We start from the raw sequence: 57,671 nt of genomic DNA, 5'->3' as shown, positions 1-57,671 counted from the left end.
TTATCAACAAAGAATTTGTAGAGGGTTTTAATACCATAGCATTACTGGACATCGTCAAAGAACTCAAAAAACCCATCCTTATCATGCATTCTCCATTCGATAAAATTGTTGGAATCGAACATGCTCGAGAACTTTACCATCATGCATATCACCCCAAAAGCTTTATTTCACTCGATCAAGCCGATCACCTACTCACTTCAAAAGAAGATAGTGTATATGTGGGCAATGTTATAGGTGCGTGGGTAAAAAAATACTATCCTTCCCTTGACAATGTGATATTGGATACTGAGGGCGAACAATTGGTTGGACATCTCAACTTAATGGATGACGAATTCACCACCAGTATTCAGACCAAAACACATGCTTTAATTGCTGATGAACCTATTGATGTCGGCGGAGATGATTTTGGTCCTTCACCCTATGAATTATTGGTTGCGGGATTGGCAGCATGTACGACGATGACATTAAAACTTTATGCCAATCGAAAGAAATGGGATTTAAAAGAAGTATATGTTTACTTGACTCATTCGAAAAAGCATATGGAAACTGGAGAAGATTCGAGTAAAAACAAAATAGATTTTATAGAAAAGAAATTGAAATTTATAGGGGATTTAACGGAGGACCAACGTCAGCGACTACTGGAAATATCAGCTAAATGCCCTGTACATAGAACCTTGACCAACGGGGTGAAAATACAATCTTCCATCATGGAATAAATCAAGAAAATATGATAGGGATTAATGAAGCAAATCTAGGATTAGAGTATATATATAATGCTACTTATTCCTCCTCCCCTTAATAAAATACAGAAGTTTATCGGGCAGAATTTCCGTTACCGATTCCACTAATTTATTGTACATCCTCATTTTTTTGGAATCTTCTCCTTTCCTTGCCACAAAGGTAGTAGTGATTTTATTGGCTTGAGCGGATGACAATTCATTTTCCGGTCTACTCGATGTATAATAATACAGCGCCAAGGATTTTCTCGATCGTCCTTCTGGGCATTTCAACGGATTTGGATGGCCGTGCCATGAATCGCCATTGGTAGAAAATAGAGCGATTCGATTAAATTTTGGCAAGATACGCAGAGCGCATTTTGACATATCTTTTTCCCATAATTCAAAATGTCCACCAAAATCCTCTTCCCAATCCTCATTTAAATAGATTAACAAATTGAGACGTCTACACAGCTGCATTCTCCTGTGTTTATGAAAATCAACATGAAGTTTTAAAAATCCTCCAGGTTTAATCTCATGAAAACCACCTCCTTCAAAATAAGGATCTGGAATCAGAGTTTCTTTTATCCCTGTCATTGATTGCAAAAAGACTAAAAAAGGTTCTGAATTCAAATAGTGGACCAAATTTTTAGTGTAGGGACCAAATTGACTCTCCCCTTTGGTACCCTGCTTCAATTCATTGGGATTATTATACTGAACTTTTTGTTGAAGGGCATCAATATCGGGAAATTCTTCTAACACCTTTTTTAAATATCTAGGGTCAAAAAAGTCATCTACATAAATATTGGGAAAGGGATAATTATTCTGATATTGTTCAGACCACTTTGCTAGGTGGTGATTTAAGTCCCCATAATCACTGTGAATAATACTTTCATTCATCATATTGCTGTACTAAATTTTTGGAGCTCATTGATAAAAATGGAATATCGGCAATTTTGCCAACGATTAACACAACAAAACAAACATTAACAAATATTCATTTCAAAATAAACACATATTTCAAAACTAATCACAAACAACACAACAAAAACATATTTACCGATACATTAACCGAAGTTCACATAGTTTCAAGGACGCCAATAAATCATTTTTAAAATATACAATCATCAATCTCACTTAAATCTAAAATCGCCGAGAAAGACAAAGGACTAACACCGAAAAGTGACACAATACCACTATAGACCTGAACTGTTTTATTATCCATATTAAAGACCATTAAATAACAATTGGATTAAAGAGTTTTTATTCTGTAAGAAAACACTCAACACATCATTCAAAGTATCTACTCAATGATTTCAATTAACATAAAATTACCTATTTGAGAAAGCAAAGCAATAATCTATTTCAATAATACATACAAGGTATATTATAAAATCACAAAATATACTAACAATCAATTATTTCACCATTCAATTGGACAACGTTTACGACACATCCAAACATCCTGTTTTTTAATAAAAAACAAAAAACTTACAAAAAAACTGTTTAAAACCCGTACCCATTCTACCATTTGCAACGTCTCAAGGATAAATCAGCCTGTTGAGCATAGATACAATCAAAAGATAAAGAAATACAAAAGACTTAGTCAGTGGAGATATTTTCAATAAAAATCAAAACTCAGTGATGTATTAAAAAGTTAAAATTCAATTTTTTTTGTCAAAAAATTCAAATTCAAAAACTTTTTACATAAGATTTGCATTACATTTCTAACTCTAAGTCAATAATTGAATTGAAAAAATGTAAAATCATTACTCACTTATAAAATTTAGGACAGCAAAATTAAAAAACCTTTAAAAACTAAGATCACATTATAAAATCGCCACATAGCGATATTTAATTTCCAAAATTACACATACACCCCCTATTAATTCTACAGACAGAATTAATATTAATTAACTTATTATGAAAAACACATTTAACCCCAAGGTCAATGCTATGCATTATTTTTCCATATTTAGTCTTAATATGGTGTTTATTCTATTATTATTTACTCCAAAAATAACCCAAAGTCAAACATGTAGATCAGTATTCACCTCTTCCAATGGATACCAAGTCATCGTAGACTTAACCTTTGGAGATATTGTACTTTCCGATCCCGGGGCACCATGCACCAATGGATATAATTACAAAGTTGAGATTGACTACGATATCACTTTCACAGGTGTTAATATTCCAAGTAATCTTTACACATTACAAGGCAAAATCAATTGCAACGGCACTGAAATCTTCTTTGATTTGCCAAATAGTGGAGGCTCTGGAACTACTCTATCCAGTCAAGATTATCGCAACAACAACGACTGTAGTACTGCCACTCCTATTTCTTTGGGTTGCGCAATTATGTCAACCAAGGTTACCGCCCAAGGACCATCGTTGAATTGGGAAACTAAATCTTGTACTGCTTCTGGTTCACTGCCATTAGTTTGGGAAAATTTTTCAGTAAAATACAACAATCAATACTCCAAAAATGAAGTTAATTGGTCTACTTTCTCAGAAATTAATTGTGACAAATTTGAAATAGAGCGTTCTACGGACAATGTCCATTGGGAGGTCATAGCAGAGACTTCAGCCAAGGGTGAAGCCAATACTACAACGAGCTATAGTCAAATGTTACCTAAAGAAGCTAGTAAATATGTATTCTACCGAATCAAACAAATCGATGTAGATGGCAGTTTCACTTTTTCAAACACCGTATTAGTGGACAATTCATCTCATATCGACACAAATGAACTTAATGTATATCCCAATCCTGCACAACAATATACAACTGTGTCTTTAAAAAACATCCAGGCCGACAAGGTTAGAATCTACAGTTCTACAGGGAAAAATTTAACTTCTGCCATTAATTTTTCTTTGGGCAGTACCAACCAATTAATTATGGACCTTTCTGCCATTCCATCTGGTTTATACTACCTATCCATTGACAATGTAAATAAAAAACTTCTAGTCCAACATTAGTAAAAATGAAGACTAACTGTCTTCAATAATATTATATTCTGACTTAAATTTTATATCCTCGACTTGATTCAAAGGTCGGGGATATTTTTTTTCACCCCATTATATTTTTCCTCATCAATTGTTCTAATCTATCATGTTTTTTTCCACTGACTATATTTTTGATATCAGAGGCATTAATACATAATTGAAACACAGAGTATGAGAATAATTCTACTTGTGGAGTTAAAAATTAAAACTGACCATATGTTTCGAAAATCTTAAGACATAGACTATAAAAGCAAAAAAGTATTAAAACATCCTTAACATCTAAACATTTTTTAATATTTTACATGGAATAATAAGACTAATCAATATGACCTACCGCTGGAAATTCGTATTCGCATTATTTACTTGCTTATTATTACTTATCCTACTATCAACGCCGTTACCCAAACAAGGTCTACCAGCGATAGCCCCTCTATTGAATCCTTTTACCGGATTTTGGACATTGGCTGACCCCATAGATGCCTCCTTACCAGACCTATTGATACCTTCAAAAAATATCGATAATAACATTCGCGTCTACCTAGATGACCGTATGGTACCCCATATATATACTCAAACTGAAGCCGATGCATTCTTTGCCTTAGGCTACCTGCACGGTAAAAATCGACTTTTTCAAATGGACCTCACCCAAAGGGCCATTACTGGGGAGCTATCTGCAATTTTGGGTCCAGTAGCACTGGAAAAAGACATATTTGCAAGGCGTATAAATTTTAAAAAGGCCATCACCAATAAGATAGAAAGTTGGAAAAACCACCCCGACATGATGATCCTCTTAAATGCCTACACCTCAGGGGTGAATGAATGGATATCTTCTATGAGTAAAAAGGATTGGCCACTAGAATACAAGTTACTCAACTGCAAACCTAGTGAATGGACTGTCGAAAAAACAGCAGCGATTTCAATATCGCTTGCCGCCACCCTAAATCTCAATCTCAGAGATTTTGGCCACACTGAGGCACTGAATCAACTTGGCGACAGTCTATTTAATGATCTTTTTCCATTGACACCAGAATTCTATAGACCGATAATATCACAAAATTGGCCCAAACCTCAATCGGATTTAGATCGATTTATTCAACATAGCCAATCAACCACTCCTACTACAGTTGATATCCCTATCCATGACCATCATGTAGGAAGCAACAATTGGGCTGTCAATGCCGACTTGACAGAAAACGGACTCCCTATTTTGGCCAATGACCCCCACCTCCCACTCAATTTGCCCAGTATATGGTACGAAGTAGAAATAAAAACACCGCAAATGCACAGCCATGGGGTAAGTATTCCAGGCATGGCTGGTATTATTATAGGATTCAATAAACATGTTGCTTGGGGCCTAACCAACACCTCGATCGATGTATTGGATAGCTATTCCATAAATTGGGTCAACAAAGATACCCATAGCTATCTGCTTGATAATGATACTTTATCCGCAAGTGTCCGAAGAGAAATCATTGAAGTTAAGAATGAAGAAAACCATATTGAAGAAATTTTGGAAACATATTGGGGACCGATATTGTACGACGATAGTGCTGGTATCCGTCAAAATGTAGCTGTAAGATGGGTAAGCCATATGGTCGACAAACACTGTGACTTTAGAACATTTTACGAATTGATGAAAGCCCAAAACCTAAATGATTATCAACAGGCCATTCAAAATTTCTACATCCCTGGACAAAATATCATATTCGCTGACCACAACGATTCTATTGGGATTACCATCCAAGGAAAATTCCCAATAAAGCATCCCAATAGGGATAGATTTATTCAAGATGGGAGTAATAAAGAAAATGATTGGTCGGGTTTTATCCCAGACTCCCTCCTTCCCAGACAAATCAATCCTCCAGAAGGTTACCTCATTTCGGCCAATGAATGGCCTACAGACAGAGATTATCCCTTTCCATACTCTGGTCATTTTGATCAATATCGTGGTAGAACCATTGAACAACTTTTACTCAAAAACCAACCCCTGAATCTTGAAAAAATGGCCGACATTCAAAATAGTGTTTACAATATGAAAGCGGCAGAATGCATACCTCTTTTGGTCAGAGAAGTCACAGCTGCTGGAATGAGTCATCCACTTTTGGACTCGCTTGCTCGTTGGAATTTTGAATATTCGGCCTTTAGTAGTCTACCTACCCTGTGTGAAATCTGGCTAGATGAATTATCGATAGCAGTTTTTGATGAAATCTCCCAATCACCTATTTCTGCGACTCCTCAGATATGGAGGCTGAGAGAACTCATTCAATCAACACCCAATCATGCGATATTCGATATAATCAACACTAAAGACAAAAAAGAAAATGCTAGCGAGAATATCACAATGAGCTGGCAAAGGGCTTTAGAAAAATTTGAAACCATAGAAGACGTTGATCGTAAATGGGGAAAAAGAGAAGGATTGTCTATCAAACACCTACTGCAAATTCCATCATTCTCACATCAACAGCTTATGACGGGAGGGAATGGCAACACCATTAGTGCCATCACTAAAACCAATGGTCCGAGCTGGAAAATGATTGTTGAATTGAGCCCGCATAAAACCAGAGCAAAAGTTATCTATCCCGGTGGTCAATCTGGCAATCCCGGTTCACCTTACTACGACAATTTTATTCAACCTTGGCTTTCGAATGACTATTACGATATCGAACTTATCGATGACGATATCTCCCCTTCTCGTGTCCTTCAAACCATAGAATTTCAACTACCATGAAAAAGTTCATAAAATTTATGCTAATTACTTTGGGTACTTGGTTGGCTTGCTATTGGTTTGGCTGGAGGATGACAGTCCTCATCCCCATGGCTATAACCTTTATTTTGCCTGAGAGAAATGTAATCTTAGATTTCTTATTTTGTTTTTTTTCCATTTTTATAGTGTGGACCGGTTACAGTTATTTTTTGAGTAGTACCAACCATCATTTATTAACCGATCGGATGACTTCACTGTTTTCTATGTCAAATTCAATTACAATATTCACCATCACAGGCATCATTGGTGGTCTAATTGCTGGAGCTGGAGGTAGTACAGGATATTTTTTACATCATTTTTTAAAAAACAAAGAACGAAGTTAGCTTTTAATCCGTTATTCAATAAATGAGATTCAATGGCAGAAGAAAATAAACAAAATAATAGGACAAAAAAAGAACTCATCAAAGACTTTCAGAAAAGTCTAGTATCCTTCCTTATCATGATCCCCTTTCTAGGATTTTTCTTCGCATTCAATTCTATACCTGCCTTTATCTTATTCGCCATAGGTATACCTTGGGCAATTTCTCTTATTCACAAAGGCATTGATATCATACATGCCGACCCAGATCCCATATCTAAGGAATACGATTTAATGGAGGACTATCGACCTCATCAAAAAGAAGATAAAGAAACTTTTGATGAAAAACTGGACCTCAATGATTTTAAAGAATTAAGAAAAGAATGGAAAGACTCTGATTTTGTGTAAAGTACTTATATTTTAATTGTCAATTTTCCTAAATCCCCCTCCCCCAACCTTTCGTCTTCATTATTACTTAGACATATTTTTTAAAATATCGAAAAAGATATTTGGCTTGATTTTTGATATATTATAATATACTATAATTTAGTATCTACAAAATGAAAAATCCGGGCTAGGGAGAGAGGCCATCTCAAAAACCGACCCGAATTCCTACCCGGTATTTTTTCTACTTTCCCCCAAACCTCCTGATATTTTTATAGCAATCCATATCTAAATCAACTTTTCTCGAATTTTATTCTCTAAATTTACTGCGTTAAAATATCTTTGATAGATGACACAGATAGGTAGATTCGTTCCAATATTATTGATGTTTTTTTGGGTATTTGGATGTCAATCCTCTAAATTGTTGACCGAAAAAGCTGGACCACTTGCACAATACGGCATGGTGGTTTCGGCATCTCCCCTAGCATCTGAAATCGGGAAAAACATCCTCCAACAAGGCGGCAATGCAATAGATGCAGCTGTGGCTGTACAATTTGCCTTGGCCGTAGCATACCCCAGGGCTGGGAATATTGGAGGTGGTGGATTTGCCGTTATTCGAGATAGTACTGGCAAGGTATCCACTCTAGACTTTAGAGAACGTGCATCTAGGAAGGCAAAGCCAGATATGTATTTGGATAAAGATGGCAATATTATTCCTCGTCTCAGTCTCGAGGGTCATCTAGCCAGCGGAGTACCGGGAAGTGTTGCTGGCATGGTCGCATTGCACGAATCCGGAGGTCTTTTACCCTGGGCTCAAGTCCTTCAACCAGCCATAGATCTTGCTAGAGAGGGATTTCAACTAACGACCATCCAAGCCGGAATCTTCAATCGATTTCAAGATATATTTATGGAAGTCAATGGCCACGAAATCCCATTTTACAAAAAAGGCGGCTGGAAGGCATCAGATCGGATTCAATTACCAGATTTAGCCAATACTCTTGAACGTATTTCCTACGATAAAAACAAGGGCTTCTATGCTGGTCGGACAGCTGAATTATTGGTAAGGGAAATGGAATCAGGAGGAGGTTTAATCGATTATCTAGATTTGGAAAACTACAGGGCGGAATGGCGTCAACCCATCAAAATGGAATACGATAAATATACCATTTACTCCATGCCCCCTCCCAGTAGTGGAGGTGTAGTTCTCGCACAAATATTGGAGGCATTAAAGGAATACCCACTTTCACAGTACAAACACAACTCTCCCGACTATGTCCATTTGTTAACAGAAATAGAAAAACGCGCTTATGCCGATAGAGCGACTTACTTGGGAGATCCCGATTTTGAAGAAGTACCCACGGACATGTTGTATAGCAAGGCTTACGTCCAAGAAAGAATGAAGGATATAAATCTAACTCATCCTAGCCCATCAACCTCCATTAAAGAAGGTATGGTCGATGTTATTGAATCGGTAGAAACAACCCACTTTTCTGTCGTCGATCGATGGAACAATGCGGTAGCTATTACCACAACCATCAATTCGTATTTTGGCTCTAAAACATGGGTAGACGGTGCTGGCTTTTTTCTAAATAATGAAATGGACGACTTCAGTGCAAAACCAGGAATACCCAATCAATTTGGGCTGATAGGCAATGAGATCAACGGAATCGAGCCACAAAAAAGAATGTTGAGCTCCATGACTCCAACCATCATCGAACACAAAGGAAAATTGTATATGGTCGTAGGGAGTCCGGGAGGATCGACCATCATCACATCTGTTTTACAAACCATCCTCAATTGTGTAGAATTTGATATGACGATGCAGCAAGCTGTCGATGCCAAGAGATTTCACCATCAATGGTTACCTGATGTGATTATATGTGAAGACGATACTTTTTCAGAAGAAGATAAAAATGAATTAATTCGAAGAGGATTTACCATACAGGAAAGAGGACAGATTGGCATGGTCGATGCCATTCTTATTTGGCCCAACAATCAATTAGAAGGAGGTGCTGATCGCCATCGAGGAGATAGTACAGCCGAAGGATATTAAACAAAAACAATATGTTCAATTACTGCTTATTTAACAATCAGATTCAAACCATTGCCACAGCATCTATAGGACTAAGTGATCTTGGCTTATTGAGAGGCTATGGCATTTTCGATTTCCTTCCCGTTGTCAATGGCCAACCCATATTCGTTGACGATTATATCCAAAGATTTACGTCTTCAGCTTCACAGATGAACTTGGAAGTAGGATATTCCAACGATGAAATAAAAACCATGATAGCCAAGGTTATTTCCAGCAATGAAATGGAGTCCGGTTATATGAGATTATTGTTGACAGGAGGATATTCAGATAATGGTTTTTCACCTTCAGGTCAAACCAATATTATGATCCTACCCGTTGCCTTGGTCAACTATCCCTCGACTTATTACAGCGACGGGGTCAAATTGCTCTCTACCGAGTACATCAGAGAATTTCCCCAAATTAAATCCATTAACTACGTCAAAGTATTACTGGAGCAAAAACGACTAAAACAGGAAGGTGCTCAAGATGTATTATTTACACTTAATGGTAAAATTAGTGAATCATCGAGATCGAATTTTTTTATTATCAATGCAGATGGTGAATTACAAACTTCAGAAACAGGGGTATTAGCTGGGATAACTAGAAAGAAAGTATTGGAAATAGCTAGTAAAATCATGCCCGTCTCAGTAAAAGATATAACCTTGGACGACTTAGGCCAGGCCAAAGAAGCTTTCTTAACCAGTACCACGAAAGGCGTAATGCCAGTAGCTCAAGTGGACGATTTACAGATCGGCATCGACTCCGGCTTCCCAATATGTAAAGAATTGCAAACTTCATTCTTAAAACTAGTTCAATCCTACCAAGAAGCCCTTATCTAAAATCCACAAGGAAGAATAATTTAGCGAATTGAATCAAAATGGTCGGTTACGATAGAATAATCCGACCATTTTAATTCATATAACCTATACCAAATGCGATTGGAATTATAAATATACTTCGTATTATAACCTAACGACTTCAATTATAGCTATGATTATCCTCCAAAGTGACCATGGTTGTGAATATTCCATTTCGAAGCATTGACCTGCAAAAGTCCAATCACATCAAATCAGTCCCTTTCTGTCTGTACATCCAGGTCTGAATCAATCCTCTGGCCAATAAAAACAATGATAGCGCCAACATAAGTGCGTGCAATCCCAGGGCTTCTCTAAACATATAAAATACTGCTAAAAACAATGCAAAAGGCAATATCATTGCATTGCGCATGGACTTCGATGCCGTTAGTCCAATAAAAACACCGTCCCATATATATGAGGGAAAAGCTAGAATAGGAATTATAATCAACCAAAAAAAATAATCTCCAAAGCCGTCAATAACTTCAGTATCTGAAGAAAACACCTTGACCAATACATCGGCCCCCATTCCATAAATAGCACTGTATATCACAGCAAACCCCATGCCCCAAAACATTAAATATCGGATGGCCATTTTTAGATTCTGATTATCTGCCGCCCCTTTGTATTTTCCAACCACACTTTCTGCCGCAAAGGCTATGCCGTCGATTCCATAAGACATCCAATTTACAAACTGCATAATCACCACGCTAATAGCCAGTGAAATCACTCCAAAATAAGAAGATTGACTATAAAAAAACGCAAATACAAAAGTGAGAAGTACTGTCCTAATAAATAGGTCTTGATTGGTCAGTAAGAATTCCTTAAACTCATCCCACTTTAAGAATGACGTCCAACTTATGGGTACAATAATAAATCTATATCGAGCAAGAAAAAATACAAGAGAAAGTAATAGTCCGAGATATTGTGCGATCAAGGTCCCTAAAGCCACTCCTCGAATTCCGTATTCCAACTGATAGACGAAGTAATAGCTCAACAACATATTGACCCCATTGATCACAATGGTAATCACCAAAGGCAATACCGCATTTTGCATACCAAAAAACCACCCCAACAAACACAGAAGCCCCATATATGCTGGAGCTGCCCATATCCTTATATAGAAATATTCACGAACAAAATCCACCTGAGATTCATCGACCTGAAAGGCCAATAATGACCAATCCATCAATATGTGCCTAAACAAAAACAAAACCACAGAGATCAACATCCCCAAACTGAGGGATCGCCACAAGACCAGCAACATATTTTTACGATTTTCCGCACCATATGCCTGTGCCGTCATTCCTGTAGTGCCCATTCTCAAAAACCCAAAATTCCAATATAAAAAATTAAAAATCATAGCACTAATGCCTACCGCACCCAAATGTGCAGCCGACAACCGCCCCATAAGTGCGGTGTCTACAGTACTCAATAAGGGCACCGATACATTGCTAATAATATTGGGCAAGGCTAGTCGCCATATCTCAAGATTTAATTTTCTGCTCTTCTTCAATACTCGTCATTAATTATATTCCACTATAGTGTCGGTAGTATCCTATTCAACACATTTCCCGAATGCGGTCACAACATAATTATTATTTCAAAAACCTCAGTTAAATATTCATCATTTCAACGCAGCCTCTTAAAATTAAAGACTTACATCTGACTAAAAATCATTTTTTTTCACCATTTTTAAGAGGCAAATCTATTATGGAGATATGATAATTCAACTAATATCCAGTCCAAGGAATGTTTCCACTGCCTTAATGTATAGTTTTGGTCAAAGATCAGATACCCTATGCGTGGATGAACCTTACTACAGCTGTTATCTTCAGTTCTCTAATAAAAATCACCCAGCTCAAGAAATCATCCTAGAATCACAGTCTACCGATCGAAGTATAGTTCGTCAACAATTACAGGAACTAAGCAATAAGACTATGGTATTGTTTATAAAAAATATGGCTCATCACCTAACTCTTGACGACATCAAAAACCAAAACAGCTGGAAACACTGCTTTCTTATTCGACATCCCAAACGCATTATTCAATCTTTTGCCAAAGTTATTCCCGATGTAAAATCCGAGGATTTAGGACTTGAAAAACAACGAATGTTCTACGATTATTTAATCAATCAAGGTCATCACCCCATCGTCATAGATTCGACAGATATCGTAAATCACCCCAGAGAGATTCTACAAAAACTCTGCGCTGAACTCAAATTACCTTTTGAAAAATTAATGTTGTCTTGGCCCAAAGGTCCTAAACCCTACGACGGGGTATGGGCTCCATATTGGTACCATTCCGTTCATCAATCCACGGGATTTGTCCAAAGTCCGCAAACCATCATTCCTCCTTTAAGCCCCCGACTACAACCTCTGTTAAACAGTCAGATTCATCACTATGATTACCTAAGCCAATTTAAGATATAACAGCTATGCTACAAACATTTAATCCTAAAAACAAGGACATTGAGATATGGGTAAAGGATGGACTATTCAAAAGAAGTGACGCCAAGGTCTCTGTCTTTGACAGCTCGGTCCAAGGTGGTGATGCTGTATGGGAAGGCATACGACTTTATTCCGATGGTTTGTTTTGTTTAGACCAACATTTAAATCGATTATATCATTCGGCCAAAGCCTTGGCTTTTGAGGACATTCCTTCTGAAGCTTTTATAAAAAATGCCATCTATGAAACTTTAACCCAAAACCAAATGAAAGATGAAGTACACATTCGGCTGACCTTAACCCGTGGAGAAAAAATAACCAGTGGCATGGATCCCCGACTCAACCAATTTGGTTGCTGTCTTATTGTACTCGCTGAACACAAACCACTAGTATACAACAATCAAACAGGAATCAAAGTCATCAGTACTGCGGTCCAACGAAACTCGCCTAGACATTTAGACTCAAAAATTCATCACAACAATTTGCTCAATAATATTTTAGCCAAAATTCAAGCCAATTTTGCTGGTGTCGATGCAGGACTGATGTTGGATGCCTATGGATTTTTGGCAGAATTAAACGGCAGCAATCTCTTTGTGATTCGAAAAGGCGTAGTGTATACTCCTACTGCCGATGCCTGTCTCAACGGCATTACCAGATCCATGGTAATGTCCATCTGCCAATCCCTGTCCATTCCCATCGTCGAAAAAAATATTAGTTTATCCGAAGCCTACAGTGCCGATAGTGTATTTGCCACAGGAAGTATGGGAGAACTTACTCCAGTAATAGAAATCGACGGTAGATCTATCTCCTATCACCACGGATTATTTGATCAGATCGCTACCGCTTTTCAGGCCATTATTCCCTTACATTGCGAACCGATATTGTCACTAAAATCCAGCCCAACAGGGTAAGTGAAATGGCGGCCAATAGATCATGAGTCGACAACATTTTTTTCACATTTAGAACAAATAGAAATCCAATACTTTAATTCAGTCTTGCAAAATATCAATACCGATATTATTCTTCATCCTCGGCTTCCAAGGCAGCCAAAACTTTTTTAGGCAAAGAAGATTTTACTGCAATATAAGAATTGAGAATCCATTCTTTTAACAATGTATCAGATAGATGTCCGTTGACTTCCACAGTATTCCAATGTCGTTTATTCATATGATACCCAGGTTTGACTTCTGCATATCTAGACCGCAATTCAATAGCCATTTCCGGATCACATTTAACATTAAATGACTCAAAAGGCTCTATATTTGCCAGAGAATATATTTTATTTCCAACTTTGAATACAATGGTCGTTTCATTAAAAGGAAAAGATTCCTCAGTATAAGGCAAAGAAAGACAATACTCTATATAAGTAGACGCATCCATAGACTTACAAAATATTTATAAATTAAAAATTAAAAAATTAGTCATATAATTTAAAAACCAATCTTAAATACCAACCTTTGCATATAAAATATGGTTTTATGTCCTTACGTAGTTTTATCAGATCTGAAGATACGGAATTTGCCTTTAGAATAGTCATTGGAGGGGCTATTCCTCTACTGGTCTTAACCTATTTGGGATATGGGCAAGAAGGATTACTGGTAATGCTGGGCTCTTCTTTTATATCCGGAATTGATCTACCAGCAGAACTCCCACGCAAATTGGGACTTATGTCATTTTCCCTAATATCTACCCCACTTATATTTGCATTAATTTCATTTTCTGCTGCCATACCTGCGGTGATGTACCTCCTTATATTTATGCTAATTTTCATGCTGAGTTTTTTAGCCCCTTTTAGCTATCATTTTGGCAAGGTAGCATTTATGTCCAATTTGGCCATCATGCTTTCCCTTGGGTTTGCTGCCAATATCTCTGGCTATGAAGAAATCTTAAGGGCAACCATTTTATTATTCTGTGGTGGTTTATGGTACATGATTTTTGCCAGTGTTATGCATTTTATTCAACGCCCCATCCAATCCTCTCGCAGAATCTCTAGAACCATCCAACTGACTGCAGAGTATTTGGCCCTTAGACAACAACTCCTATCCGCCACCAATGTAAGCAAGGCGACAACATTAGAACTCTCAAAAAAGCAAGCTCAGATCTCAGAAAGTCATGAAAAGGTAAGGGGCATGTTGATGCGAGACTACGGTTATCGAGTATCCCCTAAGAGTAGGATGGGCAAATTGCTTCATATTTTCGCAGCCTTAGTCGATCTATTTGATGAAGCTATTGCCTCAACTGGGAAACTCATGGAATTGGTTCAAATTGAAGATCATGATGAGGTCAAAAAAATGTTAATAGACATCAATGATCTATTTATTACCTCTCTGAATCATTTACAGGAAAAAATCAACCATCCACAATTGGTGTTAGAGGAAGAGACTGTGCGCAATACCTTGAGGCAAAAAATAGTACGGCTAGAAGAATATATGATTCAATGGAGGGACGGAGTCCAATCTGAACAAAATACCGAATATGATTACAGGACATTTAAGAGTATCCAAATCTATATGGATCAACAAATGAAGACTTTGGACCTACTATTCTCTTACCTTAAGGATCAAGTCCACACCACAATGCAAGGGGTTAATCCAGAAAGCATACGTCATTTTCAAACCCATGATCGACTAGATATTCATCGACTTGCTAGTCATCTCACACTGAAGTCGGGTTACTTTAGATATGCATTGAGAGTGGCTTTTACGGCCATGACGGCATACTTCATTGCCATGTTATTGAATTTTCAAAATCCCAATTGGGCACTATTCACCTCATTAGTCATATTAAAACCGGGATTTAAAGTCTCTCAAAAACGATTGTTGTACAGGGTATTGGGAACTGGAATAGGGGTAATTTTGTCCTTTGTGATTTTCGTAGTAATCGCCCCTAGTCACGAATGGAACATTTTACTCTTCCTCATAGCATTTTTTGGCGGTTTTGCCTTTTTAAATAAAAACTACGCTATAGCCTCCATTTTTTTCACCATGTATATCTTATTTCTATATCGCTTCCTGGATAGAGCCTTTATTCCCTCAGCCTTATTTAGGTTTCTCGACACCGGTTTGGCAGCGATTCTATGTATATTCTCCATTCGTTTATTATTCCCTTTTTGGGAAAATAAGAGTATTAAATATTTCTTAGTAGATAGTCTTCAGGCGAGCAAAACCTATTTTGTAAGTATTTACAAAGGACTATTAACTAAAAATCAAGATATTACTCCCTATAAAATTGACCGAAAAGAGGCCCAGTTGAAGATGAGTAATCTAATGACGACATACCAACGAATTCTCACAGAACCCAAGTCTAAACAGGGAAATGTCAATGACTATGCTTCTTGGATCATGATATCGTCCTCCCTACTTTCTGTTTGCTCCAATCTCGGCCTATTTCTGCAAAGACACCCCAACTATGTATTAGAAAGAATGTATATTATTGATTATTTTGAAAAAATAATAAGCTATTGGGACAAAATATTAGATATGGCTACCACATCCAATAAGGAAATTGAAGACGTTAACAATGAAATTGCCTCCATGAAAATGGAAATGAGTTCTGACATTAATCGTCTTCAAGATCAAATTGCAAAATTATCTGGTGGCTATACTGAGATTACTATTCATTATATACAAGAGATGATATTTGTGGAGGAACTTTACAAAGCCTTAGAACTTTTAGAAAACCTAGATCACACAATTCGTCATTTCCCAGTTCAAGACGACCACAGCATAGCCATAAAATATAGTTAATCAACCGTATTAAGACATGAACATCACCTTTGTCCTATATCTAGACATCATTGGAACCATCGTATTTGCCATCAGTGGCACCTTGACTGCCATCAACAATCGATTTGACTTATTTGGTTCCCTTGTCATAGCCTTTGTCACCGCTTTGGGCGGAGGAATGATTAGAGACCTTCTATTGGGTGCCACCCCTGTCCTATGGGTGAGTCAGCCCCAGTATTTGACTTATGTAGTGATCGGATACTTACTGGCACTATTGTTTCAATCTCACATTCTCAAACTGCGCCGAACCATGTTTTTATTCGACACCATAGGCATCGGATTATTTACCATAATAGGACTGGAAAAGACTATTTCTTTGGGATTCCCAGCCTCTATAGCCCTAACCATGGGGGTTATCTCAGCGGTTTTTGGCGGTGTACTTAGAGATTTAATCACCAATATAGTACCCTTGATTTTTAGAAAGGAGATTTATGCAACAGCTTGTTTAACAGGAGGGATATGTTATATTTTACTAGAAAAAATATATGACAACCAGGCTTTTAATATTATTATAACTATAATTTTAATTATTTTTATACGCATATTGGCCGTTAAAAAGAAATGGTCTTTGGCATTTATTCCTAAAAACAGTTAAATAAATATGAAACGAAGAAAATTTGTACAGACTACATCAGCTATTTTGGCGACAGCTTCTATTTTACCCCAGATGAATGGTAATCCAATCAGCCCCAAGCCTTCCAAAAATATAAAAACAATATTATTCCAAGGGGATTCGATTACTGATGCAGGACGAGACAGAAAAGTACACAAAGCCAATCATTCAAGTGCCCTAGGCAAGGGATATGCTTTTTTAGCATCGGCCTCCATCCTAGAAAACTATCCAGAATTACAGCCACAAATATACAACAAGGGCATTAGTGGAAACAAGGTCAATCAGTTGATAGACCGGTGGGGGGAAGATGCCATAGACATAAAGCCCGATTTGGTAAGCATTCTCATAGGGGTGAACGATCATTGGCATACCATCAATGGCAAATACAATGGCACCATCGATATATACCGCAATGATTACAAGGCATTGTTAACTCAAACCAAGGATACTTTGGGCGATGTAAAACTTATTATCGGTGAACCTTTTATTCTCAAAGGAGGTACAGCTATAGACTTAAAAAAATGGTTGCCCATATTTGATGAATACCGAGCTACGGCAAAGGCATTGGCCTCAGAATTCAAGGCTGAATTTATACCCTATCAATCAATATTCGACAAAGCCATGAAAACTGCCCCTGTATCGTATTGGGCTCCAGACGGGGTTCATCCATCGATTGCCGGCGCTCAATTAATGGCCAGCCATTGGATGAAGGCCTTTAAAAAATGTGTATAACAACAAGCCAATAATCCATTAATTAAAATAGATTTTGCCGTCCCACCAATTCTTCTCTAGGACGGCATTATTTTTTAGGTAAAATTGGATAGCGGGTTCATTCCAATCCAATACTTCCCACTTCAACAATTTGCATTCTCTTCGTTTGGCTTCTTCTATTGTCGCATCAAAAAGCAATTGGCCTAATCCCTGCCCTCTCAATTCTTCTCTTACCACGAAATCTTCCAAAAACAACATTCTGCCTTTCCACGTGGAGTACGTCATATAGAACAATGCTATACCCACTATGTCATCGTTTTGAACCGCTACGATAAAATCGTATATATTTTCGTCAAAGTCGCGTTGATAATCCGCTAAAGTAGCCGTAACCTGTTCAGGTGCTTTTTCGTAGGCGGCGAGTTCTTTTACCAGTTCAAACACACTGGGCAAATCACTGGCCTCACCTTTTCTAATCAATACACTCATAATTTTTATAATTTTCCCGCTTCTCGTCTGATATAAGTAATCAAATCGACTACTTGAGCCTTACTCATTCGCTCTTCGGTATATTGAGGCATATAAGCGTATTTCCCCGCCTTGGGTGGCGTCCCATAGCGCAATACTTGATAGACTGACTTAATATCGTAATCTGCCAAATGACGGTAGAGGTATTTCATCGTCATTTTGTCATCATTCAATTCAAAAAAACTAAAATTGTTATCATAGTGGCAGTATTGACAAGAAGATTTAAATATATGTTGACCTCTAATGGGGTCACCAGATACAAATATTCTCTCCTCTTTGGTAGAAGGAGGATCTAGGAATGTAGCTGGAGATTTTAGAGGATATTTTGTTTTCAACAATTTTAGCACTTCACTGGACTGTTCTGGGTCTCTATCTTGAATAGCCTTTTCGATAGATAACTTCTCACTCTCACTTAAATCTAAATCTCCAATTTTCAAATCAATTTCCCAAAAATATGCGAGAATAGATTCTACTTCCCATTTTTCTAAAGGACGACCTTGAGAACATTCTATGGCACATAATTGAATGGCTTCTCTTAAATTATCTCGAGCGGGATAGACCAATTGCCCATATTTTTTAAAATAATCATCGTTATAGAATTCTTCTCTATTGACAGCACCCCATAATGTTGTTCCCGGCAAGAAGGGCAAATTGTTATCAATCACATACTGCAATCTAGCCTCGGGATCTAGGTTGGTAAGATCTGCATCTTCGCGCTCAGTATTATGGCAGGCGTTACAAGTAAAATATTTACTTACTCTTCTGGTATTAAAAAAACTACCTGGCTGTTTTGTCTCGCCTTCAAAAAACAATTCTCTTCCGCTTTCAGCAGATACTCCTTCCAATGATTCATCCGGATGATAGGGATTGGGTTTCCCTTCCAATTGTTCTACAATTTCCGCTAAAGGCATATCCTCACTCAATGTAAAATTGATAGACGCCTTTTGCCATCCCATCAACAGCACAGCTAGGATAATTACACCACTATATATGACTTTTCTCATCTATTAATCATTTTACCATCATTCCAATTATTGGACCAAGTCTATAAAAGTTAAACATTCAGCCCTTTTCTTACTTTATAGTATCTATTAAGTCTTAAATTTTCTAGAAATAGTGAAGCCCATTCGTATTCCGCCATCTTCCCAATTAGAGGTAGAATAGGGAATATAATCGGTTTCTATCATCCCTTTGGAATTGATTAAATTAATTTGGAAGATATGACCTCCTCCGGTCTCCCACTCCAATCCAAAACCAAGGGGAAAGTAATAATTATCGTCCTTTGATAAGTTTACACTTATAGGATAGGTCGCTTCTGCAATTAAAGAAATAGATCGACTTAATTGAATTCTTCCACCTACAGTAACTGCAAAGAGATCGGTTTCGCCATTCAATCCCACATAATTTCTATGGACATAATTCAAACCCAAAGAACCAGACAACCATCTAGCCATACGTTTTGCCGCCACTAATTCGCCATAATATATAAACCGGTGTTCAAATTTTGGGAAATAACTTAGTGCTGAGGGATTGGTACTTTTAGCCATCGTAGACATAGTAGCCATACCCATTAGCCCCAATGAAGCAGGTCTATCTGTACCACGGCTGGCTATCTGCCAAAGCAATTGACCATTGACCAACTGTCCAAGTGGCCCCGCTCCCTTGGCACGACTTACCCCAATGGTAATCTTATCTGTCAATCCATAATCAAAGCCAATTAAAACATCTGTAGAATTTTCCAAACCATAAAAAGTTTGCCATCCACCACTAGAGCCAGAAATATCGCCAAACCTATGTCCTACTCGAAAATCGAGCACTCGCTTAGGCAGTACTTCTGTGGACCACGAATTGATAATTCTGCGATCCTTGTAAATGTAATCTGTCTTTTCCTGAGCTTGTATTAGGTTAACAAAAAACAAGCTACATGCGATAAAAATCCAATTTTTAATCATTTTATACTTTCGTTATTCCTCTAAATATCCATTATCGACCCAACATTGAAAGAGTCTAAATTCTTCAGTGGACAATGTATCGTCCTTGGGCATAGTCCCGTTTAAGATTACCTCTGCTTCAAAACCCCCATTGGCAATATCGGTTTTCATTCCCTCAAAATTATGATAGTCTCCATATCCACTCGAACCGTCATGACATCCACTAGTAGCACAACTGCGTTCAATCAAAAATTCTATATCTTCATACGTCACAGCATCGGTACATTTTTCTCTTGGTGGTACTTGATCTTTGGTACAAGACAATACAGAAAAATACAAAAATGAGATGGCAAATACTAATCTTTTCATAATTCTTAATAATTGAGCCAAATTTAGCAAAACCAATTTGAAATTATAATTTTCTAATAAAATTCTAATAGTTTCGCCAAGGGCATTTACAATTATATCCTAACGGCAAATTTATCCGATTAGTTTTATGACCAATTCTATATTACAAAGTATGATATTCAATGAAAAAGAAAGAAATCTAGTCCTACTATTCTACCTAGTACATATCCAGATAGAAGTTAAACTATTCTGACTGATTATATAAACAACCAGTAATATACAGATAAAAACAAAGTAGATAAGACATTTTCTCAATAAAATTTTATTTTTAATCAATAATAATCTCAAAGACAGTTTGATAATGTAAATAAATAACATATATTTGCGCTCCATTACAAATAATGTATCTATTATGCAAAAAGTGAACATTACCGGCAACCTGAGAGATGGTTTGGGCAAGAAGAACTCTAAGAGATTGAGAAGAGAAGGTCAGATTCCGTGTGTACTATATGGTGCGGAAGAGAATATTCATTTCTATACAGATCCAAAACAGGTGAAAACTTTGGTTTTTACCCCTGAGTTTAAATTGGCTGAATTGACCATAGATGGTAAAAAATATACTTCTATCCTTAAGGATTCACAATTCCACCCTGTTTCTGAGAAAGTTGAACACTTAGACTTTCTAACATTGACTGAGGGAACAACTGTAAAAGTAAACGTTCCTTTGCGTTGTGTAGGAAATGCACCTGGTGTTAAAGAAGGGGGTAAATTGATCCAAAAAGTTCGTGAGATCTTAATCAAAACCACTCCTGAGAATTTGGTAGATGAATTATCAGTTGATATTTCAGATATGGTTTTGGGTGGAACGAAAAGAGTAAAAGATATTACCGTCGGCGAAAATATTTCAATCTTGAATTCAATGAACATCCCTGTGGCTTCAATTGAAATACCAAGAGCATTGAAATCAGCCTCTGCTAAAGCGGAAAAAGAGAAGGCATAATTTAGCTTTCAATCAAGATAAGTATAAAAAAGGTTGCGATTATTCGCAACCTTTTTTTTATGTTTATATAATATGATGGATGAAAAATTAAATATTGGCTTAGTTCAATATTCATTGAAGTGGTTAGATAAAGAAGGTAATTTGGAAAAAATTTCCGAATTAATTCTAAACAACAGGGAATCCATTGATTTATATGTATTGCCAGAAATGTTCAATACTGGATTTCACACCCATCCAGAGCCGATAGCCGAAGCGTTAAATGGTCCTTCTGTGCAGCGATTAATTCAATTAGCCAAGATTAAAGACAGTAAAATTGCTGCCAGCTTATGTACTTTGATCGATGGCAAATATTACAACACATTTGTCTTAGTCTCAGGCAGTGGCATTTTATCCATCTATCACAAAGCTCACTTGTTTAGCTATGCTCATGAAAACGATTACTTTACCCCTGGACAAGAAGTCGTGAACATAGCCCTAAATAGTCAATTCGCTATACGTCCTTTTATATGTTACGACATTCGATTTCCAGTCTGGTTGCGCAACAACAACGAATACGATGTATTGATCGGTGTGGCCAATTTTCCTAAATCGAGGATAAACCACTGGATTCAATTGTGCAAGGCGAGAGCAATAGAGAATCAGTGTTACTTAATTGCAGTCAATGGCTTGGGTCGAGATCTAGAAGGTATTGAATATGGCGGTCATTCAATGGTTATAAACGCCGATGGTCAAATACTGATAGATACCAAAGAGGAAGAAGGAATGTATTCTATTGCCCTCTCAAAATCCGAATTAAAGGCGTACAGAAACAAATATCCCTTTTTATTAGATGGTGATGCATTTACAATTTTGGAGAATGAATGATATTAACTACTTTTGACCCGATAATGTACCATCTTTTCATTACCTATTAAAAACGAAAACATTAATGATCAATTTAGTATTATTCGGCCCTCCGGGATCGGGAAAAGGCACGCAAGCCAAAAAGTTAGCTGAGAAGTATGGATTACTTCACATAAGCACTGGCGATTTATTTCGAAAAGAAATTGGAGACAAATCAGAATTGGGTCTATTGGCCACCAGTTATATTCAAAAAGGAGAATTGGTACCTGATGAAGTAACCATCGGCATGTTGAAAGCGGCTTTAGCTCGACATGGTTCAACTTTCGGTGTTATCTATGATGGATTTCCAAGAACGGTTGACCAAGCCAAAGCATTGGATGAGATGCTAGAGGAAAGCGAAGATGAAATCGATGTATTGATCTCCCTAAAAGTAGAAGACAAAGAAATCATCGAAAGAATCATTAAGCGCGGTGAAAGTTCGGGTAGAGCAGACGATAAGGACGAGGCCATTATTCAGAGCAGAATAGAGGTATACAAAAAAGAGACACAACCGGTATACGCCTATTATGATGCCCATGACAAAGCATTAACCATTAAGGGATCAGGAGATATCGATGAAATATTTGAGTCATTATGCGCAGTTATTGACCAAGTAACCGTAGAAGAATAAAAAACTATATGAGTGGAAGAAATTTTATAGATTACGTTAAGATATACACCAAGAGTGGGAAAGGCGGAGCTGGATCGACACATTTTCGCCGAGAAAAGTATATTCCCAAAGGAGGACCTGATGGAGGCGATGGTGGACGAGGTGGTCACATTATCTTACAAGGTAATCAGCAAAAATGGACTCTACTTCATCTAAAATACAGAAAGCATGTCAAGGCTGGCGTCGGTGAATATGGAGGAGGTGCTCTAAAAACTGGCGCCAATGGTGCGGATATTGTATTAGAAGTTCCCTTGGGAACCATAGCTAAGGACGCTATTACTGGGGAATTTCTAATGGAAATATCCGAACACGGCCAAAAAGAAATATTGGTTCCTGGAGGAAGAGGAGGACTGGGCAACAACCATTTTAAATCTTCTACCAATCAAACACCGAGATATGCTCAACCGGGTGAAGCCGGCATTGAGCGAGAAATTATTTTAGAGTTAAAACTCTTAGCCGATGTTGGATTAGTAGGTTTTCCCAATGCTGGAAAATCAACTTTATTGTCCGTGATATCTGCTGCCAAACCCAAAATAGCCAGCTATGCATTTACCACTTTAGTACCCAACTTGGGCATGGTATCGTATAGAGATGATCAATCTTTTGTCATGGCCGACATCCCGGGAATTATTGAGGGAGCCGGAGAGGGCAAAGGCCTAGGAACGAGATTCCTTCGCCATATAGAGCGCAATGCAGCGCTTTTGTTTTTAGTACCTGCCGATGCCGATGACATTGTAAAGCAATACCATATTTTATTGGCTGAACTCGAAAAATACAATAAAGAGCTTATCCACAAACCCCGTCTATTGGCCATATCGAAATCTGACTTAATTGACGAAGAATTAAAACAGTTAATCATTAAAGATTTGGATCTAGATATTCCCTATGTATTTTTCAGTTCTGCTTCAGAGACTGGTCTTCAAGAGTTAAAGGATGCCTTGTGGCCGTTGATGAACAAAACTGAAAAAACCATCCAAATAGCTTTCGAAGACGAGGAAGAATAAGGAGATTCAATTAGGATGGTCTCTTCTAAGCTGAGGCCAATGGAGATGAACAGAATTATTGTTCATTGTAATACCAATGCCTACATGACATCGGTATTACAACAATAATGTGACCTAGACTTCTTTAGATTCTAATAACAACACCTCCGTAATAGTTAATCCCCGGTGCAGGTTGATAATATCTGCCTCCAAAGGCATTCAAATCATTACCCAAACTATAGGCCTGATCGAATAGATTATTTACCCCTATATAGAATTCTCCTGCCCGGATACCGGGAAGATTAAACCTCCATCCCGCTTTGAGTTTAACATCGTCAAAACTATCTGTCTGTACCGTATTGGCATCGTCCAAATATATACCATCTACATATTGATAGGAAGCGTTGAAATACCAATTGCCTTTAAAATTTGTTATCGAATAAAAGGTAAAATTATTCGGAGATACTCCGGGCAAGGTATTGCCAGAATAATCTTGATCTTCTCCATTTTCAAACTTCAGATAATCCTTAAACTTGAAATGATGAAAGGTATAATTCATCCCCAAATCCCATCCTTCTACAAATGTCATCGCACTATTGATGACTTTGTATTTTGTCTGCAATTCGATACCGGTTTGTTCTGTAGATCCCGCATTTAAAAACAGTACCGTACCCCGTTCGGATTGTTGCTGAACTATGGTTTCGTCGAGTAAATAATAAAATGCTGTCGCGTCTACGTACAGTCTATCTTGAATGAAAAATTTGCGAAGTCCCAACTCGAAATTACTGCCCCGCTCTGCCTCCAATGCTTCATTGATACTGCCTTCATTGGTTCGAATCTCTTCTATAGTCGGCGGTGAAAAACCGTAACTCACACTGGCATGTAGGGCCCACTCATTCAGCTGCATCGACCAACCCAACCTCGGTACGTAAACAGGTTCAAAAGTCTTGTTCACTCGATAAGCCGAATCCAAACTGCGATCGACCAATCGATTGATATCGTATTCCAATTGATTCTGACTAATGCCCAAGGTAACAAACATATCATCGCTCAACTCTAACTCAGTCCTCGCAAAAACCAACCATTGAAATGAATTAATCTCGTCATCAAAATTTAAATCACCAGCCTGCCCCAAATCATTTTCAAAATTTCTAGCAACCGTATATCCCTGTTGAAATTCTGTACCCACAGAAAATTTAATCGGTTTTCCAGCGATATTGGTAAAATAGTCCTGTCTACTTCGAATACCGTAGCCCGTTCTCAATTCGCGTTTGTAATCCAGATTAAACGGATTATTAAAACGACTTAAATCTCCATATATCAAGGTGTGATTCTGCCAAGAGTTTTTCCACATATATTGTTGCTGAAAACCCAACAACATGTATTGCTGGTCGATGCCTGATTTGGCATCTACACTTCCCAAGACAAAGGGATTGCCCGGTCGGGCTTGACGTCTATCCTCTTGGTATTGCTCGATATCCAAGCCACCTGGAATATCATAAGCCAGATCTGAGAACAGAAAATGCAAACCTATTTTCCGAGATTGAGATGGTCGCAAGCCGGCATTTATCTCCACGGTATTGCGCTCCAAGCTAGAATGTTCTCTATATCCATCAGAGGATTGTCGAGCTATTTTAGTATTGATTACTCCATTTTTTATTTTCTGATTCCACTTCAAAGCCCACTTCTGATAACCGTATGATCCCAGACCGGCATTGGCTTCCACATAGGTCAAACTATCCATATCAAGTCGACTTTTAATCTGCAACACTCCCCCATTTCCCGCTCCGTAGATACTACCTGCAGGTCCTCTAATCAAATCGATTTCACTGATGTTGACCGGGTCGAGTAAATTAAATGCTGTACTTCCCGTAGGATCGGTAAATGGAATACCATTCCAATACACCTTTACATTTCTCACCCCAAAAGGAGAACGCAAACTACTTCCGCGAATTGCTATGCGATAACTGCCCGGAGACCGCTCTTCCATCCTCACCCCAGGACTTAAATTTAGTCCATAAAGAATGTTGTCACTTTGAAACATATTCAATTCCTTAGATGAAATTTTACTCACGGCTCCAGGAGTCTCTAATAAGCGACGATCAGAGTCGTAACCGACTACTCTTAACTCAGATAAGACAGAATGCAATACAGTATCGGTTTGGGCAAAAGTATTAATTGTGCAAAAAATCATGGCTATCAACCAACATAATTGTTTCATTCTTGTCCTATTTTCAGTGTTATATGAATTCAAAAGCTGCCAATATATAAAAATATCACGGTATTACAACGGCCTGATTACAGAGGTCTTATCGACCCAAGACATGACCTTTTTAAGTCAAATTACTAAACTATTGTTCGCCAATGAAAAAACCATGATAATATTTGGCTATCCTGTTCAGGGACAATCTTATATTGATACAATGTAAACAATAATAAACCGCAAGCCAACCATATCATTGTCCCAAAAATTAATGATCCCAAAATTCGATTGAGAATAATTTGAGACCCCAATTTTGATTTCAACATTAACCAGCCGGCTAAAAAAAGTACTAAAATCACTAAGACCAGAAAAAAATACCAATACTCCTGAGAAAAATCTGTCGTACTGTGTTCGGCAAAATCTACGACATAGGGACTTACATAATACACTAACACACAAGATGCCAATGCCAATACAAAGGAAATCCAATCAAAACTAATTTTCAAATACCACGCTACGAGAATGGCCATCAACGTGACGCATAAAATTATAATATCGTATATCATCAACCCTAACCTTTGGTTAAAAATAATTAATATTCACTAGAGAAAGTCAGATCTATCTTTTTTTTCTTATATTTATTATTGAATCAGATCTAAAAGGATTGAATATAAGACATTATATTACCATAAGTTTCTTCCTGTTAAGTCAAGCCTTATATGGACAAGACGTGGAAAAACCACTAACCATTGGTCAATTGCCACCGGTGTTTCACATTGGAGAATACGAGAACCTCTATCCAGAATTATATAAAGCTTATCCTGGATTTCTCCTCAGTGTAACCAATAATAATATGAATGCCGCTTTCGAAAAATGGCTAAATATGATTTACGCTATGGAATCACATGCCGAATTATTGGACTTTGACATTAAGGGATTAAAAATTTGGATCAACGTGTTTTTGGATGAAAAAGGCCATATTGACTACTTTCAATACTTTAAAAAGCCTTACTCAAAAAATATCAATGACAAGGAATTAGAGGCCTTTTTCAAATCTTTTATTGGACAGTTTAAGATGGAAGTGAGCGCCGAAAGTCCTTTTAACCACTCTGGTAGTGCTTCATTTCCCTCCTTTGGGGGAAAACCCTTAGAAGCCAACAAGTAACTGGCAAGGAGAAAGTCTATTCTACAGTTTCATTAAATTAATTTTATATTTGTATTACGATTATCAAAATACATTACAACTGGCATTATGGCAGATTTAAATTATACAGAAGACAATATTAGGTCATTAGATTGGCGTGAACACATCCGTATGCGTCCCGGGATGTACATTGGAAAATTGGGCGATGGCAAGTCCAAGGACGATGGAATCTACATCCTTATTAAAGAGATATTAGACAATTCTATCGATGAATTTGTCATGGGAAATGGCAAAAAAATAGAAATTAAAACAACTGAAGACGGCAAAATTCAGATTCGAGACTACGGAAGGGGTATTCCTTTGGGTAAGGTAATAGACTGTGTTTCCAAAATAAATACCGGTGGAAAATACGATTCCAAAGCCTTCAAAAAATCGGTTGGATTGAATGGTGTGGGTACCAAAGCTGTCAATGCTTTATCTACTTACTTCGAAGTATATTCGGTGCGTGAAGGTCAAAAGAAGGTAGCCCGTTTTTCAAAAGGGGTATTGACAGAAGACCACGAGATCACCATGACTAGTGAACGCAACGGAACCTATACCGAATTTGAACCCGACCCCAATATATTCAAAAACTATAGCTTTAATCCCGAATATATCGAAGAACAGTTGTGGAATTACGCCTACTTAAATGCAGGTCTAACCATAGTGTTCAATGGGACTAAAATTCGATCTGACAACGGTCTGCGAGATTTGTTAACCAATCAGACCAATGTCGATCAGCTACTATACCCCATTATCCACCTCAAAGATGATGATATAGAAATGGCTATCTCCCACTGCTCAGCCTATGGAGAAGAATACTATTCCTTCGTCAACGGTCAACACACCACTCAGGGTGGAACCCACTTAATGGCCTTTAGAGAAGCATTGGTGGCAACGATTAGAAATTTTTTCAATAAAAACTACGACGTTAGAGATATCCGAACATCGGTGATTGCAGCCATTAGTATAAAAGTGGAAGAACCGATATTCGAATCCCAAACCAAAACCAAACTGGGGTCTACTCATATGAGTCCAGATGGGCCGACTTTAAAAAGTTTTATCAACGACTTCCTTTCCAATAAACTGGAAAACTTTTTATATAGAAATACAGAAGTTGCCGAGATTATTCATAAAAAAATCAAGCAATCCGAGCGCGAACGCAAAGAAATCGCAGGTATAAAAACACTTGCACGTGAAAAAGCAAAAAAAGCCAATGTTCACAATAAAAAATTGCGCGATTGTAAAATTCACCTTAGCGACACCAAAAAAGATCTCGAAGAGAGACTAAAGTCGACCATCTTTATTACAGAGGGAGATTCAGCCAGTGGTTCCATTACCCAAGCCCGTGATGTGAGATATCAAGCCATCTTTAGCTTGCGAGGGAAACCCTTAAATTGCTTTGGGATGAGTAAAAAAATCGTTTACCAAAACGAAGAGCTCAATTTACTCCAACACGCCCTCAAAATCGAAGATGGACTAGATGGATTGAGGTACAATCAAGTGGTTATTGCTTCAGATGCCGATGTGGATGGTATGCATATTCGATTGTTAATTCTCACATTCTTTTTACAATTTTTCCCTGATTTGGTTCGCGAAGGCCATTTATACATCCTAGAGACCCCTCTCTTTAGGGTTAGGAATAAGAAGGAAACCCTATATTGTTATACGGAAGAAGAGAGAAAATTAGCCATTGAAAAAATCGGTAAGAACGCAGAAATTACGCGATTCAAAGGATTGGGTGAGATTAGTCCAGATGAATTCGAAAATTTCATTAATGAAAATATCCGTCTAGCTCCTGTACACCTCAACAACAAGATCAAGATAGAAGATTTACTCACCTACTACATGGGCAAGAACACCATGGAAAGGCAGGAATTTATCATTGATAATCTTCGATTTGAGTTGGATGAGGTGGAAGAAGATAGCGAAGATATTGCCCCTCTTGTTGAATCCATGGCCCTGACAGAATAATCGATAACTATTCGTTAAATATGCCTTCTCCCCTACTGGGAGTCTGTAAATATTTTCCATAAGGACAATATTTAATTCCTATTTGAAGACTGAAAAAACGCAACCTGATTTTTTAACAAAAGAGTCATGTTGCATTTTTTTATGGGCTTTGTCAATTCCTATGCCATATCTAGGCAACTGACAGAATGTCAAAAAACAAAGCCAATGTGTCCAACATTTAACAAAATAACGAGGTGGCATAAAAGTTGAACTTCTTATTAAAGCAAGAATTTAAATATAAAAAGATACTAGAAACAAGATATGTTTGATAAAATGATATTTTTTGATGAGTTAAGTGAGAAGGAGGATATAATCAACATTCACCCAGAAGATCAAGATGATTTCTCCATAGATGATTTCGATGAAAAAAAGGAATTACCTATGGTGGCACTTCGCAATACAGTACTTTTTCCTGGCGTGGTAATCCCCATTACTGTAGGTCGGGACAAATCGATGCGAGCAGTGAAGGAAGCCTATGACAAATCGATGTGGATAGGGGTATTGTCCCAGCGCAAAGCCGAGATAGAAGATCCCCTTCCCGAGGAATTGTTCAACATAGGGACAGTGGCGAGAATTGTAAAATTAATTCACACAAATGACGGAAGTCTAACTGCCATTCTACAGGGTAAACATAGATTTGAGTTGGAAGAAATATTATCCGACCATCCATTTCTATATGGGAAAGTTAAGTATTTACCTAAGTTGTCGGTCGATAATGATGATTTCGAATTGCAGGCATTGATATCGTCCATCAATGATACTTCGAAGCAGATCATCGATCTTTCTCCCCAAATTCCTGCAGAAGCGGTGATGATGTTGAAGAATATCGACAGTCCTGTCTTTTTATTGGATTTTATCTCTTCCAATCTAAATCTAAAATTAACGGTAAAACAAGCCATTTTAGAGGAAAATGATCTCAAATCCAAGGCTCGAAAAGTGCTAGATGTCCTCAATAATGAGCGTCGAGTATTGGAATTAAAAAATCAGATTGAGACCAAGGTTAAAGTGGATATCGAAAAGCAACAACGCGACTACTTCCTCAACCAACAGCTAAAAACCATACAGGAAGAACTGGGCGACAATCCACAGATGGAAGTCATCAATCAGATGAAGGCCAAAGCCAGAGATAAAAAATGGAATGAAAAAGTTCAAAAAACATTCGATAAAGAAATAAGTAAGCTACAACGACTCAATCCTCAAGTAGCAGAATACGGCATCACCCTAACTCATTTAGAGGTTTTATTGGACTTGCCATGGGGTGAATACACCAATGACAATTTCGATTTGAAGCAAGTTCGAGAGAAACTAGATAAGGATCATTACGGTCTTGAGAAAATCAAAGATCGAATTATCGAACACCTAGCCGTTTTAAAATTAAAAGGAGATATGAAGGCTCCCATTCTATGCTTAGTGGGCCCTCCTGGTGTTGGTAAAACATCATTGGGCAAGAGCGTAGCTGAAGCCGTTGGGCGCAAATACATTAGAATGTCTCTAGGGGGATTACACGACGAATCTGAAATCAGAGGACACCGAAAAACCTATATTGGGGCAATGCCCGGTAGAATCATTCAATCTTTGAAAAAAGCCAAATCGTCAAATCCTGTATTCATTCTTGACGAAGTAGACAAAATCGGCAAAGACTTTAGAGGGGATCCCTCCTCTGCCTTATTAGAGGTCTTGGATCCTGAACAAAACAGTACTTTCTACGACAATTATCTGGAGCAAGAATACGATTTATCAAAAATCATGTTTATTGCTACGGCCAACTCATTGGGTAGTATTCAGCCTGCCTTGCGAGATCGGATGGAGATCATTCAGGTCAGTGGGTATTCACAAGAGGAAAAATTGGAAATTGCCAAACGCCACCTTATCCCCGAACAGCGGCTGGCCCATGGATTAAAATCCAAACATGTTCGCATAGGAGATGCGGTATTACAAAAAGTGATCAGCGACTATACCAAGGAATCAGGGGTGCGAAATCTCAATCGTCAGATCGCAGCATTGATGAGATATACAGCCAAGGAAATTGCTTTGGAAAATGCCAAAACCGTAGGAATCAAAATTACCGACCTAGAAGATATACTCGGGCCGAGCTTATTTTCTTCGGATATGTACAAAGAAACCAATGTTCCCGGCGTTGCAGTAGGACTGGCTTGGACTTCAGTGGGTGGCGATATCTTATTTATAGAATCCTCTTCGTCCAAAGGGAAAGGGAAATTGACCTTGACTGGAAACCTAGGTGATGTGATGAAAGAATCTGCTTCCACAGCCTTGAGCTACATTAAATCCAATGCAGCAGAATTGGGCATAGACCACAAAATTTTTGATGAATTAGATATTCATATTCACGTTCCCGAAGGTGCTATTCCCAAAGACGGTCCGTCTGCAGGTATTACCATGTTGAGTAGTTTGGTATCGTTAATCAAACAAAAACCTCTTAAACCATACTTGGCCATGACAGGGGAAATCACCTTACGAGGAAAAGTCCTTCCGGTAGGTGGGATCAAAGAAAAAGTCTTAGCTGCCAAGCGAGCTGGGATAGTAGAACTGATTCTATGTGAGAAAAACAGAAAGAATATTAAAGAAATCGATGACGCATATTTAGAAGGTCTTACCATACACTATGTGGAAGATATGAATCAAGTTATTGACATTGCTGTCGATAAATAAATATTATCATACGACTGAATAATACCATAATAAAACCCGCTTTCTTAGGTAAATGTCTAAGGGCGGGTTTTGCTATTTCGTTAAACTGTGGTTAAATATATGGCTGCCAAAAGATTAGTTCACGGTAAAAATCGTTACATTCACAGTACAATTAATTAACTAAGGATACAGATGAAGTTATACCATACTCTTATTATTGCATTGATGACTATATTGACGATATCAACCGTCAATGCCCAAACCGAAAAAGATACTGAGAAATTAGTACAGTTTTCAGGTATAGTCGTTGGTCTAGACCAGAATGATACCATATCCCCTATTCCATTTGCCAATATTTATCTTCCTGGCACCGGACGTGGAACTTACTCCAATTTAGATGGTTTCTTTTCCATAGTGGCCAAAAAGGGACAGACTATAGAGTTCTCTGCCGTGGGATTTCAAAAACAAGTCTATGTAATTCCCGACACCTTGACCACAGATCGATATTCCATCGTCCAAATGTTAAGTCAAGACAGCATTATATTACCTCAAGCTACCATTTATCCATGGCCTAGTAAAGAACATTTCAAAGAAGAATTTTTGGCATTAGAAGTGCCGAACCAAGAGTTGGAATACATAGCCGATGAAAATCTATCTGAAGAACGACTCATCGCCTTGAGAAAATCTTTGCCGAGAAGTGGTGGAGAAACCTCTGCATTCTACTTACAACAACAAGCTAAAACCTATTACTACATTGGACAGACCCCACCGCAAAATATCTTTAGTCCTTTGGCCTGGGCGAAATTTATAAAATCCATCAAAGACGGTGATTTTAAAAAGAAGTCTAATTAAAATAATAAAGGGATTACTTAACTTTACCTCCCATTAGAATTCATCGATGATATAATACCATAGAGTTGGGCAAGCAATCATTGAAGCAAAGTACAGTTTTAACTATCTTTGCCAGTATTGTATTGAATCAAAGGCGTTGAATTCGCATTAACAAAGCAAATCCTAGGATGAAAGTCACAGAATATTTTGAAAAAGCCAAAGGCAAAAGTTTAATATCCTTCGAAATTTTACCCCCGATGAAGGGAGGTGGAATAGAGTCAATCTTTAAGACACTAGACCCCTTAATGGAATTTAAACCCCCATTTATTGATGTCACCTACCACCGTGAGGAATACGTCTACAAGGAAAACAAGAATGGGTTTTACGAAAAAGCATCCATTAGAAAACGTCCTGGTACGGTAGGAATCTGTACCGCTATTATGCATCGCTATGGTGTAGAAGCCGTACCACACTTGCTCTGTGGAGGATTTACCAAAGAAGAAACGGAAGATGTATTAATCGATCTTCACTTTTTGGGTATTAAAAATGTTTTAGCGCTTAGAGGAGACGCACGCAAATTTGAAACAACCTTTGTCCCGACAGAAGGAGGACATTCCCTCTCCATTGATCTGGTCAGACAGATCAAAAATATGAATCAAGGACAATACTTGGACGATAACATTGAAAATGGACAAAAAACCAATTTCTGTATCGGAATAGCCGGATATCCAGAAAAACACTTCGAAGCTCCAAACCACGATATCGATATCGAATTTACCAAAGAAAAAATCGATGCAGGAGGAGAATACATCGTCACTCAAATGTTTTTCGACAATTCTGCCTTTTTAAAATACCGAGAAAAATGCAAACAAAGCGGAATTAATGTTCCTATCGTGCCTGGCATCAAACCTCTGACTAAATTTTACCAATTGAGTTCCATTCCACGTCACTTTTTTGTGAATCTTCCCAGTGATTTATCCAAGGAAATCCTCAAAGTAAAGGACAACAAGAAGAAACTCAAAGAAGTGGGTATTGAATGGGCCATTCACCAATGCCAAGAACTCAAGGCCGCCGGTGTGCCGTGTATTCATTTTTACACCATGGGAGATTCCATAACTGTTCGTAAAATAGTAGAAGCCATATATTAATCAATATTGTTCCCAGATCAACTGAATGGATAATCCTTTTATTGGACATTATCCCGTTAGAGAAGTATAGGTCCAGATCAAAAGAAATCATGTTATTGATAATAATTCCTTATTTTAGCTACTTATACCAAATGCATTAATGTAGGCTATACATTGGATTTATAAAAGAACAGGACTATGAAAAAAAATACAATTGAATGGAAATGGGCATTAATATTTCTTCTAACTACTCTTCTGTGGATGGGATTGGAAAAATGGATGGGTTGGCACGATGAAAATATCGCAAAACACGCCATATACACCAACTTATTTGGCATCCTAGCCATCATCATTTATTTTTGTGCATTGATCGATAAGCGACAAAATTTTTACAATGGGTACATGACTTGGAAACAAGGATTTGTAACCGGATTATTGATCAGTGTTATTGTAGCTGTTTTTACTCCAGTTACCCAACTTATTGTACACAAGATTATTTCGCCTTCTTATTTTGAGAATGCCATCCAATATGCGGTAGACAACAATAGATTAAGTTTAGAATCGGCTAAATCTTATTTTAGTCTCAAGACCTATATTATGCAATCCATCGTAGGTGCATTGGGCATGGGAATCATTACCTCAGCATTGGTTGCCTTAATCGTCCAAAGAAAAATCAAATCCTAATAGGTAATACGAATTACATTTATAATTAACGGAAATCTTTCGATTTATTGTAGAGCCGCAAAGCATTGCGGCTTAAATATTGTGGATTAAGACGTTATGCTATATTGATAGTATCTTAACAAGGAATTTTAGGGCAATCACGCCTCGGCACAGTGGCCTCGGTTCCTTCATCAAAGGTCGATTTACGACCTTTGGTTGCCATTCTGGCAACTTTACTCAATCACGCCGTAGCTACGGCTATGCCTGTGTTTTTAGCCTCGTCTAACTCCAAATATTTTCGAAATCTTTTCCGTCATCATAAAATGTAAATCGTATAATTTTTATAATGCTTGATCGGAGATTATACGATTAAATTGGACCAATCGCTTTGACCAATATTTCGATTCATCTAAAGATTGCAGTACCACTCCCTTCGATGTAGTGCTGTGGAGTAGCCAGACCCCTGTTTTATCCGTTTTATAAACAATGGCTACGTGATCAATCTTTCTTCCCACATTCTTAAAGAAGGCCAAATCTCCTGGCATAACCTTTTGTCGATCTACCTTTTTACCGTAATTCATCATATCATGTGCTGTTCTAGGCAAGGTAAAATTGTGTTTGACAAAACTGTAGTATACCAGACCAGAACAATCGAATCCCTTATTGGATGCCCCACCGTATCGATAAGGAGCACCGACTTGATCATAAGCCGTTGCTACCACCTCTTGTCTCACGTTGCTATTTTCTTTGCTATGGCCGACCGATTTTACTTTTGGACTGCAGTGAAATAATGTAGTTGCAAGGGCAAATAAAAAAATATAGCGTAATAGAGTAGTCATAATAAAACAATTAATGTCGATCAAAGATGGAGAAAATCTCAATAATTCAGAACAAATTAAGATTTTATTTCATTTATAAACAACTAATTTATTGCATTTTAACAATTTGCTATAAATCATATTTATTTTAATTTGTATTTTGCAATGGTCTATCTTTCTACTTTTGCTAAAAGCCTGATGGATGGAATAGGGAATAAAATTTTAATAAAAATAGAATACTACTGGAGAAATCTTTAGATATTCACCTTGATAATCAAGGATACACCGGATTTAAAAAAACATATGCAAGCACGAAAGACCATTAACACGATCTTACACTACTTTAATCTGGACAGTCAAATAGATGATTATGAAATCATCCATGAAAACATCATTAAAGACATTGAATTTAGAGGTACCAACCTATGGATTCTGATGTTTGCCATTATCGTAGCCTCTATTGGCCTCAATATGAATTCGACGGCAGTAGTCATCGGTGCCATGTTAATATCGCCTTTAATGGGTCCTATTATAGGAATGGGATATAGTATAGCCACATACAACTTTCCCCTGTTACAACGATCACTAAAAAACTATGGATTTGCAGTGGGAGCCAGTTTAACGGCTTCATTTCTATATTTTTTAATCAGCCCGATATCTACTGCTCATTCCGAATTACTCGCTCGAACCAGTCCGAGTATTTACGATGTTTTGATTGCCTTTTTTGGAGGCTTGGCAGGAATTGTCGCTTTGACCAGTAAACAAAAGGGTAATGTGATCCCTGGTGTGGCCATTGCTACAGCCTTGATGCCACCGCTTTGTACCGCTGGCTATAGTCTAGCCACCGCACAATTCAATTACTTTTTCGGGGCCATGTTCTTGTTTACGATAAACACTGTATTTATAGGGATTTCATCGATTCTAATCTCGCAAATCCTAAAATTTCCTTTTAGAACTCTAGTTCAAGAAGAACGAAAGAAACAAGTGAATAAATGGATATCAATTGTTATAATTATTATCCTATTACCCAGCTTGTATTTTGGGTATAGCCTAGTACAGAAAGAGAGATTTCAGGAAAATGCCTCATTATTTGTAAAAAGTATTGACGTCATGGGAGCCAATTATTTGTTGAATCATGAGATTCGCAGCGACAGACATGAAATAGTCCTCGTTTATGGTGGAAATGCCATTACAGATAGAGATCGAAATCGAATCAATGAGCAATCTAAGATCTTCAATCTCGATGATGCCAATATCATCATCCAAGAGGGCTTTAATTTTAGTGATGTCAGCTCTAAAATGAATGAGAATCTCAGTCTTAACGAAGAAATAGTAAAACTAAAATCCATTATTCAACAAATGGAAAATCAAAGAGATTCCATCAATCAACGCAATGAAATGGGAAAATCATTGCTTTCTGAAATCAATATTCTCTACCCTGAAGTGACGGCTTGTACTTTTTCAGAAACCGTAGAATACAAAAACAGCGACGATACCGAACCATTGGCCGTCGTGGTATTAAAAGCCAGTGAAACCATATCGGCAGAATCCAAAGAAAGGTTATTGAACTGGCTGAGAAAGCGCCTCGATAAAAACAAAGTTCACCTTTTTATTGAAAGCGCTGAACCGGAATAATCTGAGTGTTGATTTAACGCAATATCTGATAATTCTTCTGGATATAATTATCGTGCCATTGATTGAGCTGGTCTGTAGTCCAGGTTTGATCCGACAAAACAATTCTATACCTCAAAGTATAAGTCTGTCCGGGATAGAAGATCCAATCTCGGTCTTGTGTTGGATTGAAATTGACAAAGACATTCCCTTTACTATTATTGGTGCCCGTAGGCCATATCCTCAATAGTTCTGGATAGTTGAAATTGCTGGGATAAGTCATGGTCACTATAGAGGCTTGCCCAGAGACATCACCCGGCCCTGCCACTTGAATCCAACGCGCCCTTGTAGCGTTTCCATCCGACTTGTTTTTGCCTTGAGAAGTGATGACCGTTACATCTTCATCGTTCCAATGCTGCGGACCTCTAAATGAAAAACCTTGATACCTATATTCTTTAATGGTAAGTGGATCACTGCCCTGCATATTGTACTGGGATTCGGCATCTAAAAACCATGTGGATTTTTCTCCAGCAGAGAGCCAAATTCTATAGGTACGCAATTCTTGCATAACCACTTCCTCGCCTCTACCTGGGTGGATGATATGATGGAGAAGAACTTTCAATTCTTGAAATAATGGACCGGTACTGATACTTACGATTTCACTGTGACGCACCGTACCCAATTCTCTGGACAAATTCCAAAAATCGATTTCTTCACCTCTGTATTCTGTTTGCACCCAAGGTCCCCATAAACCGTAATGGTGGTAATGGTCTGAGGGTTGAATCCTAGTCACCACATTGCCTTGCAAAGTCTTGAGTGGGTGAACAAAACCCGATCTACTAAATACTTGAGATACGCCCTCAGGTACTGGCATATCGGTATACCTATAAGTAAAAATCCCTTGCCCAGACTCAGAAAGAAAGGTGATATCTTTGCCGTTATCGACATAAGATATCACCTGATTTTCCTTCGTTTTCACTATTTTCTTTAATACAAAATCCAACTTTTCACCCTTAGAGCAAGCATCAGCCAATCTCCAGTAAACTTTGGTACCTCCATCGATATCAATTTGGGTGAGAAGAGGCAACAACTCATTGTTTTTTCGCTGCATAACTCTCCATTCCAATGTACTGTCTTCCAAGCCTACTTGCAATCCTGCCACATCATAAGACACGACAGAACCACTCATCAATGGCTGTTTCACTTCCATGGTAAAAGGATACTCCATTGCATCCTCCTGACTAAAAACAAGACTTAGAAAAACAAAAAGTATTATGGTCGTCGAAAAAACAATTTTCATATTCGTTTAATTTTTACTTTGATTAAATGCCTGAGTAGTCAAAAAATACTTCGTCAATATAAATTGCTTCTCCCAAGCAGGAATTTCTCCAGCTTTCATAAAATCTAAGTATTTTCTAGTTACTTGAGCAAAATGAGCCTCATGTCCAATCTTCAGGGCATCGGGAATGACCATACTCCATCCATTGGAAGCTTTTTCGAAACCCAACCCCGGGAATTCACCTTGAATATCATCTACCAATTTTCGAAGTGCAGGTTCGAGATCTTCTTTATCCGAAGTAGGCTCAACAAACAACACCGTTTGATAATTGGTCTCAGCATTTTGACGAATTATCAAATTGGCTTTACTACCTCTGATAATTGAGAAGTGGGTATCTTTGGTTCCTGCGGGAGCTTCAAAATTCCATATCACAGAAACTTTGCCGTGAATATCATCTACCGTAAACACAAATTCTCCATTGGCATTGACATTCAATACATTATCACTATCCACATCCTTCTTGAGGTAGCCTGGGTAACTATCCAGTCCTGTTACTTGCTTAAATTGTGCAGGATCCAAAGCCGTGGTCCATTGACGAGCGGTTTTTACTGCTACTCGATCGGTTCCCACCATTTCGCCAGAGAAACAAGACCAAAGGATTAAATCAACCAAGTGAGTGGCCACATCAACGATACCAGCTCCTTGCTGTTCTACATCAAAAAACCAAGCTGGTCGAACCAAAGGCTTACCATTTACTTCTTTGAAGAAATGGTGAACACTTTCTTTGGTAATCGCTGGATTGTCGACACTTCCATTGACTATTTCTCCAAACAATTCTTTGGATTCTGACAAACGCTTTTGCAACATTGAAGTAACTTCAAAACGCTCCGTCATAATATCATAGACCAATAGCCCTTTCTCATCGGCCAATTTCATGGCCTGCTTTAACAATTCATATCCCTTGCTATCGATGACCATGGGTTTATCAGCATAAACATGGATATCGTTTTTCACCGCTTCTAAGATGTATTCGGTTTTTTTCTGATTATTACCAGCTACAACCATTACATTCCCTGGCTTCTCGGATAACATCTTATCAAAAAAGTCTCCCCCACCGTAGACCACTTCTTCCCATTGAGTAGGATTTTCTGATCTGGTGTTAAACTGTTCTACAAGATTCAAATAACTCTCCACATCCTTCCCTTTAGGGGCATAGACATGAACTACAGGATCTACTTCTGGGTACATATCCCGCTGTACCAAAGAGGCGTGAAAATGACCGGGATCTACCGTCATCAAATGAACAGGATATTGTTTTTCAGTTGGTGTAGACCCTTGGTCTTTACAGCCTGTAACTGCCAAGCTAGTCATCAATAAAAAGGCACAAAGTTTTTTCACAGATTAATTTTTTTAATGTTCCATTGCATAATTCGTCCCCCAAGGGTGACGCTGAGGTCTGTACAGCATGGCATTGGCTTCGTCGTCATTTTTAAATTTCTCTCTAACGGGATCCCAATACAATTTTCTTGGAATCTTCATAGCGGTGTGAAACAAAAGACAAGTAGAACAAGATCTATGTGCCACTTCCGCTGGTGCAACCGTTAGCGATCGAGATTTAATACAGTCTAACCAATTTTTATGCTGTTCTGGACTCTCGTACAAATGTACTTCATTTGGTCCAATTACAGAAGAGAGGATGCGAGGATCTGAGGCTTGAAATGGAGATTTATCACTATTTCCCGACGTAGGATCAGAAGAAGTCACCCCGACATTGCCTCTTGTGACAAATATCCATCCCTCACTTCCTTCAAATCTAACTCCATTGGGGTTGTCCCCTCCCACTTCCATGGTTACTCCATTGGCGTATTTGGCTTTGATTAAGAAATCCCCATGAACATTCCACAAACCAGATTTTGGGAATTCGGCCGTCCCTTCGATTTCAATAGGACCAGTAAATTCTGTTCCCATTCCCCAATGAGCTATATCGATATGATGGGCACCCCATCCGGTAATCATTCCCGCTCCAAATTGCTCGCAGCGCAACCAACCTGGTCTAGAATAATCGTGTTGAGGATGCACTCTTTTTTCTGTATAATACTGATATGGAGTTGAGCCCAACCACATTTCGTAATCTAGATTGCTCGGAATATCCATTTCTGGCTCTTCATCACCTCCAGGATCGCCGGGCAAACCAATTTTTATAGTATGAACCTTACCTATTCTGCCATTTCTCACCAATTCACAGGCTTTTTTAAATTGCGGCCAAGGTGTAGCTGAACGCTGCTGACTACCGATTTGGAAGACTGCCCCATTTCGAGCGACAGCATCAGCCATAGCACGTCCTTCAGCTATGGTAAGGGAGGTTGGTTTTTGTAAATATATATCTTTTCCAGCAAGTGCAGCATCCATAGTTGGTCGTGCATGCCAGTGATCTGGGGTACTGATAATGACGGCATCCACACCAGAATCTTTGAGCATTTCTCTATAGTCTTGGTACATTTTCACATCCATATAAGAAGACATACCCTTTTTTTCTCGATAGTATTTCTCTATAAATTGTTTACCATCCTTCATCCTTTTGGTATCTACATCACATACGGCAACTATTCGAGCAATATCGTTTTTCATGGTCTCGGGCAAATCGTGTGAACTGGCGATGCGACCAAAACCAATCTGAGCGATTTGAATTTTTTCACTGGGTGGATTGGCTCCGATTACCGAAGCAGGAATTATGCTAGGGACTACCAAACTACCGGTGGCCGCATAAGCAGAATTTCTAATAAATTTTCGTCGGCTAAGATTTTTTTTATTTTTCATCCTTTTTTTATTTTGTCATTTATATTACAACTTCCCAGCTTGGGACAGTAAAATCCATTTTATCCCACTCAGTATATGGTTCATAAACACGGGATCTTCATAGTGATCTTTTCGATGCCCCAATGAAGTATACCATTGATGTCCACCGTCGAAATTATGACACCATGTTACAGGAAAATAGTTACCAAATGTATTAGAGGGATATTCATTTTTTGCTTTTTCATCCTCAATTGTTGTCAGATCGGTGGCCAAAACTACCTGAATGTCGGGGTTTAGTTCTTTGAGGTAATAGCTTTCGTCTTCTCTAACCCAAGTGTCGGGGACTACTTGAGCTGAAATATGATGAGGGTCTATTTTGACTATTGAAAACGATTGAAACTTCGAATGTCTTAAAAACTTACCTCCGATCACTTTCCAAAACCATGGCCAATCTCGCTCCGATCCACTGGCCGAGTGAATGCCGAGTAAACCGCCCCCCTGCTGTATATAATTTTTGAATACGTCTCTTTGCGATTGATTGTCAAAAGCTTCATTATTGGTATTGGAAAAAATAAGTAAATCGTATTGATCAATCTTTCCCGGCATAAATATAGATGGATCATCACTTACATCAACAGTAAATCCATGGTCTTCGGCCAGTTTTTCTAATCCTTTTACACTGCTGGCAATATTGTCATGGACAAACCCTTCTCCGTTTTTGGTGTAAATAAGGATGTGTGCTTTTTTCAATAATTTCTGGGCTATTTTTTCTTGTTTGCTCGTCTGGGCTTCAATCGTTTTAGTAAAGCCAAAACTCATAAAAAAGATAAAAAAACAAAGTAATTTAAGATGGCAAAAATTGGTCATATATAATTTTTTTTAAACAATCAGAATTTAAGTCCTCACCATTATTAACTTAAAAATGGCATATGACTTAAATACACCTACAATATTAGGAAACTAATATAGAAGTAAAAATATTTATAAAAAATATTTACCCCCTATAATTTTAAAAAAAATACCAAAAAAGCGTAAACGATTAAGTAAATCCTTGTTCGCAAAAAAAATTTAGGGTAAAATCAAAAGTTTAAACCGTGGGAGGAGATTGAGAAGGTATAAGTCTGAGGTAGGGATACTGTGTTCTGTATCACTATCCATTCAACATGACATCAATGTTACATCGTTTACCGTGCTTTGTGATAAGCTTAGTGTCCACAGTGGTGAATCCCACCCATCGATTTAAGCCCCTGATAATTAATAATTGATAATTGATAATTAACCATGGATCATTAATCATTCGGCATTAAAACCGTAGACTTTCCAAATTTTCGAATAATAAAATACATAACCAATATGCCCGTGGGAAAGAGAATCCAGGATGACACACCCAAGGAAGCCGGTAAAACCCCAATAAAGATTGCCACCATGCCCACCAATAATGCATAGGGCAATTGGGTCTTGACGTGATCGATATGATGACATGAACTCGCCAATGAACTCAATATCGTAGTGTCAGAAATCGGAGAACAGTGGTCGCCCAATACACTTCCTGCCAATACACTAGCCACAACATTGTGAAAAATAATTAAACTTACATCGTAATCATATCCGGCAGAATGAGCCAACATCCAAGTAGCTGGCAACATCAATGGATATAATATAGCCATTGTTCCCCAAGAAGATCCGGTTGAAAAGGCCACTAAAGCAGCCAGCAAAAAAGTAATCGTGGGAATCACCCATGGAGCAACATTGTCAGACATCAATTGTGTTAAAAAATCTGCAGTGTGCAAGTCTTCAGTTACAGCAGCCAAGCTCCAAGCAAGAGATAATATAATAATGGCAGACAACATGGTTTTAAAACCGCTAGTTGCCGACCGAATCAATGACTCCAAATTCATAATTCGTTGATACAAAGTCATAATTACCGCTATCATCACACCTCCTAAGGAAGACCATAATAATGCTTGATAAGAATCAGCCTGACCTATTATTTCCGACAACTTCAATCCCAGGCTCATATCTTGATTGGCCCAAACATCGACATCCCATCCCGTGTACAAAAGCCCTGCAATGGTGCCCAAAACTACCGTAAAAACAGGAACGACAGCATTGTACCACCTTGTTTCAACACCTGGATCGGGGGTAAATTCGGAAAGATCATCCTCGTCTAATTTTGTCTCTGACCGCACCGAAGATACAACACCTGTTGTCCTCGCTCTGTGCTCTGCAGTGTACATGGGACCAAAATCTTTTTGAAACAACACCAACATCAATACAAAAATCAACGTATAAATAGGATAAAACGAATACTGCAGTGAATTAATAAAGGTTGCATAAACGCCTTCATTCAGGGTATCCAAAGATTCGATACCACTCTCTATATATCCCAATTCTGCTCCAATCCAAGTAGTCACAAATGCAATGGCTGCAATTGGGGCTGCTGTAGAATCGACTATATATGCCAGTTTTTCCCTAGACACCTTCAATCCATCGGTCACTGGCCTCATCGTATTCCCCACTACCAGGGTATTGGCATAGTCGTCAAAAAATATAGCAATACCCAATATCCAAGTAGCTAACTGTCCATTTTTTGGATTATTGGCATACCTTGAAATATAATTTACCACTCCTTGCATACCTCCATTTTTGGAAATAATAGCCACCATGGCTCCGATCAACATGGAAAATAAAATAATCGAAACATGACCGCTATCTGAAATAGCCGCCACAATATAATGATCAATGGTTCGCATAAATCCGAGAACAATACCCCAAAAACCTTCAGAATAAATATATAAAATAGAAGCGCCAAAAAAGACTCCAAAAAACAAGGACGTCACCACTTCTCTAAACAGCAATGCTGCAAAAATAGCCAGTAATGGAGGCAATATCGACCACCATAAAGGTACTGGATGGACTACTTCTTCTGTTTTCGCACTGAGATATTCCACCATTACCGTTTCCGACTGATTAGATTGATGCTCCACCACACCCTGACCGTCCTCAAAAACCAATTTTTGATCAACCCCATTAACCTTAACTTCTCCTTGCCCATCCATGGCCTCAACATCCTTTATGATAATCGAATAAGGTATGTTTTGAATGGTAAAACTTGGAAACTCTATCTCAATATCACTTCTTACAGACCCGTCATCCTGTCCATAAAGGTTGAGACTAAAAAAAGCCATAATGATTAGAAAAAAAATATTTTTCATAAAGTCGTAAATTAAAGTGAGTTTCAAGTTTACGGTATAATACCAAAAAAAATTTATAGATTATTATTTCTAATCCTCATAGGGAATAATAGGCAAAAATCTCAAGGCTCGCAAATCAAATAATCCTTCTTTTATGGTATCGTTTACCCCTTTTAAAACGATTTTTTGTTGACCTTTTTCCAGTTTCAATTCTCCTATACTCATCAATCTAAATGTATACCATGAACCAGATCTTCTGACATGACCCAACAATGAACCTGTCTCAGCTTCCAATTTATAGAGATTTCCAGCCCCTTCATCGGAAACAGACCACTCTAAAAAAACTTCATAGGTGGCATCTAATTGAACATCGACATCCCACTCCACTCGATCCTCACTGGTAAACCAACCGTAGGCCATCCATTCCGGCATATACTTAATATTGGGACCGATAGCAGCTCCATCAGCGGCGTGCAAAGTAAAAGAGCCATCTACATCAGGGACTACCAACTTAGGTATTGGCACTGTATCTCTAGCTATTGTATTTACAATTTCAGCATTTATTGACGAAATAGAAATCGCCACCATAAAAAGTAAAAAACGAATTTTCATATTATTTTCCATTTTTAATAAAACTCAGTAAATCAGCCATCCCTTGTTCATCGATTTGATTTTCTAATCCTACCGGCATTAGAGAAGTTCCCGTTGAGGTTACTTCAACCAATGAAGAACGCGGCAACACCTTTTCTTCTCCAGCATTTGATCTTAAAGTAATGGCATTTGGCGCTTCGGAAGCTATCACTCCATACACCGTTTCTCCCGAATCCAATAAAATCTTCCAACGATCATATCCATCTGCAATGGATAAATTAGGGTCCAAAATATCACTTAATATTGAACCTGGTCTGCGATTTTTAATCGTTTTTAGATCGGGTCCAAAAGCCACTCCATTTTCCCCTCCTACTTGATGACATATTGAACAATTTTTTTCAAAAACCAATTTACCATTTTCGCTCTGTCCTTCCAAATTTAATGAAACTTGGTATTTTTCTATTACATCTTTGCGATCGGTATCCATATTTGTATTGGTAAACAAAGCTCTAGCCCTATTTCTCATTACTTCATCTTCTTGTTGAGCCATTAATTCCACACTGCGTCCCCAGCCAATGGTTGCAGGATCTATTATACCAGCCTCCATGGCCTCGATCAGGCTTTTGATTCTATCGTCATTGGTTACCATGACATCAATAGCGGCATCCCTTAATTCCGGTGTCAGTTTACTCCAATTTTCGATAAGATAGGCTACGACATTGGAATTGGGCAAATCGCTGAGGGCAGTCAATGCAGCGAGTTGAACCATAGGAGGTTCTGTCGGTGTCAATTTGGATCGATACATTTCGGTCAACTCACCATCTCCATAATGTGATAAATATCGAATAGACAACACCTTAGACAGATCGGTACTCTCGGCATCTGTCACGATATTTTGAGCGGTTTCCATAAAATTTTTATCTTCATTATTCTCATCCCCAATCAGCAATAGGTCTAATGCATTTTTTCGAAGATCATCTGCTTGACTGTCATTAAAAACCGTCTTAGTCAACAAACTTCGCTCGGCGGACAAATCCATGGCTAGAGATGATTTGTTCTTCAACCCTGTCACCACACCTTTGATGACGGCAGATTGCCATGAATTGGCTTCAACCCTATTGGCTTGTAATGATCTTCTAATCCAAGAAGTTATCATATCTTTATTCTTCTCGGAAACCAACATACTGGTCAACCTTTCTCCAAAGGCAGCATATGCCGAATTATCAGGTTTATATTTCCGGACAAATTGTGATAATAATTCGATATTATCATCGGAAGGTGCAGAAAGGGCTGCTATTTGCATCCAAGGATCATCCATATTGTCAAACAACATAGCCGACCGGACGGACTGAGAGGTTGAGGACGACAAATATCCAAGGGTACACATCAACTGAAACCGAACTCTGGCATTGCTATCTTCTCCCATGGACAACAATATATTCTGAAGTGGAATAGATTCTCCTAAAAATGCTTCAGATAAAACTATTGCGTTTTCTCGAATGCCTGGCACCTGATCCTTTAGCGCTGCAGAGATGACTGGAATAGACAATGCATCTAAACCATCCAATGTCCATAAGGCATGAAAACGAGCTTCTCCCATGGGTTGAGACAAGGCCATTTCTTCTAATAATTCAACAGCAGATTGATCTTGTCGATCGACCAATAATCGCTGGGCATTTTTTCGGAACCAAATATTGGGATTGGCCAATAGAGAGACCAATTCTTCAGTGGACATTGCAGACAAATCAATCTTCTCCGACCAATCCATTTTTCCTGTGCCTTTCGGCGTGATTCTATAAATCCGGCCTTGATTGTTTCCATTATACAAAGCTCCAGATTGAATAACATCATCGGCCATCCACTCGGGATGTTCAATAATCTGACGATAATAATCGATAATATATAATGCACCATCGGGGCCAGTATAGATACTTACCGGTCTAAACCAAGGATCGGTAGATGCTAGAAATTCCTTTTCCTCGAATACTCTCGTCGCCTTAAACGATGCACCGTCTTCTGTCAAGTGATCAACATGGACAAGATTACTCACAGGTTCGGCCACAAAGGCGGTTTGATTGTATTCAGATGGGAATAGTCCACCCAAATACGCCGTAACTCCACAAGCAGATGTAAATACACCTAAATCGGTTAACAATTGATGTTCGGGATTCTTGGTAATGGGATACACATCGGCAGCTGCACCATGAGCAGCAATAGATTTGGTTGCATCTGAAATCAACAAATCAGGATTGCGCTGCAAGTAAGGGGCAGCCATGACTTCGTGATATATGTGATTGGCATTGCTCACCAATAAATGTCGACCCCAGCGATCGAAAGACTGTCCATATTGAGTTTCACTAGACAGGTTTTCCAATTTAAATCCATCTGGCTTTAATCTAAGGCTCCGTCCTTGGGCATTGTTTTTGAGCACAGGTCCATCAACTGCATTTGGGAAATAAACATCTCCACCTTCACCACCAAAAAGTTCGGGAAAAACTTTAGCCGTGTACACAGATTCATTGCCTACATAAATCCAATTGTCGAAGCCATATATTGGGGTATTGGAATTATGCTGGGGGTTGGTGCGAGCAAAACCGGTCAATATCGTATCCCTAAAATCGGCTTGCCCATCTCGGTCTTTATCCTCAAAATACAATATATTGGGTGGATCCGTCACCAAGATTCCCTGCTTCCAACGCATAATACCGGTTGGCAATATTAGATTATCCACAAATACTTGACTCTGATCCATTGTCCCATCTCCGTCGGTATCAGACAACAATTTGACCACACCGCTCCCACTCAAATCCAAAGGATAGCCATGCATTTCAAGAACGTACATACGTCCTTCCTCATCTATTTCCATAGCGATTGGGTCGGAGATCAATGGCTCACTGGCAACAGATTCAATTTGGAATCCCTCTGCCAATTCAAATGAAGATAAAGCATCTTTCGGGCTTAATCCTCCGTTTTTGCCATCCGACTGACATCCCAATAATAATCCGCCACACCATAGGCTTACGACAATAATCCAAATATTGATTGTTGATTTCACGTTTCGTTTGATTGAAGTTTTAAAATAATATAAGCTAAAAGGTTGACCAGGTCATGACTAACTCCTCGTCAATATTTAACGTTTCATTATTAAAAGATAAAAGTATTTTAATATATACGATGCAAAGAATAGAATTCTATATGAAATAGCCAATATAATACCAAGCTGAATAACCCTATATCCTTTTTTTCTATGACTAGGGTTAATATGAAGTATCTATAAATAAAAATGCCATTGTCTGTATGACTACAGATTCAATGGCATTTATCTAAATCTTAGAGCTATAACAGCTCTTGGAATAACCATTTATAAAAATGAATATTCTTTAATTCATACGACTATAAATCAGAGTATTTTGTAGGATATAAGATTATTTTGTCGATATGAGATACGTTGTCTTGAAACTCGGGCTTCACCTTTAATTTCAACCATTCAGGATCTTTTCTGAATGCATCCCAGTGTTCGGCTTGGGCTTCAGGACTGGCAAAAGTAGTCATATACATCAAGTTCGGCGTCTTAGGTCCGATAACCACTTCTCCATAAAAGATAGCATTAAATCCCAGTCGATCAAATATATCTATTTCACCTTCATTGAACATTTTAATCTTGTTATCACCCAAATATTCGGTAGGACTTTCATAACTGCGCAGTTCATATACTCGTTTTTGAGGATCCACATCTAACTGTGAAGGCTGATACTTTGGCATCCCGTCAAAAGCTTTCATCAATATCTTTTCCACTCTATTGAAAGGTGGTTTATCATGGGGTGCAGTCAAATAATCTTTTCCCTTGCGATGGTATCGTTTACTCTCCTGGATCCACCTTGGGATTTTAATAAAATCTTCATAATTATTATAGGGGATAAAAACGTATATTTTTTTCCCAAAGTCTGGGCTCGTTGGCACAGGTTTAAAGACACCTACCTCATCGACACCGGCAGAGTGAAATGCGGGCAAAAGGGTTTTCTCCAAATACTTTTCAACGGCATTAATCTGATCGATTTTATCTACATGATATATTCGCAATTCAAACCAGTCACGTTCTTGTTCGGATTGGCTATAACACTGCGGACTTTGAATTAATACTGCAATAAAAAGGCATAAAACAGCAGGCAGGTATTTAATCATTTTATAAAAGTTTTTGTTTAGTATGTTCGAATGTATCCAAGTGCAAATTAAATTATTTTTTGTTTTTCACCATAAAAATCACGATGAACTATGAAATGATTTACAATTACATTCTTACTTCCATTCAATAATGGAAGACATAGATTATAAGGTCAACACCTATTATTATAGAAAGATCTTATCTATTCCATAATATTATCTATTGAAAGATCCATTTCTAAAAAATGAAATTGCTAATCATGAACAAAACAAACTGTTGGCCATCTGGTTAGCTAAACATGCTGATCAATCAAAATAGCATTGCCATCTGGATCTACTACAACAAAACTAGCCGGACCGGTGGAATTTTCATCTGCCTCGTTAAGGATTTCTAATCCCTCTTTTTTTAATTGCTTTTGAATCCATCGAACATCATCGTATTCTTCCAACTCATGGGCCTCCTCATTCCAACCGGGATTAAAAGTAAGAATATTGTTGTCGAACATACCTTGAAACAGTCCAATTAAGGTCGTTTCGTTTTTCATAATCAAATAATGGCTTTCCATATTTCCAGCAAATACTACAAATCCTAGTTTTTCATAGAATGCTTTGGAAACCTGAAGATCCTTGACACTAAGACTGACAGAAAACGCACCTAATTTCATAATTTTGAATTTTAGTTATTTTTCAATATAAAAAAAATTCAAAAATTATATTTCAAAAAATAATAAAATTTGTATTTTATTACAAAAATATAGAATCAGGCAATCTTCATCAATTGCTACCGACAATGAAAGGATCACATAGAGTAAGCTTACACAATCATTTATAGCGCAATAAAGATGAAATCTTTACTTCTCTATTGGGAAGCCATAAATTTCTATCCAATCCAATCGAGAACTAGCTGGACTACCGCCTCCTATCATCAAATCTGTCCATCCTACTGCTACTACTTTGGACAAATCAACATCCTTTGCTGGCTTTTTTTCAACCACTTTGTCAATATCCAAGGTCCACCATTGAATATCGGAAATATTCCATTCTACTTCACGCCAATCTGTAGATGGACCATCACTTTGCTCACTAATTATCCAACTGCCATCGGCCAACTGAAGAATTAATCTCAATTGTCGAAATCCGGTTTGCTTTGACCTCCATTTTATTTTTCCATATTTACTGAGATCGACCATATATTCTTTGTGAGACAAACTAACTGCCCAATTCCCTTCACATAAACCCGACCATACATAAAATGGATCATCTACTGGCTTTTCGTGATTGCTCTTTTTTATAACATCCTTACCCGGTCCGTGAAGAGCTAAAACTACATCCTCCTGAACGATATGGTCTTGAGTGATGGGAATTTCGGCTGGAGTTTCTTTAAAATCTTCTCTAAACACTCGCTCTGGTCTATACTGTGTCCATCCACTAGTCAAAAAAACTACTGATAAAGAAATGGTAAATAATAATCGCATCAATCTCATACTCTGTATTGTTTTATAATAATAATATTTAGCCCTTTAAAAGACAATGGTTAAATATATAAAATGAAAAGCTAAACCAAAGGAGAAATATACAAAAATGAAAAGTCCATGGCAAAAATACCATGGACTTTTCAATATTAAACTTTTGTATTACTTTAATTTAAACCGTATTAAAAGTCTCTATAAGGGGCATCCAAAAACTGATTGGCTTCTTCCTCTGAAAATCTTGCGGCTGCACTATCCCAGTGCAAGGTTTTGTTGGGGAATCGTCCGGCAATCACACCCAATAGAATGGTTTCTGTCAATCGAGAGGCATAGGAAAATGGCGCACTGCACTCGTCCTTACCCAAACATGCATCCACAAACTGATGGTAGTGTTTTTTACCTTCCGATGCATAGTTTCTTACGGGTTCGCCAATTGCAGATTGGTCTTTAATGATGGACAAATCCAATTCCTTGTATTCTCCTTTTACTATCAGACGAGGCAATTCCATAAAATGAGGAAGCAATAGACGACCTTTTTCTCCTATAAACATGGCTCCTTGGCTGGGCAATTCTTCATCATTGGGTAATCGAAGCTGTTTGTGATCCTTCGGTGCTCCTTCCCCATCATACCACACCCATTTCAATGTCTTAGTGGTATACGGTGTTTGTGGAAACTTATAGGTTACTGTATTGTGCTCTGGAAATCCATAGCCATTGGGTTTTCTACATTTATTTTTAATGGTACGGGGCACGTCCAATGCCAATGCATTGTACGGGGTGTCAAAGATGTGTACGCCCATATCCCCCAGGGTTCCACATCCATAGTCTAACAATTTTCTCCAATTACCTGGATGGTAATATCCTTCCTTGTACGGTCTTTCAGCAGAAGTACCTAACCAAAGATTCCAGTCGAGGTTTTCTGGAACTGGATCTGAACCAGTGGGTTCCGGTCCATCATATCCCCAGTTTTTGGGAGACCAAGCCCGCACTGTACTTACCTTTCCGATGATGCCTGATTGAATCAATAAGGTCGCCAATTTATAATCGTAAAACGAGTGAACTTGTATCCCCATTTGAGTTACAAGATTTTTTTCTTTGGCCATTTTATTCATGGCTCTCGCTTCAGCAACATGATGAGTTAAAGGCTTTTGACAATATACCGGCTTACCTTTTTCCATGGCCAACATAGATGCTGGAGCATGGGTATGATCTGGAGTAGAGACGATTACTGCATCTATTTGATTTTGCATCTCATTTAACATCACTCTATAATCTGCATAAGTCTTGGCTCTTGGATGCAATTTTTTAGCGGCGGCCAAAGCATTGGAATCCACATCACACAAAGCAACTACGTCTACAGATTTATGAGATGAAATCGCCTTGAGATCTTCACCTCCCATATTGCTTACTCCAATATGAGCGGTTCGCAATCTACCATTTCTTGTTTGCGCCCACATTGATGTTGGCAACATCGCTGATAATCCCAGCGCAGCAGTACTTTTTAAAAAGTCTCTTTTTTTCATTATAGTAATTTTAAAATATAATCCTCTGAATCGACCAATAAATACAGTTAGCCATCAGACGATCATCTTATCATCAATAAATTTACATTACTTAGGTAGTGTAATTTATAAAAAATTTACAAAATATGGTCAGTACTAGCCAATTACTAAACCAACCTCCTTAAAATACATTTATAAAACCAAGCAAAAACAGTTGCATAATATTAATTTATACGAAATAAAAAATCCTTTCATTCCATATTTCCCATTCAGGTTCTGTTCCATGTCTCCAGTCACCTCTAACCCCAATAATCTTATTGAATTATTTTAAATTAAAATAATTCAATCAATACTTCATCATAAGCTTCTGATGAAGTGCAAATAACAGATTTTAAATTTTCACCAGCTACCTATTTATCCATATTTTGCGGTATACTTTAACATAATACAAAGTGACTTCAATACTTTATTCAAGTCTAAATAGTAGAATAAAAGATCTATCAATACGTTGTTTTTTTTTAAACATCATAAAGTAGAATAGGAGATAATCCTTTCAAAATTTTCAGCGTAAAAAAGCCCAACCCCTGGATTACTTTTTATCTCGATAAGAGTTTAAAGAAAAGTAATTTCTAAGATTAATTAGCTATATCCCTAAGAGTGCATAATCATGTATTTGCTAATTAACCAAGATCCTAATGAAAACAGTGATTAAAGTCCTTCATCTGTTGTTTTGGTTTTGTTGTACAACCAAGATAGAGGGTCAAACCAATGAACATCGTATTAGTCTAAGTATTGGACCAGCATATAGCTATCTAACGAATTATGAAAATAGCCGAATGTATACATATTCCACAGGCTTGCAAACTGATGTATTAAAATTTGATGATTGGGGTTTGTATACCGGAATTTTCTTTCAAAACAAAGGTGGAGAAAATATTGAATCATACCAAGATCGTGAAGTAGTCATTACTTACCAATATTATCAATATTCAGTTCCCGTTATCCTTTTTTATCGCCTCGGCAAAAAATTGATCTTACAGGCAGGTATTTACTGCGGATGGAATATTCCTCACAAAATGCAATACGATATGGAATCCGACATTATAAAGTTTATATCCCAGCCCAATGACAAGGACTTTGACGGTCATCGTGAAATTAGAAAATTGGAGAACGGCAGTAAAATCGGATTGGAATTTACTCCTTTTAAAAATTTCTCCCTTGAATTAACCATATCCCATGCCTTTCTGCCATTTTATATCGATCAACCAAGTTCTAACTATCTGATATTAACCGATAAAAATGCCGTCGACCTAAACCTTCCTTTTAAACGCTTATTGGACCACAAAATGAAAAATTCAAAAAATGCTTTCTATTGCTTAGCAGTAAAAGTGGATTTATTTAAATATTAATCACATATAAACATAGATCAAATGACTAGTAAACACATCACCTTCATCCTAATTTCCTCCTTATTCCTTCTGAATACCAGTCTGGGACAAAGCCTGAAAAATCGAGCAGGGATTTAGTTAGGCGGTGGTTATACCTACCTCTCTAGTTATGAGAATAGTAGAATCATTGGTTATTCACTAGGTATACATACCGACATTGTCAGATATAATAAATGGGGATTGGTTTCAGGCCTCTATTTCCAAAATAAAGGCGGAGAAAATGGTGAAAAATATCCTGACTTCAGAGCATATTTTAAATATCAATATTATCAAGTATCCATTCCACTCACCACTTATTATAACTTAGGTCGTAAATTTACTGTTTTTATGGGCATTTATGGGGGTAGGAATCTTCCGTATAAATTATACTATCATATCAATAACACTAGGGCAAGATTTATTGACGATAGAAGTGAGGGAGAGTTTTATGTCGACAAATCAATCAGGAAGTTTGAATGGGGCAGTAAATTTGGGATTGAATTTAGAGCATTTAAAAACACTCTGACCAACACCCCCCCTAAAACACTATATAACAACACATTACATCTACTCCATGCGAAATATTCAGACAATAACCGAATAATCATTTTTTGAATTACATACTATTCTCTTTTCAACTCCTAATTTCTATCCAGCATAGTTTCAATATATTAAGATCATTTACCTATTATTTTTCTTAATTTAAATTGAACGATCTATAATCTAATCAAACTTATAGTCGGACATTATAAGTTAAGTGAGATAACCTCATACATATCCACAATTAAATAAATATTCATTCAATATTTTATGTAATTTCACCACAGGATCAATTGATTTTAGCAAAATAATATTTTATGAAAATTAGTAGACATATTATCTGCCTCACCATAGTCTTAATCTCTTTATCTGGATCACTATTTGGGCAAAACAACGACAATATTGTGATTACCGGCCAAGTAGTATATTATGACAATCCAATAGAATTTGCAACCGTATCCCTGCTTTCGGCGACAGATCAAAGTTTATTAACCGGAACCACTACCGATACTGATGGACGGTTTTCTCTCTCCTCCCCCAGTGAAGATATTGTAATTCAAATCAGTTTTATAGGATTCAAAACTCTTGAGATTAAAGATTTCTCCCAATCTAAGGGCAATATCCAATTGGGAACCATCCAACTCATGGAAGATCATCAGCAATTAGCAGAAATAGTCGTACAAGGCGACAAATCTTATTCCGAATTCAAACTCGACAAACGGGTATTTAATGTTGGCCAAGATATTGGCAATACTGGGGTAAGTGCATTGGAAGTGCTCAATAATGTGCCTTCTGTCAATGTTAGTATTGAGGGACAGATCAGTTTGCGAGGGAGTCAGGGAGTGCAAATATTAATCAACGGTAAACCATCAGTGCTCACTACGGGTGACGGATCTGCACTGGGCACTATTACTTCTGATATGATAGAAAAAATAGAAGTCATCACCAATCCCTCAGCCAAATATGAGGCTGAAGGTACTTCTGGCATTATCAACATCGTTTTAAAAAAGGATGAAAAAAGAGGTCTTAATGGATCTGCAACCATCAACACCGGAGTTCCAACCAACCACAGTCTAGGTCTCAGTCTTAATAATCGCACAGAAAAATTTAATCTTTTTGGACAATTAGGTATCGGAAAGCGCTCCATGCCGCGAGAAATATCAACCTTAAATCGCAATTTGATTAGTCTATCCGAATTGAGTCTGGACGGGGAAACAGAAAAAAATGAAAAATTCTTCAACCTCGTATTGGGTACAGACTACCATATCGACAACAGTCAAGTATTGACACTTACTGGCCATTTTGCTTTCGAAGATGAAGATGCCAACTCTGACCTTCTATATCATTTTTCGCCCTCTCCTACTTCCTCTTTGATTGACATGTGGAAGCGTGAAGAATCCACCACAGCGGAAAATCCAAAATGGCAATATGAATTGCAATACAAAAAAGAATTTAACAGTAATGAAGATCATTTTCTACTGTTTAGTGGACTCGGCTCCTATTTTGGCAAAGATCAATTTGCCAATTACAATAATTCCACTCTTAGTGGCAGCGATAGAAACGGTGAGGAAAAAATTCATACCGATTATCGATCAGCCAATTACACCTTTAAATTGGACTACACCCAGCCCTTCAATAACGAATTCACCTTGGAAACAGGAAGTCAATATGTGATCAATGATATTTCCAATGACTTTTCAACCCAAGACTTGATAAACGACGAATGGATAACAGATTTCAATGTCTCCAATCAATTTGAATATCAACAAAATGTATTGGGCATTTACGGTACAGGTGCATATGAAAAAAATAAGTGGGGCTTGAAATTGGGGCTTCGATTTGAGAATACCGATCTTCATACCCAGTTGATTAACAACGGCAATAAAAACCACCAGAATTACTCTAATTTATTCCCCAGTGTACATACTTCGTACAAAATATCAGAAAAATATTCCGTACAAGCAGGGTATTCGAGTAGAATATTTAGACCTGGATTATGGGATTTAAATCCGTTTACCAATCCTGTAGATGATTACAACATATTTACGGGAAATCCCAACCTACAACCTGAGTTTACCGATTCCTATGAAGTTACGGCCATCTCGGTTCAGGAAAAAATATCTCTTAATTTTGGAGTCTATTACAGATACACCAGCGATGTCATTGAACGAGTTGTCCGCTCGGAAGACAATATAAGCTATACCTATCCCGACAACGTGGGGCAAAGTAAAACCACAGGCTTAGAATTAAATGCCAAGTACAGTCCATTGAAATGGGCTTCATTTACCGCGGACTTCAACTACAATTATTTCAATAGAACAGGGCAGTTTAACGAAGATCAATTTGATTTTTTCGGCGACAAATGGATGAGTAAATTAATGACTAAATTTAAGTTGCCTGCCGAAATTGACCTTGAGTTGGCTGGAAATTATGGCTCCAAATACCAAACGGTTCAGCAAAAAGTAAAAAGCAATGCATACATGGATTTGGGGATTAGGAAGAAGATCTTAAAAGGCAAAGCCATTCTTAACCTAAGTGTAAGAGATGTTTTTGCCTCTCGCAGAAACGAAAGCATTACCGAACAAAGTAATTTTATTCTGACCAATAGACGAACCACTGGTCGCTTTGTTACCTTCGGTGTTAGTTATGGATTTGGCAAAGGGGAAGCGATGGAATTTTCTGGGCAAAAAAGATTTTAATCTAAATCTTCGTTAACTATATAACTATGAATTCCCTTTGATTTTTTACAAACTACAAAAACATATAAATATGACTCTTCCCACCAATCATCAAACAATAATGCCCTATCTAATTGTTAAAAATGCGAAAGATTTTTTGACTTTTTTGGAAACCGTCTTTCAAGGGGAATTGCTAAATAATCACCAACGAGAAGATGGAACCGTCATGCATGCTGAATACAAAATAGGTGATAACACCCTAATGATATCGGAAGCTAGCGATCGCTTTCCGCCTATGAACTCGGGATTATTTATCTATGTCGACGATGCCGATGCTTCATTTATCAAAGCAGTCAATGCTGGTGCCCAACCCATTATGGAAGTTCAAAATCAACCCTATGGTCGCAGTGGAGGCGTTTTGGATGCCTTTGGCAATGTTTGGTGGATTACCCACGTTATTGAAAAAGGGTAATTCCGGTAAATTGAGATTATGATTTACTCATCCGCCAAACTTTCTCATTGGTCGCCACGGTTAATGGTTAATCGCATACAATGTACGGGGCAATCACTCGGAAAACAATAGATATGAACCTAGATTTGTCACACTTTTTGCCTGCATATCTTTATCTAAAATTTCACGGATAGATAATATACCACACTTCAGTTCTTGAAGGCAGATGAAGCAAAAAACCCGCCAAATCAATCATTTAACTTCCTGACCAAGCCGCACTAGTAGTGCGACTCTACTGTATCTCAACAATTTCAAACAAAACCATTATTAGTAATAATCAACCAATAATATATTGCTATTATCATCTTGACTCATCCTACAAAAAGCTTACGGTTTTAATTAATAATTCCATAATAGATTCATAGGTCGATTTAAATCCTAAACTTGCTTATCAAATTGAAATAGAAAGAGATCAAAATTTGAAAAGACTTGGATTAACA

At 37.8% G+C, this 57,671-nt stretch carries 47 protein-coding genes and 1 pseudogene (1 of these 48 running past the window's edge); 27 read left to right on the top strand and 21 right to left on the bottom strand.

All coding sequences use genetic code 11. The annotated features are described in order from the left end of the window. Nucleotides 1-716 carry the 3' portion of a bifunctional alpha/beta hydrolase/OsmC family protein gene (locus LVD51_RS11570; protein ID WP_236971537.1) on the top strand. Its footprint begins 499 nt before the window's first position, so only the last 716 of its 1,215 coding nucleotides appear in the window; the start codon falls outside the window, past its left edge; its stop codon occupies nt 714-716. A gap of 60 nt (nt 717-776) precedes the next feature. Here LVD51_RS11570 and LVD51_RS11565 read toward each other — a convergent pair whose 3' ends face one another. Next, complete coding sequence (locus LVD51_RS11565; protein ID WP_236971536.1) at nt 777-1,619, bottom strand: 2OG-Fe(II) oxygenase; 843 nt, start codon at nt 1,617-1,619, stop codon at nt 777-779. A gap of 1,020 nt (nt 1,620-2,639) precedes the next feature. Between LVD51_RS11565 and LVD51_RS11560 the strand changes: the two genes are divergently transcribed. The 6 genes from LVD51_RS11560 to LVD51_RS11535 all read left to right on the top strand — a co-directional run bounded on the left by LVD51_RS11560 (nt 2,640) and on the right by LVD51_RS11535 (nt 10,075). Continuing rightward, nucleotides 2,640-3,692 (top strand): T9SS type A sorting domain-containing protein, encoded by a 1,053-nt coding sequence (locus tag LVD51_RS11560; protein ID WP_236971535.1) that lies wholly within the window; start codon nt 2,640-2,642, stop codon nt 3,690-3,692. A 352-nt stretch (nt 3,693-4,044) separates the two neighbouring features. Beyond that, nucleotides 4,045-6,447, top strand: a complete 2,403-nt coding sequence (locus tag LVD51_RS11555; RefSeq protein ID WP_236971534.1) for a penicillin acylase family protein — start codon at nt 4,045-4,047, stop codon at nt 6,445-6,447. Next, entirely contained in the window at nt 6,444-6,806 is a 363-nt protein-coding gene (locus LVD51_RS11550) for a hypothetical protein (protein ID WP_236971533.1), read from the top strand. The genes LVD51_RS11555 and LVD51_RS11550 overlap by 4 nt, the downstream gene beginning before the upstream one ends. Nucleotides 6,807-6,838: 32 nt before the next feature. Continuing rightward, entirely contained in the window at nt 6,839-7,189 is a 351-nt protein-coding gene (locus LVD51_RS11545) for a hypothetical protein (protein ID WP_236971532.1), read from the top strand. Between the two features lie 325 nt (nt 7,190-7,514). Continuing rightward, complete coding sequence (ggt, locus tag LVD51_RS11540; RefSeq protein WP_236971531.1) at nt 7,515-9,218, top strand: gamma-glutamyltransferase; 1,704 nt, start codon at nt 7,515-7,517, stop codon at nt 9,216-9,218. 11 nt (nt 9,219-9,229) lie between these two features. Beyond that, entirely contained in the window at nt 9,230-10,075 is an 846-nt protein-coding gene (locus LVD51_RS11535; RefSeq protein ID WP_236971530.1) for an aminotransferase class IV, read from the top strand. Between the two features lie 220 nt (nt 10,076-10,295). Here the strand turns inward: LVD51_RS11535 and LVD51_RS11530 are convergent, their stop codons facing one another. Continuing rightward, a complete protein-coding gene (locus tag LVD51_RS11530) occupies nt 10,296-11,606 on the bottom strand; it encodes an MATE family efflux transporter (protein ID WP_236971529.1) in 1,311 nt (436 codons plus the stop codon). Between the two features lie 205 nt (nt 11,607-11,811). Here LVD51_RS11530 and LVD51_RS11525 point away from each other — a divergent pair, with 205 nt between their 5' ends. Together LVD51_RS11525 and LVD51_RS11520 are read left to right on the top strand one after the other, a co-directional pair. Continuing rightward, nucleotides 11,812-12,522 (top strand): sulfotransferase-like domain-containing protein, encoded by a 711-nt coding sequence (locus LVD51_RS11525; protein ID WP_236971528.1) that lies wholly within the window; start codon nt 11,812-11,814, stop codon nt 12,520-12,522. Nucleotides 12,523-12,527: 5 nt separating this feature from the next. After that, nucleotides 12,528-13,448 (top strand): aminotransferase class IV, encoded by a 921-nt coding sequence (locus LVD51_RS11520; protein WP_236971527.1) that lies wholly within the window; start codon nt 12,528-12,530, stop codon nt 13,446-13,448. Between the two features lie 106 nt (nt 13,449-13,554). Here the strand turns inward: LVD51_RS11520 and LVD51_RS11515 are convergent, their stop codons facing one another. After that, nucleotides 13,555-13,917: an MmcQ/YjbR family DNA-binding protein gene (locus LVD51_RS11515; protein ID WP_236971526.1), complete on the bottom strand. Its 363-nt coding sequence runs from the start codon at nt 13,915-13,917 to the stop codon at nt 13,555-13,557. Nucleotides 13,918-14,015: 98 nt separating this feature from the next. On the opposite strand from LVD51_RS11515, the gene LVD51_RS11510 reads away from it, so the two are divergent. From LVD51_RS11510 to LVD51_RS11500, 3 genes are read left to right on the top strand one after another with little or no spacing between them, the layout of a single operon-like run. Next, nucleotides 14,016-16,283 (top strand): FUSC family protein, encoded by a 2,268-nt coding sequence (locus LVD51_RS11510; protein ID WP_236971525.1) that lies wholly within the window; start codon nt 14,016-14,018, stop codon nt 16,281-16,283. Nucleotides 16,284-16,299: 16 nt separating this feature from the next. Then, nucleotides 16,300-16,917, top strand: a complete 618-nt coding sequence (locus tag LVD51_RS11505) for a trimeric intracellular cation channel family protein (protein ID WP_236971524.1) — start codon at nt 16,300-16,302, stop codon at nt 16,915-16,917. Between the two features lie 6 nt (nt 16,918-16,923). Further along, nucleotides 16,924-17,667 (top strand): SGNH/GDSL hydrolase family protein, encoded by a 744-nt coding sequence (locus LVD51_RS11500; protein ID WP_236971523.1) that lies wholly within the window; start codon nt 16,924-16,926, stop codon nt 17,665-17,667. Nucleotides 17,668-17,685: 18 nt separating this feature from the next. On the opposite strand, the gene LVD51_RS11495 is transcribed toward LVD51_RS11500, so the two are convergent. From LVD51_RS11495 to LVD51_RS11480, 4 genes are all read right to left on the bottom strand, one after another. Further along, nucleotides 17,686-18,132: a GNAT family N-acetyltransferase gene (locus LVD51_RS11495; protein ID WP_236971522.1), complete on the bottom strand. Its 447-nt coding sequence runs from the start codon at nt 18,130-18,132 to the stop codon at nt 17,686-17,688. A gap of 5 nt (nt 18,133-18,137) precedes the next feature. Then, a complete protein-coding gene (locus tag LVD51_RS11490; protein WP_236971521.1) occupies nt 18,138-19,175 on the bottom strand; it encodes a c-type cytochrome in 1,038 nt (345 codons plus the stop codon). 87 nt (nt 19,176-19,262) lie between these two features. Next, nucleotides 19,263-20,123 (bottom strand): DUF5777 family beta-barrel protein, encoded by an 861-nt coding sequence (locus LVD51_RS11485; protein WP_236971520.1) that lies wholly within the window; start codon nt 20,121-20,123, stop codon nt 19,263-19,265. 12 nt (nt 20,124-20,135) lie between these two features. Further along, the gene (locus LVD51_RS11480; RefSeq protein WP_236971519.1) at nt 20,136-20,471 is read right to left on the bottom strand and encodes a hypothetical protein; all 336 of its coding nucleotides are present in this window, start codon (nt 20,469-20,471) and stop codon (nt 20,136-20,138) included. 391 nt (nt 20,472-20,862) lie between these two features. Between LVD51_RS11480 and LVD51_RS11475 the strand changes: the two genes are divergently transcribed. From LVD51_RS11475 to obgE, 4 genes are all read left to right on the top strand, one after another. Beyond that, on the top strand, nt 20,863-21,450 hold the full coding sequence (locus LVD51_RS11475; protein WP_236971518.1) for a 50S ribosomal protein L25: 588 nt from the start codon (nt 20,863-20,865) through the stop codon (nt 21,448-21,450). Nucleotides 21,451-21,522: 72 nt separating this feature from the next. After that, the gene (locus LVD51_RS11470; RefSeq protein WP_236971517.1) at nt 21,523-22,314 is read left to right on the top strand and encodes a nitrilase-related carbon-nitrogen hydrolase; all 792 of its coding nucleotides are present in this window, start codon (nt 21,523-21,525) and stop codon (nt 22,312-22,314) included. Between the two features lie 64 nt (nt 22,315-22,378). Further along, on the top strand, nt 22,379-22,963 hold the full coding sequence (locus LVD51_RS11465) for an adenylate kinase (protein WP_236971516.1): 585 nt from the start codon (nt 22,379-22,381) through the stop codon (nt 22,961-22,963). Between the two features lie 8 nt (nt 22,964-22,971). Then, a complete protein-coding gene (gene obgE / locus LVD51_RS11460; protein WP_236971515.1) occupies nt 22,972-24,006 on the top strand; it encodes a GTPase ObgE in 1,035 nt (344 codons plus the stop codon). A gap of 124 nt (nt 24,007-24,130) precedes the next feature. On the opposite strand, the gene LVD51_RS11455 is transcribed toward obgE, so the two are convergent. Further along, nucleotides 24,131-26,206 (bottom strand): TonB-dependent receptor, encoded by a 2,076-nt coding sequence (locus LVD51_RS11455; protein ID WP_236971514.1) that lies wholly within the window; start codon nt 26,204-26,206, stop codon nt 24,131-24,133. A 125-nt stretch (nt 26,207-26,331) separates the two neighbouring features. Continuing rightward, a complete protein-coding gene (locus tag LVD51_RS11450) occupies nt 26,332-26,754 on the bottom strand; it encodes a hypothetical protein (RefSeq protein WP_236971513.1) in 423 nt (140 codons plus the stop codon). A 98-nt stretch (nt 26,755-26,852) separates the two neighbouring features. Between LVD51_RS11450 and LVD51_RS11445 the strand changes: the two genes are divergently transcribed. The 6 genes from LVD51_RS11445 (at nt 26,853) to LVD51_RS11420 (ending at nt 34,675) form a co-directional block, all read left to right on the top strand. Further along, nucleotides 26,853-27,353: a hypothetical protein gene (locus LVD51_RS11445; RefSeq protein ID WP_236971512.1), complete on the top strand. Its 501-nt coding sequence runs from the start codon at nt 26,853-26,855 to the stop codon at nt 27,351-27,353. 87 nt (nt 27,354-27,440) lie between these two features. Then, nucleotides 27,441-29,345, top strand: a complete 1,905-nt coding sequence (locus tag LVD51_RS11440) for a DNA topoisomerase IV subunit B (protein WP_236971511.1) — start codon at nt 27,441-27,443, stop codon at nt 29,343-29,345. Nucleotides 29,346-29,645: 300 nt separating this feature from the next. Beyond that, nucleotides 29,646-32,054 (top strand): endopeptidase La, encoded by a 2,409-nt coding sequence (lon, locus tag LVD51_RS11435; RefSeq protein WP_236971510.1) that lies wholly within the window; start codon nt 29,646-29,648, stop codon nt 32,052-32,054. 171 nt (nt 32,055-32,225) lie between these two features. Next, nucleotides 32,226-32,885, top strand: coding sequence for a carboxypeptidase-like regulatory domain-containing protein (locus LVD51_RS11430; protein WP_236971509.1), 660 nt, complete (start codon nt 32,226-32,228; stop codon nt 32,883-32,885). 167 nt (nt 32,886-33,052) lie between these two features. After that, the gene (gene metF, locus LVD51_RS11425) at nt 33,053-34,012 is read left to right on the top strand and encodes a methylenetetrahydrofolate reductase [NAD(P)H] (RefSeq protein WP_236971508.1); all 960 of its coding nucleotides are present in this window, start codon (nt 33,053-33,055) and stop codon (nt 34,010-34,012) included. Between the two features lie 177 nt (nt 34,013-34,189). After that, nucleotides 34,190-34,675 carry a DUF4199 domain-containing protein gene (locus LVD51_RS11420; RefSeq protein WP_236971507.1) on the top strand — a complete coding sequence of 162 codons (486 nt, stop codon included), beginning with the start codon at nt 34,190-34,192 and terminating at the stop codon, nt 34,673-34,675. A gap of 320 nt (nt 34,676-34,995) precedes the next feature. Here LVD51_RS11420 and LVD51_RS11415 read toward each other — a convergent pair whose 3' ends face one another. After that, nucleotides 34,996-35,493: a C40 family peptidase gene (locus LVD51_RS11415; protein ID WP_236971506.1), complete on the bottom strand. Its 498-nt coding sequence runs from the start codon at nt 35,491-35,493 to the stop codon at nt 34,996-34,998. A 282-nt stretch (nt 35,494-35,775) separates the two neighbouring features. Between LVD51_RS11415 and LVD51_RS11410 the strand changes: the two genes are divergently transcribed. After that, a complete protein-coding gene (locus tag LVD51_RS11410) occupies nt 35,776-37,107 on the top strand; it encodes a DUF389 domain-containing protein (RefSeq protein WP_236971505.1) in 1,332 nt (443 codons plus the stop codon). 13 nt (nt 37,108-37,120) lie between these two features. Here LVD51_RS11410 and LVD51_RS11405 read toward each other — a convergent pair whose 3' ends face one another. From LVD51_RS11405 to LVD51_RS11355, 11 genes are all read right to left on the bottom strand, one after another. After that, nucleotides 37,121-38,383, bottom strand: coding sequence for a DUF6807 domain-containing protein (locus LVD51_RS11405; RefSeq protein ID WP_236971504.1), 1,263 nt, complete (start codon nt 38,381-38,383; stop codon nt 37,121-37,123). Between the two features lie 6 nt (nt 38,384-38,389). Beyond that, nucleotides 38,390-39,760, bottom strand: coding sequence for a putative oxidoreductase C-terminal domain-containing protein (locus LVD51_RS11400; protein ID WP_236971503.1), 1,371 nt, complete (start codon nt 39,758-39,760; stop codon nt 38,390-38,392). Nucleotides 39,761-39,772: 12 nt separating this feature from the next. After that, nucleotides 39,773-41,179 carry a Gfo/Idh/MocA family protein gene (locus LVD51_RS11395; RefSeq protein WP_236971502.1) on the bottom strand — a complete coding sequence of 469 codons (1,407 nt, stop codon included), beginning with the start codon at nt 41,177-41,179 and terminating at the stop codon, nt 39,773-39,775. A gap of 24 nt (nt 41,180-41,203) precedes the next feature. Continuing rightward, a complete protein-coding gene (locus LVD51_RS11390) occupies nt 41,204-42,025 on the bottom strand; it encodes a ThuA domain-containing protein (protein ID WP_236971501.1) in 822 nt (273 codons plus the stop codon). 422 nt (nt 42,026-42,447) lie between these two features. Beyond that, nucleotides 42,448-44,373, bottom strand: coding sequence for a Na+/H+ antiporter NhaC family protein (locus LVD51_RS11385; RefSeq protein WP_236971500.1), 1,926 nt, complete (start codon nt 44,371-44,373; stop codon nt 42,448-42,450). 69 nt (nt 44,374-44,442) lie between these two features. Beyond that, on the bottom strand, nt 44,443-44,964 hold the full coding sequence (locus tag LVD51_RS11380; RefSeq protein WP_236971499.1) for a carbohydrate-binding protein: 522 nt from the start codon (nt 44,962-44,964) through the stop codon (nt 44,443-44,445). Nucleotide 44,965: 1 nt separating this feature from the next. Further along, on the bottom strand, nt 44,966-47,998 hold the full coding sequence (locus LVD51_RS11375) for a PVC-type heme-binding CxxCH protein (RefSeq protein ID WP_236971498.1): 3,033 nt from the start codon (nt 47,996-47,998) through the stop codon (nt 44,966-44,968). 338 nt (nt 47,999-48,336) lie between these two features. Next, complete coding sequence (locus tag LVD51_RS11370) at nt 48,337-49,125, bottom strand: NIPSNAP family protein (protein WP_236971497.1); 789 nt, start codon at nt 49,123-49,125, stop codon at nt 48,337-48,339. 272 nt (nt 49,126-49,397) lie between these two features. Then, nucleotides 49,398-49,769, bottom strand: a complete 372-nt coding sequence (locus tag LVD51_RS11365; RefSeq protein WP_236971496.1) for a VOC family protein — start codon at nt 49,767-49,769, stop codon at nt 49,398-49,400. Nucleotides 49,770-49,955: 186 nt separating this feature from the next. Next, on the bottom strand, nt 49,956-50,588 hold the full coding sequence (locus tag LVD51_RS11360; protein WP_236971495.1) for a hypothetical protein: 633 nt from the start codon (nt 50,586-50,588) through the stop codon (nt 49,956-49,958). Nucleotides 50,589-50,758: 170 nt separating this feature from the next. Next, nucleotides 50,759-52,096, bottom strand: coding sequence for a Gfo/Idh/MocA family protein (locus tag LVD51_RS11355; RefSeq protein ID WP_236971494.1), 1,338 nt, complete (start codon nt 52,094-52,096; stop codon nt 50,759-50,761). A gap of 674 nt (nt 52,097-52,770) precedes the next feature. Here LVD51_RS11355 and LVD51_RS11350 point away from each other — a divergent pair. The 4 genes and pseudogenes from LVD51_RS11350 to LVD51_RS11340 all read left to right on the top strand — a co-directional run bounded on the left by LVD51_RS11350 (nt 52,771) and on the right by LVD51_RS11340 (nt 57,192). Next, entirely contained in the window at nt 52,771-53,484 is a 714-nt protein-coding gene (locus LVD51_RS11350; protein ID WP_236971493.1) for a PorT family protein, read from the top strand. Between the two features lie 159 nt (nt 53,485-53,643). Further along, a pseudogene (locus tag LVD51_RS20210) lies at nt 53,644-54,117 on the top strand (outer membrane beta-barrel protein); the annotation flags it as partial. Nucleotides 54,118-54,359: 242 nt separating this feature from the next. After that, nucleotides 54,360-56,741, top strand: a complete 2,382-nt coding sequence (locus LVD51_RS11345; protein ID WP_236971492.1) for an outer membrane beta-barrel family protein — start codon at nt 54,360-54,362, stop codon at nt 56,739-56,741. Between the two features lie 70 nt (nt 56,742-56,811). Next, nucleotides 56,812-57,192 carry a VOC family protein gene (locus tag LVD51_RS11340; protein ID WP_236971491.1) on the top strand — a complete coding sequence of 127 codons (381 nt, stop codon included), beginning with the start codon at nt 56,812-56,814 and terminating at the stop codon, nt 57,190-57,192. The last annotated feature ends 479 nt before the right edge of the window (nt 57,193-57,671 follow it).

Source organism: Membranihabitans marinus, from assembly GCF_021729155.1.
Lineage (GTDB): Bacteria > Bacteroidota > Bacteroidia > Chitinophagales > Saprospiraceae > Membranihabitans > Membranihabitans marinus.
Note: the sequence above shows the minus strand (reverse complement) of the source record. Positions and strands in the feature narration are given on the sequence as shown.

Bases quoted from the DNA above. Each gene is read 5' to 3' on its own strand.
- LVD51_RS11350 (WP_236971493.1), top strand. From the start codon at position 52,771: ATGAAAACAGTGATTAAAGTCCTTCATCTGTTGTTTTGGTTTTGTTGT.
- LVD51_RS11535 (WP_236971530.1), top strand. From the start codon at position 9,230: ATGTTCAATTACTGCTTATTTAACAATCAGATTCAAACCATTGCCACA.
- LVD51_RS11480 (WP_236971519.1), bottom strand. From the start codon at position 20,471: ATGAAAAGATTAGTATTTGCCATCTCATTTTTGTATTTTTCTGTATTG.
- LVD51_RS11475 (WP_236971518.1), top strand. From the start codon at position 20,863: ATGCAAAAAGTGAACATTACCGGCAACCTGAGAGATGGTTTGGGCAAG.
- LVD51_RS11500 (WP_236971523.1), top strand. From the start codon at position 16,924: ATGAAACGAAGAAAATTTGTACAGACTACATCAGCTATTTTGGCGACA.
- LVD51_RS11380 (WP_236971499.1), bottom strand. From the start codon at position 44,964: ATGAAAATTCGTTTTTTACTTTTTATGGTGGCGATTTCTATTTCGTCA.
- LVD51_RS11360 (WP_236971495.1), bottom strand. From the start codon at position 50,588: ATGAGATTGATGCGATTATTATTTACCATTTCTTTATCAGTAGTTTTT.
- LVD51_RS11370 (WP_236971497.1), bottom strand. From the start codon at position 49,125: ATGATTAAATACCTGCCTGCTGTTTTATGCCTTTTTATTGCAGTATTA.
- lon (WP_236971510.1), top strand. From the start codon at position 29,646: ATGTTTGATAAAATGATATTTTTTGATGAGTTAAGTGAGAAGGAGGAT.
- LVD51_RS11340 (WP_236971491.1), top strand. From the start codon at position 56,812: ATGACTCTTCCCACCAATCATCAAACAATAATGCCCTATCTAATTGTT.
- LVD51_RS11355 (WP_236971494.1), bottom strand. From the start codon at position 52,096: ATGAAAAAAAGAGACTTTTTAAAAAGTACTGCTGCGCTGGGATTATCA.
- LVD51_RS11405 (WP_236971504.1), bottom strand. From the start codon at position 38,383: ATGAAAATTGTTTTTTCGACGACCATAATACTTTTTGTTTTTCTAAGT.
- LVD51_RS11510 (WP_236971525.1), top strand. From the start codon at position 14,016: ATGTCCTTACGTAGTTTTATCAGATCTGAAGATACGGAATTTGCCTTT.
- LVD51_RS11420 (WP_236971507.1), top strand. From the start codon at position 34,190: ATGAAAAAAAATACAATTGAATGGAAATGGGCATTAATATTTCTTCTA.
- LVD51_RS11440 (WP_236971511.1), top strand. From the start codon at position 27,441: ATGGCAGATTTAAATTATACAGAAGACAATATTAGGTCATTAGATTGG.
- LVD51_RS11550 (WP_236971533.1), top strand. From the start codon at position 6,444: ATGAAAAAGTTCATAAAATTTATGCTAATTACTTTGGGTACTTGGTTG.
- LVD51_RS11345 (WP_236971492.1), top strand. From the start codon at position 54,360: ATGAAAATTAGTAGACATATTATCTGCCTCACCATAGTCTTAATCTCT.
- LVD51_RS11560 (WP_236971535.1), top strand. From the start codon at position 2,640: ATGAAAAACACATTTAACCCCAAGGTCAATGCTATGCATTATTTTTCC.
- obgE (WP_236971515.1), top strand. From the start codon at position 22,972: ATGAGTGGAAGAAATTTTATAGATTACGTTAAGATATACACCAAGAGT.
- LVD51_RS11490 (WP_236971521.1), bottom strand. From the start codon at position 19,175: ATGAGAAAAGTCATATATAGTGGTGTAATTATCCTAGCTGTGCTGTTG.
- LVD51_RS11545 (WP_236971532.1), top strand. From the start codon at position 6,839: ATGGCAGAAGAAAATAAACAAAATAATAGGACAAAAAAAGAACTCATC.
- metF (WP_236971508.1), top strand. From the start codon at position 33,053: ATGAAAGTCACAGAATATTTTGAAAAAGCCAAAGGCAAAAGTTTAATA.
- LVD51_RS11505 (WP_236971524.1), top strand. From the start codon at position 16,300: ATGAACATCACCTTTGTCCTATATCTAGACATCATTGGAACCATCGTA.
- LVD51_RS11520 (WP_236971527.1), top strand. From the start codon at position 12,528: ATGCTACAAACATTTAATCCTAAAAACAAGGACATTGAGATATGGGTA.
- LVD51_RS11565 (WP_236971536.1), bottom strand. From the start codon at position 1,619: ATGATGAATGAAAGTATTATTCACAGTGATTATGGGGACTTAAATCAC.
- LVD51_RS11455 (WP_236971514.1), bottom strand. From the start codon at position 26,206: ATGAAACAATTATGTTGGTTGATAGCCATGATTTTTTGCACAATTAAT.
- LVD51_RS11485 (WP_236971520.1), bottom strand. From the start codon at position 20,123: ATGATTAAAAATTGGATTTTTATCGCATGTAGCTTGTTTTTTGTTAAC.
- LVD51_RS11465 (WP_236971516.1), top strand. From the start codon at position 22,379: ATGATCAATTTAGTATTATTCGGCCCTCCGGGATCGGGAAAAGGCACG.
- LVD51_RS11525 (WP_236971528.1), top strand. From the start codon at position 11,812: ATGATAATTCAACTAATATCCAGTCCAAGGAATGTTTCCACTGCCTTA.
- LVD51_RS11430 (WP_236971509.1), top strand. From the start codon at position 32,226: ATGAAGTTATACCATACTCTTATTATTGCATTGATGACTATATTGACG.
- LVD51_RS11365 (WP_236971496.1), bottom strand. From the start codon at position 49,769: ATGAAATTAGGTGCGTTTTCTGTCAGTCTTAGTGTCAAGGATCTTCAG.
- LVD51_RS11410 (WP_236971505.1), top strand. From the start codon at position 35,776: ATGCAAGCACGAAAGACCATTAACACGATCTTACACTACTTTAATCTG.
- LVD51_RS11515 (WP_236971526.1), bottom strand. From the start codon at position 13,917: ATGGATGCGTCTACTTATATAGAGTATTGTCTTTCTTTGCCTTATACT.
- LVD51_RS11390 (WP_236971501.1), bottom strand. From the start codon at position 42,025: ATGACCAATTTTTGCCATCTTAAATTACTTTGTTTTTTTATCTTTTTT.
- LVD51_RS11385 (WP_236971500.1), bottom strand. From the start codon at position 44,373: ATGAAAAATATTTTTTTTCTAATCATTATGGCTTTTTTTAGTCTCAAC.
- LVD51_RS11470 (WP_236971517.1), top strand. From the start codon at position 21,523: ATGATGGATGAAAAATTAAATATTGGCTTAGTTCAATATTCATTGAAG.
- LVD51_RS11495 (WP_236971522.1), bottom strand. From the start codon at position 18,132: ATGAGTGTATTGATTAGAAAAGGTGAGGCCAGTGATTTGCCCAGTGTG.
- LVD51_RS11395 (WP_236971502.1), bottom strand. From the start codon at position 41,179: ATGAAAAATAAAAAAAATCTTAGCCGACGAAAATTTATTAGAAATTCT.
- ggt (WP_236971531.1), top strand. From the start codon at position 7,515: ATGACACAGATAGGTAGATTCGTTCCAATATTATTGATGTTTTTTTGG.
- LVD51_RS11415 (WP_236971506.1), bottom strand. From the start codon at position 35,493: ATGACTACTCTATTACGCTATATTTTTTTATTTGCCCTTGCAACTACA.
- LVD51_RS11555 (WP_236971534.1), top strand. From the start codon at position 4,045: ATGACCTACCGCTGGAAATTCGTATTCGCATTATTTACTTGCTTATTA.
- LVD51_RS11450 (WP_236971513.1), bottom strand. From the start codon at position 26,754: ATGATATACGATATTATAATTTTATGCGTCACGTTGATGGCCATTCTC.